This window comes from Bacillus sp. FDAARGOS_1420 (assembly GCF_019344915.1).
GTDB lineage: Bacteria > Bacillota > Bacilli > Bacillales > Bacillaceae_G > Bacillus_A > Bacillus_A mycoides.
Map to the genome: position 1 here is coordinate 113,027 of NZ_JAHWJB010000001.1, position 57,671 is coordinate 170,697.

General features: G+C 37.8%; 51 protein-coding genes, 17 tRNA genes, 3 rRNA genes, 1 pseudogene and 4 riboswitches (2 of these 76 running past the window's edge). Of the genes and pseudogenes, 17 read left to right on the forward strand and 55 right to left on the reverse strand.

Annotated features, from left to right (window positions below):
- Window positions 1–17: the start of a MarR family transcriptional regulator gene (locus I6L50_RS00700; RefSeq protein ID WP_374108363.1), read on the reverse strand. The gene continues 424 nt to the left of window position 1, outside the view; 17 of the gene's 441 nt are visible here — the first part of the coding sequence; the start codon lies at window positions 15–17; its stop codon lies off the left edge, out of view.
- 161 nt (window positions 18–178) lie between these two features.
- On the opposite strand from I6L50_RS00700, the gene I6L50_RS00705 reads away from it, so the two are divergent.
- Complete coding sequence (locus I6L50_RS00705; RefSeq protein ID WP_219299997.1) at window positions 179–1,360, forward strand: MFS transporter; 1,182 nt, start codon at window positions 179–181, stop codon at window positions 1,358–1,360.
- Window positions 1,361–1,378: 18 nt separating this feature from the next.
- Here I6L50_RS00705 and kdpDN read toward each other — a convergent pair whose 3' ends face one another.
- The 18 genes from kdpDN to tenA form a co-directional block, all read right to left on the reverse strand.
- A complete protein-coding gene (gene kdpDN / locus I6L50_RS00710) occupies window positions 1,379–2,533 on the reverse strand; it encodes a KdpD-like non-kinase potassium sensor (protein WP_219299999.1) in 1,155 nt (384 codons plus the stop codon).
- 56 nt (window positions 2,534–2,589) lie between these two features.
- The gene (gene kdpC / locus I6L50_RS00715; RefSeq protein WP_219300001.1) at window positions 2,590–3,171 is read right to left on the reverse strand and encodes a K(+)-transporting ATPase subunit C; all 582 of its coding nucleotides are present in this window, start codon (window positions 3,169–3,171) and stop codon (window positions 2,590–2,592) included.
- A gap of 17 nt (window positions 3,172–3,188) precedes the next feature.
- The gene (gene kdpB, locus I6L50_RS00720; protein WP_219300003.1) at window positions 3,189–5,279 is read right to left on the reverse strand and encodes a potassium-transporting ATPase subunit KdpB; all 2,091 of its coding nucleotides are present in this window, start codon (window positions 5,277–5,279) and stop codon (window positions 3,189–3,191) included.
- Between the two features lie 13 nt (window positions 5,280–5,292).
- Window positions 5,293–6,960, reverse strand: a complete 1,668-nt coding sequence (gene kdpA, locus I6L50_RS00725; protein ID WP_113936764.1) for a potassium-transporting ATPase subunit KdpA — start codon at window positions 6,958–6,960, stop codon at window positions 5,293–5,295.
- A 19-nt stretch (window positions 6,961–6,979) separates the two neighbouring features.
- The gene (kdpF, locus tag I6L50_RS00730; RefSeq protein WP_000972378.1) at window positions 6,980–7,060 is read right to left on the reverse strand and encodes a K(+)-transporting ATPase subunit F; all 81 of its coding nucleotides are present in this window, start codon (window positions 7,058–7,060) and stop codon (window positions 6,980–6,982) included.
- A complete protein-coding gene (locus tag I6L50_RS00735; RefSeq protein ID WP_000887888.1) occupies window positions 7,057–7,161 on the reverse strand; it encodes a SipW-dependent-type signal peptide-containing protein in 105 nt (34 codons plus the stop codon). Before I6L50_RS00735 ends, kdpF begins: the two co-directional genes overlap by 4 nt.
- Before the next feature lie 95 nt (window positions 7,162–7,256).
- Window positions 7,257–7,402, reverse strand: a riboswitch (cyclic di-AMP (ydaO/yuaA leader).
- Between the two features lie 262 nt (window positions 7,403–7,664).
- Window positions 7,665–7,895 carry a hypothetical protein gene (locus I6L50_RS00740; RefSeq protein ID WP_044444605.1) on the reverse strand — a complete coding sequence of 77 codons (231 nt, stop codon included), beginning with the start codon at window positions 7,893–7,895 and terminating at the stop codon, window positions 7,665–7,667.
- A 16-nt stretch (window positions 7,896–7,911) separates the two neighbouring features.
- On the reverse strand, window positions 7,912–8,298 hold the full coding sequence (locus I6L50_RS00745) for a hypothetical protein (RefSeq protein ID WP_219300005.1): 387 nt from the start codon (window positions 8,296–8,298) through the stop codon (window positions 7,912–7,914).
- A 93-nt stretch (window positions 8,299–8,391) separates the two neighbouring features.
- Window positions 8,392–8,539, reverse strand: a riboswitch (cyclic di-AMP (ydaO/yuaA leader).
- A 557-nt stretch (window positions 8,540–9,096) separates the two neighbouring features.
- Window positions 9,097–9,918: a bifunctional hydroxymethylpyrimidine kinase/phosphomethylpyrimidine kinase gene (gene thiD, locus I6L50_RS00750; RefSeq protein ID WP_219300006.1), complete on the reverse strand. Its 822-nt coding sequence runs from the start codon at window positions 9,916–9,918 to the stop codon at window positions 9,097–9,099.
- 6 nt (window positions 9,919–9,924) lie between these two features.
- Window positions 9,925–10,944 (reverse strand): thiazole biosynthesis adenylyltransferase ThiF, encoded by a 1,020-nt coding sequence (gene thiF, locus I6L50_RS00755; RefSeq protein WP_219300008.1) that lies wholly within the window; start codon window positions 10,942–10,944, stop codon window positions 9,925–9,927.
- Window positions 10,937–11,707: a thiazole synthase gene (gene thiG, locus I6L50_RS00760; protein WP_002186754.1), complete on the reverse strand. Its 771-nt coding sequence runs from the start codon at window positions 11,705–11,707 to the stop codon at window positions 10,937–10,939. Before thiG ends, thiF begins: the two co-directional genes overlap by 8 nt.
- A 2-nt stretch (window positions 11,708–11,709) precedes the next feature.
- Window positions 11,710–11,913, reverse strand: a complete 204-nt coding sequence (gene thiS, locus I6L50_RS00765) for a sulfur carrier protein ThiS (protein WP_001049509.1) — start codon at window positions 11,911–11,913, stop codon at window positions 11,710–11,712.
- Window positions 11,914–11,928: 15 nt separating this feature from the next.
- Window positions 11,929–13,038 carry a glycine oxidase ThiO gene (gene thiO, locus I6L50_RS00770; protein WP_219300009.1) on the reverse strand — a complete coding sequence of 370 codons (1,110 nt, stop codon included), beginning with the start codon at window positions 13,036–13,038 and terminating at the stop codon, window positions 11,929–11,931.
- Complete coding sequence (gene tenI / locus I6L50_RS00775) at window positions 13,031–13,651, reverse strand: thiazole tautomerase TenI (protein WP_113936771.1); 621 nt, start codon at window positions 13,649–13,651, stop codon at window positions 13,031–13,033. Before tenI ends, thiO begins: the two co-directional genes overlap by 8 nt.
- A gap of 10 nt (window positions 13,652–13,661) precedes the next feature.
- Window positions 13,662–14,663 carry an ABC transporter substrate-binding protein gene (locus I6L50_RS00780; RefSeq protein ID WP_113936772.1) on the reverse strand — a complete coding sequence of 334 codons (1,002 nt, stop codon included), beginning with the start codon at window positions 14,661–14,663 and terminating at the stop codon, window positions 13,662–13,664.
- Window positions 14,660–15,412, reverse strand: a complete 753-nt coding sequence (locus tag I6L50_RS00785) for an ABC transporter permease (RefSeq protein ID WP_113936784.1) — start codon at window positions 15,410–15,412, stop codon at window positions 14,660–14,662. The genes I6L50_RS00780 and I6L50_RS00785 overlap by 4 nt, the downstream gene beginning before the upstream one ends.
- The gene (locus I6L50_RS00790; RefSeq protein WP_219300010.1) at window positions 15,412–16,161 is read right to left on the reverse strand and encodes an ABC transporter ATP-binding protein; all 750 of its coding nucleotides are present in this window, start codon (window positions 16,159–16,161) and stop codon (window positions 15,412–15,414) included. Before I6L50_RS00790 ends, I6L50_RS00785 begins: the two co-directional genes overlap by 1 nt.
- A complete protein-coding gene (tenA, locus tag I6L50_RS00795) occupies window positions 16,130–16,825 on the reverse strand; it encodes a thiaminase II (protein ID WP_219300011.1) in 696 nt (231 codons plus the stop codon). The genes I6L50_RS00790 and tenA overlap by 32 nt, the downstream gene beginning before the upstream one ends.
- An 89-nt stretch (window positions 16,826–16,914) precedes the next feature.
- A riboswitch (TPP riboswitch) is annotated at window positions 16,915–17,018 on the reverse strand.
- A 60-nt stretch (window positions 17,019–17,078) separates the two neighbouring features.
- Window positions 17,079–17,191, reverse strand: a riboswitch (TPP riboswitch).
- Window positions 17,192–17,450: 259 nt separating this feature from the next.
- Between tenA and I6L50_RS00800 the strand changes: the two genes are divergently transcribed.
- Together I6L50_RS00800 and I6L50_RS00805 are read left to right on the forward strand one after the other, a co-directional pair.
- Window positions 17,451–18,608, forward strand: a complete 1,158-nt coding sequence (locus I6L50_RS00800; RefSeq protein WP_219300013.1) for an SH3 domain-containing protein — start codon at window positions 17,451–17,453, stop codon at window positions 18,606–18,608.
- Between the two features lie 5 nt (window positions 18,609–18,613).
- Window positions 18,614–18,946 carry a hypothetical protein gene (locus tag I6L50_RS00805; protein WP_219300015.1) on the forward strand — a complete coding sequence of 111 codons (333 nt, stop codon included), beginning with the start codon at window positions 18,614–18,616 and terminating at the stop codon, window positions 18,944–18,946.
- Window positions 18,947–19,186: 240 nt separating this feature from the next.
- On the opposite strand, the gene I6L50_RS00810 is transcribed toward I6L50_RS00805, so the two are convergent.
- The 22 genes from I6L50_RS00810 to I6L50_RS00915 form a co-directional block, all read right to left on the reverse strand.
- Entirely contained in the window at window positions 19,187–20,338 is a 1,152-nt protein-coding gene (locus I6L50_RS00810) for a DUF3965 domain-containing protein (RefSeq protein WP_113936776.1), read from the reverse strand.
- A 423-nt stretch (window positions 20,339–20,761) separates the two neighbouring features.
- Entirely contained in the window at window positions 20,762–21,181 is a 420-nt protein-coding gene (locus tag I6L50_RS00815) for a CBS domain-containing protein (protein WP_219300017.1), read from the reverse strand.
- A 131-nt stretch (window positions 21,182–21,312) separates the two neighbouring features.
- Window positions 21,313–21,384: transfer RNA gene (locus tag I6L50_RS00820), tRNA-Glu, on the reverse strand.
- Window positions 21,385–21,472: 88 nt separating this feature from the next.
- Window positions 21,473–21,543 (reverse strand) — tRNA-Trp (locus I6L50_RS00825).
- A 3-nt stretch (window positions 21,544–21,546) separates the two neighbouring features.
- Window positions 21,547–21,622: transfer RNA gene (locus tag I6L50_RS00830), tRNA-Thr, on the reverse strand.
- A 19-nt stretch (window positions 21,623–21,641) separates the two neighbouring features.
- Window positions 21,642–21,717: transfer RNA gene (locus I6L50_RS00835), tRNA-Phe, on the reverse strand.
- A gap of 9 nt (window positions 21,718–21,726) precedes the next feature.
- A tRNA-Asp gene (locus I6L50_RS00840) sits at window positions 21,727–21,802 on the reverse strand.
- 2 nt (window positions 21,803–21,804) lie between these two features.
- Window positions 21,805–21,881 (reverse strand) — tRNA-Met (locus I6L50_RS00845).
- Window positions 21,882–21,905: 24 nt separating this feature from the next.
- Window positions 21,906–21,998: transfer RNA gene (locus I6L50_RS00850), tRNA-Ser, on the reverse strand.
- An 18-nt stretch (window positions 21,999–22,016) separates the two neighbouring features.
- Window positions 22,017–22,089 (reverse strand) — tRNA-Ala (locus tag I6L50_RS00855).
- 15 nt (window positions 22,090–22,104) lie between these two features.
- A tRNA-Pro gene (locus tag I6L50_RS00860) sits at window positions 22,105–22,178 on the reverse strand.
- A gap of 10 nt (window positions 22,179–22,188) precedes the next feature.
- Window positions 22,189–22,262, reverse strand: a tRNA-Arg gene (locus I6L50_RS00865).
- Between the two features lie 3 nt (window positions 22,263–22,265).
- Window positions 22,266–22,354, reverse strand: a tRNA-Leu gene (locus tag I6L50_RS00870).
- 16 nt (window positions 22,355–22,370) lie between these two features.
- Window positions 22,371–22,445, reverse strand: a tRNA-Gly gene (locus tag I6L50_RS00875).
- Between the two features lie 29 nt (window positions 22,446–22,474).
- Window positions 22,475–22,555: transfer RNA gene (locus I6L50_RS00880), tRNA-Leu, on the reverse strand.
- Between the two features lie 16 nt (window positions 22,556–22,571).
- Window positions 22,572–22,647 (reverse strand) — tRNA-Lys (locus I6L50_RS00885).
- 4 nt (window positions 22,648–22,651) lie between these two features.
- Window positions 22,652–22,726: transfer RNA gene (locus I6L50_RS00890), tRNA-Gln, on the reverse strand.
- 12 nt (window positions 22,727–22,738) lie between these two features.
- A tRNA-Tyr gene (locus tag I6L50_RS00895) sits at window positions 22,739–22,822 on the reverse strand.
- A gap of 8 nt (window positions 22,823–22,830) precedes the next feature.
- Window positions 22,831–22,906 (reverse strand) — tRNA-Val (locus I6L50_RS00900).
- Between the two features lie 5 nt (window positions 22,907–22,911).
- A 5S ribosomal RNA gene (rrf, locus tag I6L50_RS00905) occupies window positions 22,912–23,027 on the reverse strand.
- 100 nt (window positions 23,028–23,127) lie between these two features.
- Window positions 23,128–26,049 (reverse strand): 23S ribosomal RNA (locus I6L50_RS00910).
- Between the two features lie 146 nt (window positions 26,050–26,195).
- Window positions 26,196–27,747, reverse strand: a 16S ribosomal RNA gene (locus I6L50_RS00915).
- The 16S, 23S and 5S rRNA genes sit together here with 17 tRNA genes alongside, the layout of an rRNA operon.
- A gap of 672 nt (window positions 27,748–28,419) precedes the next feature.
- On the opposite strand from I6L50_RS00915, the gene I6L50_RS00920 reads away from it, so the two are divergent.
- Window positions 28,420–31,464 carry an efflux RND transporter permease subunit gene (locus tag I6L50_RS00920; protein ID WP_219300020.1) on the forward strand — a complete coding sequence of 1,015 codons (3,045 nt, stop codon included), beginning with the start codon at window positions 28,420–28,422 and terminating at the stop codon, window positions 31,462–31,464.
- 49 nt (window positions 31,465–31,513) lie between these two features.
- Here the strand turns inward: I6L50_RS00920 and I6L50_RS00925 are convergent, their stop codons facing one another.
- The 4 genes from I6L50_RS00925 to I6L50_RS00940 form a co-directional block, all read right to left on the reverse strand.
- The gene (locus I6L50_RS00925; RefSeq protein ID WP_219300022.1) at window positions 31,514–32,041 is read right to left on the reverse strand and encodes a P-loop nucleotide/nucleoside kinase family protein; all 528 of its coding nucleotides are present in this window, start codon (window positions 32,039–32,041) and stop codon (window positions 31,514–31,516) included.
- 139 nt (window positions 32,042–32,180) lie between these two features.
- A complete protein-coding gene (gene pstA, locus I6L50_RS00930) occupies window positions 32,181–33,101 on the reverse strand; it encodes a phosphate ABC transporter permease PstA (RefSeq protein ID WP_219300024.1) in 921 nt (306 codons plus the stop codon).
- Between the two features lie 2 nt (window positions 33,102–33,103).
- On the reverse strand, window positions 33,104–33,994 hold the full coding sequence (gene pstC / locus I6L50_RS00935) for a phosphate ABC transporter permease subunit PstC (protein WP_219301280.1): 891 nt from the start codon (window positions 33,992–33,994) through the stop codon (window positions 33,104–33,106).
- A gap of 71 nt (window positions 33,995–34,065) precedes the next feature.
- On the reverse strand, window positions 34,066–34,965 hold the full coding sequence (locus I6L50_RS00940) for a phosphate ABC transporter substrate-binding protein PstS family protein (RefSeq protein WP_219300026.1): 900 nt from the start codon (window positions 34,963–34,965) through the stop codon (window positions 34,066–34,068).
- Between the two features lie 509 nt (window positions 34,966–35,474).
- On the opposite strand from I6L50_RS00940, the gene I6L50_RS00945 reads away from it, so the two are divergent.
- From I6L50_RS00945 to I6L50_RS00955, 3 genes are read left to right on the forward strand one after another with little or no spacing between them, the layout of a single operon-like run.
- Window positions 35,475–35,732 carry a FeoA family protein gene (locus I6L50_RS00945; protein ID WP_219300028.1) on the forward strand — a complete coding sequence of 86 codons (258 nt, stop codon included), beginning with the start codon at window positions 35,475–35,477 and terminating at the stop codon, window positions 35,730–35,732.
- Complete coding sequence (locus I6L50_RS00950; protein ID WP_219300029.1) at window positions 35,729–36,451, forward strand: FeoB small GTPase domain-containing protein; 723 nt, start codon at window positions 35,729–35,731, stop codon at window positions 36,449–36,451. The genes I6L50_RS00945 and I6L50_RS00950 overlap by 4 nt, the downstream gene beginning before the upstream one ends.
- Window positions 36,429–37,829: a nucleoside recognition domain-containing protein gene (locus I6L50_RS00955; protein ID WP_000443603.1), complete on the forward strand. Its 1,401-nt coding sequence runs from the start codon at window positions 36,429–36,431 to the stop codon at window positions 37,827–37,829. The genes I6L50_RS00950 and I6L50_RS00955 overlap by 23 nt, the downstream gene beginning before the upstream one ends.
- Window positions 37,830–38,032: 203 nt before the next feature.
- On the opposite strand, the gene I6L50_RS00960 is transcribed toward I6L50_RS00955, so the two are convergent.
- The 7 genes from I6L50_RS00960 to I6L50_RS00990 form a co-directional block, all read right to left on the reverse strand.
- Entirely contained in the window at window positions 38,033–39,199 is a 1,167-nt protein-coding gene (locus tag I6L50_RS00960; RefSeq protein ID WP_219300031.1) for a Ger(x)C family spore germination protein, read from the reverse strand.
- On the reverse strand, window positions 39,183–40,307 hold the full coding sequence (gene gerLB, locus I6L50_RS00965; protein ID WP_219300033.1) for a spore germination protein GerLB: 1,125 nt from the start codon (window positions 40,305–40,307) through the stop codon (window positions 39,183–39,185). The genes I6L50_RS00960 and gerLB overlap by 17 nt, the downstream gene beginning before the upstream one ends.
- Window positions 40,308–41,786: a spore germination protein GerLA gene (gerLA, locus tag I6L50_RS00970; RefSeq protein WP_113937938.1), complete on the reverse strand. Its 1,479-nt coding sequence runs from the start codon at window positions 41,784–41,786 to the stop codon at window positions 40,308–40,310.
- A 101-nt stretch (window positions 41,787–41,887) separates the two neighbouring features.
- Window positions 41,888–43,360: a sodium:solute symporter family protein gene (locus I6L50_RS00975; RefSeq protein ID WP_219300035.1), complete on the reverse strand. Its 1,473-nt coding sequence runs from the start codon at window positions 43,358–43,360 to the stop codon at window positions 41,888–41,890.
- Window positions 43,357–43,554 (reverse strand): DUF3311 domain-containing protein, encoded by a 198-nt coding sequence (locus I6L50_RS00980; protein WP_219300037.1) that lies wholly within the window; start codon window positions 43,552–43,554, stop codon window positions 43,357–43,359. The genes I6L50_RS00975 and I6L50_RS00980 overlap by 4 nt, the downstream gene beginning before the upstream one ends.
- Window position 43,555: 1 nt before the next feature.
- Window positions 43,556–44,731 carry an amidohydrolase gene (locus I6L50_RS00985; RefSeq protein ID WP_113937935.1) on the reverse strand — a complete coding sequence of 392 codons (1,176 nt, stop codon included), beginning with the start codon at window positions 44,729–44,731 and terminating at the stop codon, window positions 43,556–43,558.
- A 283-nt stretch (window positions 44,732–45,014) separates the two neighbouring features.
- The gene (locus I6L50_RS00990) at window positions 45,015–45,725 is read right to left on the reverse strand and encodes a C39 family peptidase (RefSeq protein ID WP_033708611.1); all 711 of its coding nucleotides are present in this window, start codon (window positions 45,723–45,725) and stop codon (window positions 45,015–45,017) included.
- Between the two features lie 407 nt (window positions 45,726–46,132).
- Between I6L50_RS00990 and I6L50_RS00995 the strand changes: the two are divergent.
- From I6L50_RS00995 to I6L50_RS01030, 8 genes and pseudogenes are all read left to right on the forward strand, one after another.
- A pseudogene (locus tag I6L50_RS00995) lies at window positions 46,133–46,352 on the forward strand (amino acid permease); the annotation flags it as partial.
- Between the two features lie 282 nt (window positions 46,353–46,634).
- Window positions 46,635–47,510, forward strand: coding sequence for a cytochrome aa3 quinol oxidase subunit II (locus tag I6L50_RS01000; protein ID WP_002010605.1), 876 nt, complete (start codon window positions 46,635–46,637; stop codon window positions 47,508–47,510).
- 33 nt (window positions 47,511–47,543) lie between these two features.
- Window positions 47,544–49,478: a cytochrome aa3 quinol oxidase subunit I gene (qoxB, locus tag I6L50_RS01005; protein ID WP_002063826.1), complete on the forward strand. Its 1,935-nt coding sequence runs from the start codon at window positions 47,544–47,546 to the stop codon at window positions 49,476–49,478.
- 13 nt (window positions 49,479–49,491) lie between these two features.
- Window positions 49,492–50,094 (forward strand): cytochrome aa3 quinol oxidase subunit III, encoded by a 603-nt coding sequence (gene qoxC / locus I6L50_RS01010; protein ID WP_002029841.1) that lies wholly within the window; start codon window positions 49,492–49,494, stop codon window positions 50,092–50,094.
- Window positions 50,095–50,406 (forward strand): cytochrome aa3 quinol oxidase subunit IV, encoded by a 312-nt coding sequence (gene qoxD, locus I6L50_RS01015; RefSeq protein ID WP_219300039.1) that lies wholly within the window; start codon window positions 50,095–50,097, stop codon window positions 50,404–50,406. It begins immediately after the preceding gene.
- A gap of 268 nt (window positions 50,407–50,674) precedes the next feature.
- Complete coding sequence (locus I6L50_RS01020; RefSeq protein ID WP_219300041.1) at window positions 50,675–52,504, forward strand: monovalent cation:proton antiporter family protein; 1,830 nt, start codon at window positions 50,675–50,677, stop codon at window positions 52,502–52,504.
- Window positions 52,505–52,556: 52 nt separating this feature from the next.
- Window positions 52,557–52,814, forward strand: coding sequence for a DUF4022 family protein (locus I6L50_RS01025; RefSeq protein ID WP_002010596.1), 258 nt, complete (start codon window positions 52,557–52,559; stop codon window positions 52,812–52,814).
- Window positions 52,815–52,828: 14 nt separating this feature from the next.
- Window positions 52,829–53,266, forward strand: a complete 438-nt coding sequence (locus tag I6L50_RS01030; RefSeq protein ID WP_219300043.1) for a GNAT family N-acetyltransferase — start codon at window positions 52,829–52,831, stop codon at window positions 53,264–53,266.
- Window positions 53,267–53,299: 33 nt separating this feature from the next.
- On the opposite strand, the gene I6L50_RS01035 is transcribed toward I6L50_RS01030, so the two are convergent.
- The 3 genes from I6L50_RS01035 to I6L50_RS01045 all read right to left on the reverse strand — a co-directional run bounded on the left by I6L50_RS01035 (window position 53,300) and on the right by I6L50_RS01045 (window position 55,371).
- Window positions 53,300–53,734: a hypothetical protein gene (locus I6L50_RS01035; RefSeq protein WP_219300045.1), complete on the reverse strand. Its 435-nt coding sequence runs from the start codon at window positions 53,732–53,734 to the stop codon at window positions 53,300–53,302.
- 4 nt (window positions 53,735–53,738) lie between these two features.
- On the reverse strand, window positions 53,739–53,939 hold the full coding sequence (locus I6L50_RS01040) for a helix-turn-helix transcriptional regulator (RefSeq protein ID WP_002204406.1): 201 nt from the start codon (window positions 53,937–53,939) through the stop codon (window positions 53,739–53,741).
- Between the two features lie 139 nt (window positions 53,940–54,078).
- Window positions 54,079–55,371: an NCS2 family permease gene (locus I6L50_RS01045; RefSeq protein ID WP_002029772.1), complete on the reverse strand. Its 1,293-nt coding sequence runs from the start codon at window positions 55,369–55,371 to the stop codon at window positions 54,079–54,081.
- A gap of 265 nt (window positions 55,372–55,636) precedes the next feature.
- On the opposite strand from I6L50_RS01045, the gene I6L50_RS01050 reads away from it, so the two are divergent.
- Both I6L50_RS01050 and I6L50_RS01055 read left to right on the forward strand, forming a co-directional pair.
- Entirely contained in the window at window positions 55,637–57,028 is a 1,392-nt protein-coding gene (locus tag I6L50_RS01050) for an amino acid permease (RefSeq protein ID WP_219300046.1), read from the forward strand.
- Between the two features lie 173 nt (window positions 57,029–57,201).
- Window positions 57,202–57,671, forward strand: the 5' end (the start) of a protein-coding gene (locus I6L50_RS01055; protein WP_219300048.1) for a DNA-binding protein. It continues 1,078 nt past the right edge of the window; the window shows 470 of its 1,548 coding nt (coding positions 1–470); its start codon is at window positions 57,202–57,204; its stop codon lies beyond the right edge, outside the window.

The window sequence follows — 57,671 nt, forward strand, 5'->3', positions numbered from 1 at the left end:
TCCGAAAGTATTTCCATTTGTTTCGCTGTACGTTCCAATCCGTTCGCCTCCTAAGTTTCCAAAGAAACAATTTAACTATATACCATTTTAAAATCATTTCTCCATCTTTACAAGTTAGAAAATCATGTTAAAATTAATTTAGTTTCCAAGGAAACTAAATGACGAGGAGGTTAACATTATGGAAAAAACCAAACTGAATTTCATTTTATATGTTGTCTGTATGAGTGCCTTACTCGGTTCCTTCGCTCAAAATATTTATACACCTATCTTGCCGATGATTCAAAATTCGTTTCATACTTCTCTTTATCTTGTAAATTTAACCGTTTCACTTTTCACATTCGTTCTTGCGGTTATGCAGCTCATATACGGACCTTTAATTGATACAAAGGGCAGAAAATCTGTCCTTATCCCTAGTTTAATTATTAGTACAATCGGCTCAATTGGTTGTGCTTTCTCACCTAACATTTACTTATTTCTATTCTTTAGAGCTGTTCAAGCTTTAGGAATAGCGGCTATACCTATAGTTGCAGCAACTATTATCGGTGATTTATTTGAAGGAAAAGAACGCGGAGAAGCGATGAGCCTTTATCAAATGTTACTTGCTCTCGCACCTGCGATCGGCCCTCTCATAGGTGGTTATCTCGGCAGTATAAATGGCCACTTATCTGTATTTCTGTTTTTATCTACAATTGGCATCATCTTATTAATTATAAACATTTCACTACTTCCAGAAACAAAACCAAATGTAATTGAGCAACCTAAAGCAAAAAAGAATTACTGGCTTATCTTAAAAAATAAAACTGGATTTTCTATTACACTTATTGGCTTTATTCAATTTTGTATGTATTTCTGTTTCCTCGTTTTTTTGCCTAGCATATTAACAAATATATATCATCTACACGCAAGTGAAATTGGTCTTATGTTTGTACCAATGTCCCTTTCTATTATGTTAGGAAGTTATTGCTACAAATTTTTGCAAGAACGGTTCACAACAAAGCAAGCTTTATTCATCACTAGCTTCTTCAATATTATATGTATCACTTTATTCTCTTTCACATATAGCATCAATATCCCAATCATCATTATCGTTACCTCTTTATACGGTTTTAGCATGGGACTCTCTATGCCAACTCACACTACTTTATTAACGGAAGAATTCGTACAAGAACGCGCAACAGCTATCGGTATGTACAACTTCATTCGCTATTTTGGCATGGGTACAGGACCTATTGTAGGTGGGTTTCTTTTATTTAATCAAAATTACTTTTGGATTTTCTTTATAGGAGCAGTTACATTTCTACTTATAGTTTTATACGCAATGAGAATGTTACATTCCCATGCTGCACAAAAAGCAAAATAGAGACCTATAGATGGTCTCTTAAGCTCTTTGATCAGCAACGATATGAATATCAATACACTTCGTTTGTCTCATAATTTCATTTACAATAGAACCTTTTCGTATTTCTTCCCACCGTGTTCTCGCCGATTGCCCGAGTAAAACTTGTGTCACCTGTAGTCTTTTTGCAACTTCAATAATAACATCAGCGGGCTTTCTTCCCTTTGCTTCTTCTAATACAAAGCTCGCATCAAATTGATTCGTTAGCGATTTCCATTCTTCAATCGTTTGCTTTTTGCCAGCTGAAATAGAATCTATATTTTCTCTTTCAACGTTTAACACATACAATTCAGCATTTAACCGATCAGCCATGCGCCAACCTCTCCGTATTAATTTCTCTGCTGTTGAACTGTATTGTACACAAACGAGAATTTTTTCTTTCACGCCGATCGGTTCTATTACTGTTTGGCTAATTTTCTCATCCATATCATCTGCAACTTCTCGAAGTGATAACTCTCTTAATGCCCCTAAATTATTTATCGTAAAGAAGTTTTGTAAGCTTTGTTGAATTTTTTCTTCCTTATATATCTTTCCATCTATTAATCTCTTCCGGAGTACCTCAGGTGTTGCATCAACAAGCTGAATTTCATTTGCTTTTTGTAAAATAAAGTCTGGAATACGCTCTCGTACTTTGACATTCGTAATTTGAGCTACAATATCATGAACGCTTTCTAAATGTTGAATATTAAACGCTGATAATACAGATATACCGGCATCTAACAATTCCTGCACATCCATGTAACGTTTCTTATTTTTCGACCCGGGAATATTACTATGCGCAAGTTCATCCACAACAACAATTTGTGGTGCCCGCTTTATAATTCCTTCTACATCAAGTTCATAAAATACTTTCCCTTTATAATCTATTTCTTTTAAAGGAACTTTTTCTAAATCAGCAATTGCTTCTTCCGTCTCCTTTCTACCGTGTGTTTCAATTAAACCAACTACAATATCAATACCGTCTTTTTTCATTTCCCTAGCATCATAGAGCATTTTATAACTTTTCCCTACTCCTGGAGCCGCTCCTACATATAGCTTTAACTTCCCTCGATTTTGTTGACGAATGTATTCTAGATACTCTTCTGGTGTTCGCCTTTGAAACGTCGGTTTATAGTCATCCGCATACAAAACACTCACAACCTTTCTTTCGAAACAACACTACCTCAATCCGTTAGATTGAGGTAGCACTGTTACTATTTCATTAATTTCTGTAATTCTAAATTTAACTTTAAGACGTTCACGCGATCTTCTCCAAACAAGCCAAGTGCAGCACCTTCCGTTTGATCCTTAATCAGTTGATTCAGCTTTTCTTTCGGAATATTCGTTAATTTCGAGATGCGATCTACCTGCACAGAAGCCGCTTTTGGACTAATGTCAGGATCAAGCCCTGAACCCGAATTCGTCACTAAATCTATCGGTACTTCTGTAACTGGAACAGCCCGGTTTTGTTTTTTCCAGTCTTCAATACTTTTCTCAACTCGTTTTGCTAAATCTGGATCAGACGGCGCATAGTTATTTGAGCCAGATGCTTCTGCTTTATATTCTATACTAGAAACACGTCCATGAAAATAACGTGGATCTGTGAAATTTTGACCGATTAATTTTGAACCAACTACTTCATCCTTATCATTATATATAAGACTTCCATCCGCATTATCCTTCATTACCGCTTGCGCAATACCAGTTACAATAAGCGGGTATACAAGGCCGCACAAGACTAAGAACGTAAAAGTAATACGAATAATTGGTGAAAGTATACTTTGTTTTTCCGCCATCTTTTTTCCCCTCTTCCTTATATGAACAAGCCGACAATCATATCAATTACTTTAATTCCAATGAATGGAACGATCACTCCGCCAAGCCCGTAAATGAGTAAGTTTCTGCTAAGCAATGCATTAGAACTCATTGGTTTATATGCAATACCTTTCATCGCTAGCGGAATAAGTAACGGAATAATAACCGCATTAAATATTAATGCTGATAAGATTGCTGAAAGCGGTGATGTTAATTTCATAATGTTTAATGCTTCCATTTGCGGAATCGCAAGTGTAAACATTGCTGGAATGATTGCAAAATATTTTGCAATATCATTCGCAATACTAAACGTCGTTAACGCACCTCGTGTCATTAACAATTGCTTACCGATTCCTACAACCTCAATAATTTTAGTTGGATTCGAATCTAAATCGATCATATTTGCTGCTTCTTTCGCAGCTGTCGTACCACTATTCATCGCTAACCCAACGTCAGCTTGCGCTAATGCCGGGGCATCATTTGTACCATCACCTGTCATCGCTACAAGTTTACCTTTATCTTGCTCTGCTTTAATAACTGCAATTTTATCTTCTGGTTTACACTCGGCAACGAATTCATCTACCCCTGCTTCTTTTGCAATTGTTGCTGCTGTTAATGGGTTATCCCCTGTACACATAACCGTTTTAATTCCCATTTGGCGCAATTGTTCAAAACGCTCACGCATACCAGGTTTTACTGTATCCTTTAAATAAATTAAACCGTAAATACGATCATCCACTGCAACTACAAGTGGTGTTCCACCCTCTTTTGAAATTAAATCTGCTTTTTGATTCACATCTTTCGGAATCGTTCCGCCTTTTGATTGAACCCATTCAATAACGGCACCAACAGCACCTTTTCTTACTTTCGTTCCATCCTGTAAATCAACACCACTCATTCTCGTTTCTGCTTTAAACGGAACAAATTCACCTTGTTCTGCAAGTTCTCTATTATATGATATAGATTTCGTTTGTACATATTCTATAACTGATCGACCTTCTGGTGTTTCGTCTAAAACTGAGCTAATCGCAGCCCATTTTCCTACTTGCTCAATCGTTTCATTTCCTACAGGGAGTAGTGTATGTGCCATCCGGTTCCCGAAAGTGATCGTACCTGTTTTATCTAAAATAATTGTATTAATATCACCCGCAGCTTCTACTGCTTTCCCTGACATTGCTAATACATTGAACTTTGTTACGCGGTCCATCCCAGCAATACCAATTGCCGATAATAACCCACCAATTGTCGTTGGAATTAGACAAACTAACAATGCAACAAGTACAGCTGTATCAATTTGAAACCCTAAATAATTTGTAAAAATCGGCAACGTCACAACAACGATTAAGAAAATAAGAGTTAAGCTCGTTAATACTGTATTTAAAGCAATCTCATTCGGCGTTTTTTGACGAGCAGCTCCTTCTACTAAAGAAATCATTTTATCAATAAATGATTCACCAGGATTACTCGTAATCACAATCGTAATCTCATCACTTACGACCATCGTTCCGCCTGTTACTGAACAAAAATCGCCACCTGCTTCTTTTATAACAGGAGCTGATTCCCCTGTAATTGCTGATTCATCTACAGACGCTAATCCTTTAATTACTTCACCATCATTCGGAATCATTTCCCCTTGTTTTACAATAACAACGTCACCTTTTCTCAGCTCAGTTGCTGAAACTTGAACAATGTCTCCATTTTCTTTTACAACATTTGCAAACACATCTTTCTTCGATTGTTTTAAAGAATCAGCTTGCGCTTTACCACGCCCTTCAGCTAAAGCTTCTGCAAAGTTAGCAAATAAAACTGTAAATAATAGAATGAGAGAAACTGTTATATTAAACCACCCTGGTACACTACTAGAACTACTTGGAAGAAAGGATAAAATTAACGTAATGATAAATCCAATTTCCACAACGAACATAATCGGATTCTTTATCATTACTTTCGGATTCAATTTCGCAAAGGATTGTTTCATCGCATGTGTCACGATATCACGATCCATCGTTTTCGCTTGTCTAACCTCATCTTCTACAGCATGTATTTGTGACTGATCTACTTGTTTTTCTTTTACTACTACCGGTCTCATCATTTACCCTCCATTACTTCAATGTAAGAAATTCTGCAATTGGGCCGAGTACTAACATCGGGAAGAATGTTAACGCACCAACAATTACAATTGTTCCGATAAATATCCCTCCAAATAAACCATTATCTGTACGGAACGTTCCGACTGTTTCTGGTACTACCGTCTTCTCTTTCAGTGAAGCTGCAACAGCTAGCATCGTAATTAAACTGAAATAGCGTCCTAAAAACATAACTAAACCAGTCGTAATATTCCAAAACGGTGTATTATCCCTCAATCCTTCAAATCCAGATCCGTTATTCGCAGCTGATGATGTATACTCATAAACAACTTGCGTTAAACCGTGGAAACCGGAATGAGAAATTGCATCCGTTCCTAAACTTGTTGAAAGAGCTAATGCCGAAAATCCTAAAATAAGCAATGGATGAAATAATATCGTTACCGCAATTAATTTCATTTCCTTCCCTTCAATTTTCTTACCTAAAAACTCTGGTGTCCGTCCAACCATTAACCCAGATATAAAGACTGCAATAATTGCATACATGATAATGTTAACAAAGCCTGCTCCAACACCGCCGTATACTGTATTTAACATCATATTTACGAGTGGAACTAGACCACCAATTGGTGTTAACGTATCATGCATCGTATTAACGGCCCCTGTTTCCGCAGCTGTCGTTACTGTCGCATAAAGGGAAGAAAATACTGTTCCAAATCGGACTTCTTTTCCTTCTGTACTTCCTTGTACATGTTCGATACCCATTCCATTTAACACTGGATTTCCATGTAATTCAGATGTTGTAATCGTTATAAATCCTAGTAAAAATACCATGAATAGTGAAACAAAAAGGATACGACCTTGTTTTTTATTTCCTACCATTCGTCCGTACGTAAATGGAAGTGCTGTTGGCAATAACATCATAAGCATCATTTGCAAAATATTACTCATTTGCCCTGGATTTTCAAAAGGATGTGTAGAGTTTGCCCCGAAAAATCCACCGCCGTTATTTCCAAGTTCCTTAATTGAAACGAATGATGCAACTGGACCACGTAAAATACTTTGCTTCGCACCATCAATTGTTTGTGCTGTAACTGCTCCATCTAACGTTTGTGGTACACCAAGTGCGACAAAGACTAACGCCGCAATAAATGCGATAGGAAGAAAAACTCTCGTTAATGCTCTCGTAAAATCAACGAAAAAGTTACCGAGTTCTTTTCCAGCGAGTCCTCTTATAAAAGCCATAACGAGCGCTAACGTCGTTGCTGGTGCCGCAAACATTAAAAATGTAATTCCGACTAATTGTGATAAATAAGATAAACCATTTTCGCCGCTATAATGCTGTAAGTTTGTATCAGCCATAAAACTAATTGCCGTATTAAAAGCGAGCGTAGGCTCCATCCCTTCAATATGCGCTGGATTTAATGGCAATACGCCTTGTAATCTGAAAATGAAATATACGACAACAATCATAAATCCATTGAGTAAAACTAATGATAATGCGTACTGTTTCCACGTTTGATTGTATGCTTTTACACCCGTAATTTTAAAAATAAGTTTTTCAAAAGGCCCAAATACTTTATCTAGCGTTTTGCTACCTTGAAAAGCTTTTTCTAAATAAATCCCCGTTGGCTTTGCTACTAGAATAAACAAGAGCATTGTAATAACGACTGCAACCCAAATCATAATGAATGATTCCCCCTAATTAAAACTTTTCTGGATTTAATAATGCGTACACTAAGTACACCGTAATCGCTGCAACAATAACCGATAAGGCAATCATCATGATTGCTTCCCTTCTTTCACAACTTTATCTGACCAACTTGCAAGACTTGCCATCGATGCGACTAACCCAACAAAAATACCGATCATTACGACATCTAACATAACTACCCCTCACTTTTTGTTAAATTTTACCATCTAGTTATCAAAAAAAGAACACTAAGCTCTACTTAGTGTTCGAAACGAACAACACAAAGTAAACCTCCTCTCTAAACGCTTACGAGGTTAGCTGTCGGATTCGGGCCTAAAGAGTAGCCCTACTTTCAAAATTGAAAGATTCACCCCAAGTGACGATGCACAAAATTGGTTCCCCCGCTCCATTTCTGGAACTCAGCGATTTTAGGTTTTTTTTGGAAATTTCATGAATGATTTATGAGAGTAAATATACTCCTCTAAATTTAACTTGTAAAGGGGTAAATTACTGAAAATAAGAAAATATCCATCTATTTAAGCGTTTACATTAGTTGTTATTAATATTTTTTCATCTGTTTTCTCGTCTTTCCTTTCTTTTTCACAGAAATGATCTTTTAAATACGAAATAAAAAGAGCGAATTACATGAAGTGCATAGCATGTTGCACTCAGCATTCGCTCTTTTTTCATTCAATCTTTATTCTCCTCGTAAAAAAGCACGCAAATTTCTCCCTCGAATATAAACTTGTGATAATTCTGCATGTAACTGCTCATATTCGGTAATATCCGCCTCTAAATACAAAACATCTTTTGATGGTAATATAATATATGGCCCTGGAAAAAGAGGATCGAGCACTACCAATTCGTGAACTCTCTCTACCGATACCGCCCAACGATTCGCTATATCTCCTAGTAACAACACTTTCATCTTTATTTCCCCCGCCCTATTCAAAAAATAAAAAAGAAATATTATCACAGTTCGTAAACACTACAAATTTAGCTCCAATTGTTTCATAGAGCCTGGCCGGATATCGTTTATTCCTTGTAACAACAGTAATAGGCGCTTGAAAAGAAAAACGAATGCGTTCTGTGAAAAAACTAACTATCGGAAGCTCATCTCCTAGTAAAATCACCTTCTTAATACGCTCGCAAATACTAGTAAAATCCTGATCCTTATTACAGCTATAAGTCCAATCAAATCCACAATTTCTAACTTGATCTGCTATCTCTTCATTTGCTGTAAAAATAATTAACTCATGCTGAAATGCTGCTAGCTCTCTTAAACTCTTTACCTTATTTTCTTCTCCAACGCAAATAAGCGTTAATTCCATGTACCTCATCCTCCTTAGCATAAAAGAACTCAAACATAGATTGATATTCTCCTATACTAATCAGACCGACGAAGTGATATATCCATCATGGCACCGCCCTCTCTCAAGACGCTTACGAAGTTAGCTGTCGGATTCGGGCTTTGAGAGTAGCCCTACTTTCAAAATTGAAAGATTCACCCCTAGTGACGACGCACAAATTGGTTCCTCCGCTCCATACATTTGGACTCAGCGTATTACAAAAAATGTATTCTGGCTGATATATTACTCCTGTATTTGGAAAAAGTAAACAATGAAAAATCCTTAAGGTGGATTTTTCATTGTTGCTAGACATTATAAATATTTATATTCAATAGGAATTTTCATGAGTCGTATTGTAATAATACTAAATAAAAAAATGATTAAAAATTAAACGTGAAACGAGGATACTATATGACCGAGGATAAAAAGAATAATTTTATTAAAATAATAAACATTCTAGGTAATTCGTTACTTTTAATTCTAGTGATTTTAGTTACTATTACTAGTTATACTGAATTCCGTACTACACTAGAAATCATTTTTTAAATTTCTTGTTTGTTATTAATTTATAGTAAATACTTAAGTAATAATAAGAAAGCTATGATTCCATACCTTATATTTTTAATATTAATATCATCACACCTTTTATATATTTTATTTATCTAAAAGGACGCATTTAAACAAGATACCCAAATCAAATTCACTACCATATATTAAACTTTTATTAATCATTAACCTTAATAACCAGTGAGGATATAGCCCCACTGGTTGAATTTCCACTTATGCACGCGCTTTATTCAATTTATACGCAAAATGATTCGTCGGCCCATGACCACTTCCAATATTCAACGGCTCTTCAATCGCTATACTAATAAATCGTTTTGCTTCTTGAACCGCCTCTTCCATCAAGTAGCCTTTCGCAAGTCCTGCTGTAACCGCTGAAGCAAATGTACACCCGCTTCCGTGCGTTTGCTTCGAAGGAATTCGCTCGCTTCTAAATTCAATAAACGCTTCTCCATCGAAGAGTAAATCAATTACTTCATTCCCTTGATATTCTGCATGTCCGCCCTTCATAAGAACATATTTAGCTCCTAATTCATGCAATACTTTTGCAGCTTCCTTACTATCTTCTACATTATGAATCTCCATTCCAGTTAACACTTCTGCTTCAGGAACATTCGGTGTTACAACAGTTGCTACTGGCAATAAATATTCCTTTAATGCTTGTACTGCTTCTTGTTGTAATAATGATGCCCCGCCTTTTGCAATCATAACAGGATCTAGCACAATATTATTCCAGCCGAATTTTTTAATATGTTCTGCAACAATTTGAATAATTTCACTGCTAAATAACATTCCTAATTTTACAGCATCTGGCGTTAAATCCGTACCAATTGAATTCAGCTGTTCCGTAATTCCTTCTAAAGAAACAGGATATACCCCTTGAACGCCAAGCGTATTTTGAGCAGTAATTGCTGTAATAGCCGTCATTCCATACACACCAAGCTCTTGGAATGTTTTTAAATCCGCCTGAATCCCAGCGCCGCCTCCGCTATCAGACCCTGCAATTGTTAAAGCTTTATTCACTTTCATTCCACTCATCCTTTTCTACCCAAAATAGCGATGATAAATTGTTTTCGCTTCGCTTATATCTTTCGTTCCATGTACAAGTACACGGCCATCTTTAAAAGCAACTAATCTCTTTTCTTCAACCGAAAATGATAATAAATATGGATTTACATTTAAATCATTCACACGATCATTCAGCAATTTTTTATATTGTTCAAAATCCATTTCCTCTTTATGAGGTGGTCTAATTTGAACTGTATTTCTCCCGCATAACACCGCTGTTTTTGAAGTATTTTCCTTATTTAAATACGGATATAATGCTTGCTCACCACATGATAGACAATTATGTTTACGAAGCTTTTGCACATTCATACATGAATACTCATTTTTCCATACATCAAATGACACAAGTCCATCTCGAAGCGAGTCATAATCTTCTACTAGCAGTTTAAGTGTTTCCGTTACTTGATGAGAAACGACGAGAGATACAGCAGGTGATATAATCCCCGCTGTGTCACATGTCGCTCCGCCAAGTGGAATCGATTGTAATAAACAAGATAAACATGGCGTTTTGCCTGGAAGAATAGTATAAGAAAGACCGTAACTTCCTACACATGCCCCGTAAACCCATGGAATAGAATATTTTTGCGCTACATCATTCACAATGAAACGCGTTTCGAAATTATCAGTCGCATCGATGATTACATCAACATTTGTAACGTGTTCTTCTAATTCTTCAGCCGTTACATCTTGAACGAGAGCTTCTACTCTTACTTCACTATTAATCTCTTCTAGACGTTTTTTTGCCGCCACAGCCTTCGGAAGGTTATTCTCTACATCACGCTCTGCATACAATTGCTGCCTTTGTAAATTACTCCAATCTACATAATCGCGGTCAACAATTGTTACCTTACCAACGCCTGCCCTTACAAACATCTCTGCATTTGCACTACCTAATGCACCCGCACCGATAATAAGTACATGCTTTTCCCCTAGCTTTTGTTGCCCTTCTTCCCCAATTGGAGAAAATAGTTCTTGGCGAGAATATCGATTATTCAACTACGCTCATTCCTTCTAAAGGACTACTTGCTGTCGCGCAGCGCTTGCGTGCAATACGACCTGCTTCAAACCCTAGTCGTCCTGCCTCAATACCTAATTTCATTGCGTATGCCATTTTAATAGGATCGTTCGCTCCAGATACTGCAGTATTTAATAACACACCATCTGCTCCTAATTCCATTGCAAATGCTGCATCAGCTGGACTACCAATACCAGCGTCAACGATAACTGGTACTGTCGCTTGTTCAATAATGAAACTTAAATTTAATGGATTTACAATACCAAGCCCTGAGCCAATCGGTGATGCTCCTGGCATAATCGCGTGTACACCAAGTTCTTGTAGTTTGCGTGCTAATACAACATCATCAGATGTGTAAGGAAGAACGATAAATCCTTCTTCTAGTAACATTTCAGATGCCTTTAACGTTTCTACTGGATCAGGTAATAACGTTCTATCATCACCAATAACTTCTACTTTTATCATGTCACAAAGTCCAGAGGCTTTTGCTAATTTTGCAATACGAACAGCTTCTTCAGCATTTTTTGCTCCTGCTGTATTCGGTAATAACGTATATTTTTTTACATCAAGTTTCTCTAATAAATTAGGCTGCTTCGCATCAAATATATCCATACGACGTACTGCGAATGTTAAAATCTCAGCCTCAGAAACATCAATTGCCTTTTGCTGCACATCAAAATCAGGGAATTTCCCTGTTCCTAATAAAAGTCTAGAATGAAATGAAAATTGTCCAATGTTTAACATAATCAACCGCCTCCTACGAAAGTTACAATCTCAATTTGGTCCCCATCAAAAACAGATGTATCGTTATGATCATCTTTTTGTAAAATATCTTTATTACGTTCTACTACAACAATTCTGTTATCTAACTCTAAATGTGTAAGTAGCCCAGCTACTGTTTTTACACTCTCTGGTACTTCAATTTGGTTACCATTAATTTTTAAATTCAAACTTCCATCCCCTTTCTACACCATTTTAGAAAGCAATAAATCTAGCAAGTGATTCTCCTGCTCTCCTTCTATTAAATCAGCCATATACTGACCAGAAACAGGACTTAATAAAATGCCGTTTCGATAATGGCCCGTACAAGCATATAAACCTTTTATTTCTTCATGCTCTCCCATATAAGGAGCTTGATGATTAGACTGCGGTCTTAACCCAGCCCACGTACTTTCCCATTCTGCTTCTTTTAAAGCAGGCAATATTGTGTAGGCACGCTCTAATATGGAAGTAATACTTTCTGGTTGTACAGATTTATTAAATGTATGAGGCTTCATCGTTGCCCCAATCACATAACGGCCACCGCGCTTCGGCGTAATATAAAACCTCTCCTGGAAAATAGGAGCTTTCAACAGAGGTTTCCTGCTTCTTACTGCAACAACCTCCCCCTTAACAGGATATGTACCCCAATCACTCTGAAAATAATGTAGCAATTTCGTACTCCATGATCCTCCGGCGATAACGACCTTTTCACATGTGATTACACCTTCGCTTGTCACAATTCCAGTCACTTTATTATTTTCAATACGAATATCAAACACTTCTGTTTGTTCATATATATCAGCTCCGGAAATTGCTGCAGAATGTGCGAATGCTTTCGTAAGCTCTGGCGCAATAACGTGACCATCTTTCGGATAATATACCGCTCCTATAATTGACTCGGATAGAAATGGCTCTTTTTCCCGTAAATGGTCCCCCGTTAGAAAATAGGAATCTTCACCTGTTTTCTGTTGCCAATCCATAATATGAAGAATTCTTTCCTTCTCATCTTCATTTTGAGCGATGCGATAAATGCCCTTTTCTTCATACCCAATATCGATGCCTGTTTTTTCACGTAAAACTGCTGCAAGTTGTGGAAATATAGCACGGCTTTCTCTAGCAAGCTCAAACAGCGGATCATATGCATCCCACTCTGCCTGAACACCGAGCAAACCAGCAGCTGCTTTCGAAGCTTCAGATGCGATTCTTTGTTTCTCTATAATCGCTACTTTATGCCCTCTTTCTGCTAGAAAGTGTGCAACTGAGCTACCAATTACACCTCCGCCAATAATCGCTACATCATACTTCTTACACATGTTTTTCCGCCCACTTTCTTATTGATTCCTTATAAGATTTCGCCCTGCTATACGGATTACTACTGCTTATAATCCCAGACATAACAGCAATGCCACTTACACCATTTGCAAGAACATCACCTGTATTTTCAGGGGTAATCCCACCAATTGCAGTTATTGGTATGGATAAGCATCTTGCCATATGAGCAATTTCTTCTAATCCTCTTGCTGGCACATCCTTTTTACAAGCCGTTGGAAATACATGACCGTAAACGAGTGAATCCGCTCCATTTTTAAATGCCACTATCGCTTCATCTAAAGAATGTACTGAATAGCCAACATGCAAATAAGAAAACTTTTCTTTCACCGACCTTACATCTGCGCTTCGATATCCTAGCTGCACACGCGGAATATTTAATAGAATAGCAATATCAATTCGATCATTTATCACTATCTTCGATGCCGGAAAGCCTTTCCCCAAAAGACTTTCCACACCTTCATACAATTCCTTCGTGCTCTTCTCACGCTCACGAATATGCAAATAATCAATCTCACTCTCAATTTGCATCGCTACATTCACTAATTCTTCAAATGGCATATGGCCATTTGAGATTACATGAAGCTCATTTTTCATATTCATTCGCCTACTTTAAAATGTTTTCGAATAATTCATTGGCTGGAACAATTTCTTTCGCCATTCCTTTGTCTTTCAACCATTTATTTTGTTTCTCCCATGACTCTTTTGAATCCGATAAGAATGGCTCATCTTTCGTTTCCATCTTCTCTAATAAAATTTTCATACTTTCTTTTTCAACTTCTGGTACAAGTGGGAAGTTTTCTTTTTCTTGATGATCTAATAAAATATTTAATGCTTCATCCGGATTTTTCTTCATGAAATCATATCCCTTTTTCGCACCACGTAAAAAGGCCTGTAATGCTTCTTTATCCTTTTTCAAAGTTTTATCACCTGTTACAAACACAAGCTCATGATAATTCGGCACACCGTAATCAGCTGGATTAAAGTACGCTGGTTCATGGCCCTCATGACGCATAACAGGTACTTCATGGTTAATGTATGCTCCTGTTACAGCATCCACTTTTTTCGTAATTAACGCTGGTACTAAATCGAATCCAACATCGACTACTTTTACTGTATCTGGATTACCACCATCTTCTTTTACCATCGTTTTTAAATATGCTTCACTTAAAGGGGTCCCAGAATATCCAACTGTTTTTCCTTCTAAGTCTTTAGGTGACTTAATACCTGCTGATTTCAGCGATACAACATGATTTAACGGCGAACGTACGACAGCTCCAATTGATTTCACTGGAATTTGTTCATTTGCTTTTGCCATGACAACATCTGGTTGATAATACAAGCCAACGGTCACTTTCCCTGCTGCCGCTAGCGTTAATGGATCAGTCGGATTAGAAGGGAATTTAATATTCACCTTGACTCCTTCTTCTTTAAAGTATCCTTTTTCAATTGCCGTATAAATAAAGCTATGTACCGCATTCGGGTACCAATCAAGCATTACTGTTATTTCTTTTTCTGATTTATTCTTATCTGATGCCGAGTTACTCGAACATCCCGCAATCATTGCAACTAATAATGTAAACACAAAGATGCGTTTTAATAATTTCATGAATGTTTCCTCCAACTAATGAATTTCTTTTCTAATGTGGAAATAAGTATGACGAAGAAAATAGCTAATAATGATAACAATACAATTGGTGCAAATACACCAGCTCCGTCTAACTGTGTCATCATTCTTTTACTGAAATATCCAAGCCCAGCTTGTGCACCGAGCCATTCTCCAATTGCTGCCCCGATCACACTAAGCGGAACTGCAATTTTTAACGCTGAGAAAAAGTAAGGAAGAGCAGATGGCAACTTTAGCTTTAGAAAAATATCTTTTTTTGTTGCACCATACGTGACTAAGAGCTCCTCCCATTCTTTTTTCGTACTACGCAGTCCATCATACGTATTGACCGCAATTGGGAAAAACGTAATTAAAACGGTAACAACAACCTTGCTCCAGATGGTATATCCAAACCATAAAACGAAGAGCGGCGCAAGCGCAGTAATCGGGATTGTTTGTGAAGCAACTAATAACGGATAAAATGCTCTTTCCATCCACGTACTCGCATTCATTAACATTGCTAGCCCTACGCCCAGTACGATAGAAATAACAATGCCTATTAAAACGACGTACAACGTTGCAGGTAAATGAACCGTAAATAATATATCTTTCAGCACCCATATCTTCATTACAATTGCAGAAGGTGATGGCAAAATGTACATCTCATCTACAATTCTTGCTCCTACTTCCCATAGAGCAAGTAGAATTCCACTTAATATAAGGGCAGGTAATAACTCCTTCAAGCGATTCATCATACAAGTACCTGCCTTTGTAACATACTAAGGAGCTCTTCTTTAAGCGCTAACACTTCAGGTTTATATAAATCTTTTCTTGTTCGGTTACGATCAAGCGGCACAATTCGCTCAGTTAAAGTTGCTATCGGTTGATTTTCTACAACCAAAATTCGATTAGAAAGAAACAATGCTTCTTCAACATCATGAGTGATAAATAAAATTGTTTTTTTCCACTCTTTCCATTGTTCAAACAACCATTCTTGCAAAGATGCCTTCGTTAAAGCGTCCAATGCACTAAAAGGTTCATCTAACAATAATATCTCCCCGCCTGTTAATAAAGTTCGGATAAAAGATACGCGTTGCCTCATACCACCAGATAAATCTTTCGGATATTTTTTCTCGTACCCTTGTAAACCAAATTTATGTAACAGTTCTTTCGCTTTTACTTGCGCTTCTTTCTTCTGCACACCTTGGCACTCTAGCGGCAGAGCCGCATTCTCAATAATCGTCCTCCACGGCAAGAGCATATCTTTTTGGGGCATATACCCTACAGGATGACTCTTTGTTTTTGTCAGCTCTATCTGTCCAGTACTTGCCTCTTCTAAGCCTGTAATAAGGCGAAATAAAGTACTTTTCCCGCATCCACTCGGTCCGATAATACTTACAAACTCTTTATCTTGTATAGAAGCATTTAATTCATCGATGATTGGTTTCTCATCATAATGAAAGGAAACATTATGAAACTGTAGTATGTTCTTGCTCCTCAAAACCCCACATCTCCTTACGATAAGCCATATCCCAGAATAAATATTCAAATCGGCTGGAATATAAGAAAATCTCCTCTAATCGGTCTAGCTCTTTCTCTGACTTTCCAACTGCCATTTCATTTAATAAATCTATTAACCAAATACAAAGGTTACCGTATTCTTCAGAACTATATCCTTGAATCCACTCTCCAAAGAACTCATGATCTCTTGCTCCAGGAATATCATTTAAACGCTTTCCAATCTCCCAATAACTCCACATACATGGAAGTAAAGCTGATATTAATTCTGCAAGTGTGCCATTTTGAGATACAGACATCATGTAATTTGTATATGCTAAATTTTTAGCAGATGGTTTCGCAGATTCTATCTCCTCTACAGTAATGCCAAGTTTGTTTGCATACTGTTTATGGATCGTCATTTCTCCATTTAAAATCCCATCAATTTGCTCTGCAAATTTTGCCATAACTTGTGGATTCGTTGCCTTTACAACCCCAATTGCATATAGCTTTGCATAATCTAACAAATATAAATAATCTTGAATAATATAGTACTGGAATTTGTCTTTTTCCAACGTACCATCCCCCATACCTACTACAAACGGATGATTATGACTTTTCTCCCAAACAGGCTGCACCGTATTAAATAATCTTTCACAAAATTTCATTAATAATTCCCCTTCCTATATATCTATTTATTTCAATAAAAAAACCACTTCTGTATATAAGAAGTGGTTACAGCAAATAAAATTATAATTTATTCGTTGTTCCACTTCCCTTCGCTAGTATTATCTAGATCAGGTGTTGTAAGGGTTAAGGATTATTCCTCTCTCAGCACGAAAAGCACCCCTAGTGGTGTTAATATGAAATTTTTAAATAAAAAAGCCCCGTTTCTATACGCAAAGAAACGGGGACTCATTGTTAATGTCCGAATTGCTTCCCTACGCTAGCATAATCTAGATCAGGTAATAAAAAGGATCAAAGGCTTAGGGCCCTACTCTCAGCTGGCAACACCAGCCCTCCTAGCAAACTATAAAATTATCACTGTCAGTATAACATCGCCATAAGACATCATCAACTGTTTTAATTTTCTTAATTGAGAATTAATTCTTAACGTGTTAAACAAATATAAATACGACCTCACAAATGATATATACAATATTTATATACGAATCTCTCTTCTGACATTATTTTTATTGATTTCATATTACATTTATGTGAATACGACCAATATATTATATCTTTATACTATAATAAAATTACAACTATACAACTAGAGGAGGTCTTTATTACATGAATAAAGCTACAGCTTTAACAGCAACTACTATCGCAATTGCTTCTTTACTTCCTTCTATGGGAGAATCCGATATACAAACAGCGGCTGCTAAGCAACCATCTACAGTAAAAACTGGATATGTAAAAATTGACAACGTTGCACTACATCAAAATAGCCATACAGACAGTGCAATAATTGATAACATTCGATTTAATAGCCCGGTTACTATTCTTGATACAACTCAAGATTGGTATAAAGTATCTGTTAACAACAAAACAGGCTATATGAAAAAAGATGCAATTCTATTCAAAAAAAATGTTCAACCAAAGTCTCAATATATCGTAAATGCAAACGCATTAAACGTTCGTTCTGAACCTAATACAGAGTCTTCTATTCTAGATATATTACCAAATGGTCAATTCATTACCATTCAAGGTGAACAAGGGGATTGGTACAAAATATTACATAACGGTCAAATTGGTTACGTACAAAAAACATTTGTATCTAATGGATCCACACCTCTAGTAAAAGGTGTAACAGTACAAGGTTCTCCTTCGTATACTGTTGCAACACCAAAATTAAATGTACGTAGCAATGCTAGCACAAGTGGCACTCTACTTGGCTCATTACAAAATGGTACACAAGTACAAGTAGTAGAAACGGTAGGTACTTGGTATAAAATTCGTTTTGGCACAGGATACGGATATGTAGCAAAACACTATGTAGTGCAAAATCAAAATCAAGCACACGCTGAAACAGCTCCACCTGCATCAATTCCAGCAGTTTTCAAATTCCCTACTCAAGGGAAAATCAGCTCCACTTTTGATATGCGCTGGGAGCAAATGCATTATGGTATAGATATAGCAGCACAAGGAAATGTCTCTATTCAAGCTGCTGCTGCAGGTAAGGTTGTGAAATCTTATTATTCGGCTAGCTACGGCAATGTCGTGTTCATCGCCCATCAAATAAATGGGAAATTATATACAACAGTTTATGCTCATATGAAGGATCGCACTGTACAAGCTGGTGATCAAGTACAAACTGGACAATTAGTAGGTCATATGGGAAACACAGGTCATTCATACGGGCAACATCTCCATTTTGAATTACATAATGGGGAATGGAATTTTGAAAAAACAAATGCAGTAAACCCACTGCCATATTTAGTTAGGTAAATTATATGCCACGCAATATACCTCTCTTTATTGAATACCTGGCCTTTTTAGGTTTAATCTGTTGTTTAATCATTTATAATACGAACACTGTATTTTTATCTATTATTATTGCTTTTGTTGCTTTAGAAATCATTATGGAAGCATTACAAATGCGGCTAAAACAAAAAATTGCCCATATTTATAATGTTATTTTTCTTTTAAGTGCTCTTATAACAAATATAATTAGTAATGGTTTTTATTTATCTACCGTACTTCCTGTATTCTTTATAGGTGTTTTATTATTCATAGCTAGATACGTTCATGTTCCTAATGACCAAAAACATGAACAAGAAGCTTAGAAAGAGGAGACACTGTGTACCAATCTTTCAAAGATAATCCAATGAAATATATATTGAATTTATATGAAAAAATGAATACTTTTTTTGGTATACAAAGAAGTTATACTGCACAATTTCTCCTTTATGGAATGTTATTTCTTATCTTAGTTACTTTCTCCTTGCTTTACTAACAAAAAAGGATCTCACATAAACTTGAGATCCTTTTTAATTTATATTAATTTTTAATATGTAAAATAAGGTTTATCCGCAAGCATATTTTTCATAAATAAAACTAAGATTATATTTTTTCTCTAAGCTCATTCTTTGTTCATCGTCGCACCAATAGAAAAGAATATCATGAATCGTTGCATAACGCTTATTTTTAAGAAATAGTTTAAAGAATGATGGTAAACAATCATGTAATTGTATAAATATATAATTGCGTAGTATTTCTTCTTTGTATTCAATTCCCTTACAAATATACAGTAATTCTTCACAATAATATGCATGCTGTGGAACTTGGATCATTTCGAAAAATGGTACATATGATAGTAGCTTTCCAATAAAATGACCATACCGATCCATTACCCCTATCGTCATATGCTCCATCATTTCTTTCATCACATATAAATAATCATCTACATGAGTTGTCTTTAAAGGGTCTAATCGATCGGAAATTTGTGAAAGTACAGCTCTTTGACAAGCTAAAACTGCTTGACTAGGTCCATAATATGATAGGAAGTCTGTACACTTACGATACTTTCGTAATAAGTCATGTGTATATAAATCATACACAAAAGTATTACAATACATTGCCAGACTCATCATATCACTATTTAATTGCTCTTTTGACAATAGCTTAGCTCGCTTACACATATAAAAGAATGTAAATTCCAATACTTCTTTATGAGATAATAGATGTTTGCAATCTGTTATACATTTCTCATTAAATTTAACTCGCTCCCAAATTTCTACATCCTCAGCTGTTAATTCACCAATACGATATTTAATAATTAAATAGTTTAAAGCAACTGCTTTCGTCAAAAGATCCCATGTTTCATACTCCAATGAAGTTCGGACAAATTCATCTAGCCCTTGGGTTATCATAAAAGCATTTGCCTCTTCATACCAACCAATCTCTTGACATAAACGAAGAATACGTACTAGAGTTGGAATTTCATCTTTATGAAACTGCGGTAAATTCTTTACTTTATTCATGCCATATACGATAAATGGCGCTAAATTCTCTTCTTTATAAAATTCTTTTTCTTTCCATACTAATATAGTTCGCTCTTTCCCTTCACCTTTTGGATGACAAGGTACAAGCAAAGAAAATAACTCAGCGAAATTATTTGGTTCTATATATGTATCTGTAACCAAATTCCAATTTGGATCGCCCTGTACAGCCCTCATATAATTCCCCTTCCCTTTTTATCCCGCTATTTGTGGGCAGTAAGACTCCCACCTCAAAATTCTGCGAATACAAGGAAGTTAGGTGGGAGATAAAACTGCCTATAAAAGCCCGATTGGTTCAACTAATAATTATTGTGGGATGGACACCCCCCAATAATTAAAGTTTCACTTTATCTACGTAGGAAATATTAATTCATTATTACATCATTAACAATAAATATTGTTATATTCAAAATCTATCATAATACTTATATCTCTCAGTATATCATTTTTTCTCTTATTAAAAATTAGGAATGACAAATTTAAAAAAACTGTCAAAAATATTGACTCTATACTTATTATATAATGTCTCAGATACATCACGCTAACATATTAGTTTAATCCGCATATACTAGAATAATGTATCTGATCTTTATACATAATTTATTCCATATGCTCTGAGATTTCACTTAAAGCAAAACCTGCTTGATCATCTGCTGATTTTCTTATAGCTAAATCACCTAGTGCTAGCATCCCAACAAGTTGACCGCTCTCAACTACCGGTAACCGTCTAATTTGATATTGTGCCATTAATTCTGCAGCTTTTTCAATAGAATCATCTGGGGAAACTGAAACAATGTTTGTTGTCATTACATTTGTAATTTGATTAGATCCAGGATGTTTTTCAGCAATCCCACGAACAACTAAGTCTCGATCAGTAACAAGCCCAACAACTTGTTTATTTTCAATAACAGGAATCAATCCAACCGATTCTTCCTTCATTTTTACAGCTGCCTCATATACATTGTCTAATGGTGTACAATGTACGATATGAGTACTCATAAGTTCTCTAACTTGCGTCATTTTTCATCTCCTCCTTTTAATACATACCATAGCTTTTCCTAAATCCCTTTATTTATTTCGGGAAAATAAGGTGATAAAAAGAGGCTTATACATAATAAAAAAGAGTCAGCAATATGCTGACTCTTTTTTTATGACCCGTACGGGATTCGAACCCGTGTTACCGCCGTGAAAGGGCGGTGTCTTAACCACTTGACCAACGGGCCATGGCTCCGCAGGTAGGACTCGAACCATCGACCTCACGCTTATCAGGCGTGCGCTCTAACCAGCTGAGCTATAGGCCCATATACTTTACAGGGGCAGTAGGAATTGAACCCACACTGGAGGTTTTGGAGACCTCAGTTCTACCTTTAAACTATGCCCCTAAATGGTGCCGGCTAGAGGACTTGAACCCCCAACCTACTGATTACAAGTCAGTTGCTCTACCAATTGAGCTAAGCCGGCATAAAAAAAAACAAAAAAATGGTGGCTCGGGACGGAATCGAACCGCCGACACGAGGATTTTCAGTCCTCTGCTCTACCGACTGAGCTACCGAGCCAACATAAAATGGCGGTCCCGACCGGGGTCGAACCGGCGATCTCCTGCGTGACAGGCAGGCATGTTAACCACTACACCACGGGACCATTGGTTGCGGGGACAGGATTTGAACCTGCGACCTTCGGATTATGAGCCCGACGAGCTACCGTACTGCTCCACCCCGCGACGATATTATGTTTTAAAAATAAATGGAGGAGGTAGAGGGATTCGAACCCCCGCGCGACTCTCGCCGCCTGTCGGTTTTCAAGACCGATCCCTTCAGCCGAACTTGGGTATACCTCCGACATATAAAAAATAAAGTGGAGCCTAGCGGGATCGAACCGCTGACCTCCTGCGTGCAAGGCAGGCGCTCTCCCAGCTGAGCTAAGGCCCCATGTTTTTGGGAAAATCGGGAAGACAGGATTTGAACCTGCGACCCCCTGGTCCCAAACCAGGTGCTCTACCAAGCTGAGCCACTTCCCGTTAATAAAAGCGCGCCCGAGAGGAGTCGAACCCCTAACCTCTTGATCCGTAGTCAAACGCTCTATCCAATTGAGCTACGGGCGCATATGGTGCCGAGGGCGGGGGTCGAACCCGCACGGTGGTCACCCACCGCAGGATTTTAAGTCCTGTGCGTCTGCCTGTTCCGCCACCCCGGCATGTCATACTGAAAATTGGAGCGGAAGACGGGATTCGAACCCGCGACCCCAACCTTGGCAAGGTTGTATTCTACCACTGAACTACTTCCGCAAGACATGTTTGAGTTATTTTATTAAAAGTGCGGGTGAAGGGAGTCGAACCCCCACGCCAAAGGCGCTAGATCCTAAGTCTAGTGCGTCTGCCAATTCCGCCACACCCGCATATTTTTAAAGAAAATGGTGAGCCATGAAGGATTCGAACCTTCGACCCTCTGATTAAAAGTCAGATGCTCTACCAACTGAGCTAATGGCTCTTAATGGCTGGGCTAGCTGGATTCGAACCAGCGCATGACGGAGTCAAAGTCCGTTGCCTTACCGCTTGGCTATAGCCCAATAATTAAGAAATGGTGGAGGGGGGCAGATTCGAACTGCCGAACCCGAAGGAGCGGATTTACAGTCCGCCGCGTTTAGCCACTTCGCTACCCCTCCGACATATATGGTGGAGGATGACGGGATCGAACCGCCGACCCCCTGCTTGTAAGGCAGGTGCTCTCCCAGCTGAGCTAATCCTCCATTTTGCCTGGCAACGTCCTACTCTCGCAGGGACAAGGTCCCAACTACCATTGGCGCTAGAGAGCTTAACTTCCGTGTTCGGTATGGGAACGGGTGTGACCTCTCTGCCATCATTACCAGACTATATTCAATTGAGACAAACATTATTATACTTGATTCACTTAGAAAGTCAATAAGTTTTTTATATTCTCTCAAAACTAGATAACGTTGCTTCATATTATATGGTTAAGTCCTCGATCTATTAGTATTCGTCAGCTCCACATGTCACCATGCTTCCACCTCGAACCTATCAACCTGATCATCTTTCAGGGATCTTACTAGCTTACGCTATGGGAAATCTCATCTTGAGGGGGGCTTCATGCTTAGATGCTTTCAGCACTTATCCCTTCCGCACATAGCTACCCAGCTATGCCCTTGGCAGAACAACTGGTACACCAGCGGTGCGTCCATCCCGGTCCTCTCGTACTAAGGACAGCTCCTCTCAAATTTCCTGCGCCCACGACGGATAGGGACCGAACTGTCTCACGACGTTCTGAACCCAGCTCGCGTACCGCTTTAATGGGCGAACAGCCCAACCCTTGGGACCGACTACAGCCCCAGGATGCGATGAGCCGACATCGAGGTGCCAAACCTCCCCGTCGATGTGGACTCTTGGGGGAGATAAGCCTGTTATCCCCGGGGTAGCTTTTATCCGTTGAGCGATGGCCCTTCCATGCGGAACCACCGGATCACTAAGCCCGACTTTCGTCCCTGCTCGACTTGTAGGTCTCGCAGTCAAGCTCCCTTATGCCTTTGCACTCTACGAATGATTTCCAACCATTCTGAGGGAACCTTTGGGCGCCTCCGTTACACTTTAGGAGGCGACCGCCCCAGTCAAACTGCCCACCTGACACTGTCTCCCGGGTCGATGAGACCCGTAGGTTAGAATTTCAATACAGTCAGGGCGGTATCCCACCAGCGCCTCCACCGAAGCTAGCGCTCCGGTTTCAATGGCTCCCGCCTATCCTGTACAAACTGTACCAAAATTCAATATCAGGCTACAGTAAAGCTCCACGGGGTCTTTCCGTCCTGTCGCGGGTAACCTGCATCTTCACAGGTACTATAATTTCACCGAGTCTCTGGTTGAGACAGTGCCCAAATCGTTACACCTTTCGTGCGGGTCGGAACTTACCCGACAAGGAATTTCGCTACCTTAGGACCGTTATAGTTACGGCCGCCGTTTACTGGGGCTTCAGTTCAGAGCTTCGCTTACGCTAACCCCTCTCCTTAACCTTCCAGCACCGGGCAGGTGTCAGCCCCTATACTTCGCCTTACGGCTTCGCAGAGACCTGTGTTTTTGCTAAACAGTCGCTTGGGCCTATTCACTGCGGCTTTCCGTTAAGAAAGCACCCCTTCTCCCGAAGTTACGGGGTCATTTTGCCGAGTTCCTTAACCAGAGTTCTCTCGCACACCTTAGGATTCTCTCCTCGCCTACCTGTGTCGGTTTGCGGTACAGGCACCTTTTATCTCGCTAGAAGCTTTTCTTGGCAGCGGGGAATCAAAGACTTCGCTCCATAAGGAGCTTCCCCATCACAGCTCAGCCTTTACGATAAGCGGATTTGCCTACTTATCAGCCTAACTGCTTGGACGTGCACAACCAATCGCACGCTTCTTCTATCCTTCTGCGTCCCTCCATTGCTCAAACGATAAAGAGGTGGTACAGGAATATCAACCTGTTGTCCATCGCCTACGCCTGTCGGCCTCGGCTTAGGTCCTGACTAACCCTGAGCGGACGAGCCTTCCTCAGGAAACCTTAGGCATTCGGTGGACGGGATTCTCACCCGTCTTTCGCTACTCATACCGGCATTCTCACTTCTAAGCGCTCCACCAGTCCTTCCGGTCTGACTTCACTGCACTTAGAACGCTCCCCTACCACTGATACCATTGGTATCAATTCGCAGCTTCGGTGGTGTATTTAGCCCCGGTACATTTTCGGCGCAGAGTCACTCGACTAGTGAGCTATTACGCACTCTTTAAATGGTGGCTGCTTCTGAGCCAACATCCTAGTTGTCTAAGCAACTCCACATCCTTTTCCACTTAATACACACTTTGGGACCTTAGCTGGCGATCTGGGCTGTTTCCCTCTTGACTACGGATCTTATCACTCGCAGTCTGACTCCTAAGGATAAGTCATTGGCATTCGGAGTTTGACTGAATTCGGTAATCCGATGAGGACCCCTAGTTCAATCAGTGCTCTACCTCCAAGACTCTTACACTTAAGGCTAGCCCTAAAGCTATTTCGGGGAGAACCAGCTATCTCCAGGTTCGATTGGAATTTCTCCGCTACCCACACCTCATCCCCGCACTTTTCAACGTGCGTGGGTTCGGGCCTCCATTCAGTGTTACCTGAACTTCACCCTGGACATGGGTAGATCACCTGGTTTCGGGTCTACGACCACGTACTAAACGCCCTATTCAGACTCGCTTTCGCTGCGGCTCCGCCTCTTCAGCTTAACCTTGCACGGGATCGTAACTCGCCGGTTCATTCTACAAAAGGCACGCCATCACCCATTAACGGGCTCTGACTATTTGTAGGCACACGGTTTCAGGATCTCTTTCACTCCCCTTCCGGGGTGCTTTTCACCTTTCCCTCACGGTACTGGTTCACTATCGATCACTAGGTAGTATTTAGCCTTGGGAGATGGTCCTCCCAGATTCCGACGGAATTTCACGTGTTCCGCCGTACTCAGGATACATTCAAGAGAGAACGAAGTTTCGACTACGGGGTTATTACCCTCTGTGACGGACCTTTCCAGGTCGCTTCGTCTACCTCGTTCCTTTGTAACTCCGTATAGAATGTCCTACAACCCCAAGAGGCAAGCCTCTTGGTTTGGGCTAGATTCCGTTTCGCTCGCCGCTACTCAGGAAATCGCATTTGCTTTCTCTTCCTCCAGGTACTTAGATGTTTCAGTTCCCTGGGTCTGTCTTCCATACCCTATGTATTCAGGTAAGGATACCATACCATTACGTATAGTGGGTTTCCCCATTCGGAAATCTTCGGATCAAAGCTTACTTACAGCTCCCCGAAGCATATCGGCGTTAGTCCCGTCCTTCATCGACTCCTAGTGTCAAGGCATCCACCGTGCGCCCTTTCTAACTTAACCAAACTAAAATTAAAAAAATATGAGCTACACTGTTATCTAGTTTTCAAAGAACATACATTTAAACTTGAGAGATAGTTCTCTCAAAACTGAACGAAACAAAACAAGTCAACGTTTATTGATGAACTGCGTTCATCAATTCTCCATAGAAAGGAGGTGATCCAGCCGCACCTTCCGATACGGCTACCTTGTTACGACTTCACCCCAATCATCTGTCCCACCTTAGGCGGCTGGCTCCATAAAGGTTACCCCACCGACTTCGGGTGTTACAAACTCTCGTGGTGTGACGGGCGGTGTGTACAAGGCCCGGGAACGTATTCACCGCGGCATGCTGATCCGCGATTACTAGCGATTCCAGCTTCATGTAGGCGAGTTGCAGCCTACAATCCGAACTGAGAACGGTTTTATGAGATTAGCTCCACCTCGCGGTCTTGCAGCTCTTTGTACCGTCCATTGTAGCACGTGTGTAGCCCAGGTCATAAGGGGCATGATGATTTGACGTCATCCCCACCTTCCTCCGGTTTGTCACCGGCAGTCACCTTAGAGTGCCCAACTTAATGATGGCAACTAAGATCAAGGGTTGCGCTCGTTGCGGGACTTAACCCAACATCTCACGACACGAGCTGACGACAACCATGCACCACCTGTCACTCTGCTCCCGAAGGAGAAGCTCTATCTCTAGAGTTTTCAGAGGATGTCAAGACCTGGTAAGGTTCTTCGCGTTGCTTCGAATTAAACCACATGCTCCACCGCTTGTGCGGGCCCCCGTCAATTCCTTTGAGTTTCAGCCTTGCGGCCGTACTCCCCAGGCGGAGTGCTTAATGCGTTAACTTCAGCACTAAAGGGCGGAAACCCTCTAACACTTAGCACTCATCGTTTACGGCGTGGACTACCAGGGTATCTAATCCTGTTTGCTCCCCACGCTTTCGCGCCTCAGTGTCAGTTACAGACCAGAAAGTCGCCTTCGCCACTGGTGTTCCTCCATATCTCTACGCATTTCACCGCTACACATGGAATTCCACTTTCCTCTTCTGCACTCAAGTCTCCCAGTTTCCAATGACCCTCCACGGTTGAGCCGTGGGCTTTCACATCAGACTTAAGAAACCACCTGCGCGCGCTTTACGCCCAATAATTCCGGATAACGCTTGCCACCTACGTATTACCGCGGCTGCTGGCACGTAGTTAGCCGTGGCTTTCTGGTTAGGTACCGTCAAGGTGCCAGCTTATTCAACTAGCACTTGTTCTTCCCTAACAACAGAGTTTTACGACCCGAAAGCCTTCATCACTCACGCGGCGTTGCTCCGTCAGACTTTCGTCCATTGCGGAAGATTCCCTACTGCTGCCTCCCGTAGGAGTCTGGGCCGTGTCTCAGTCCCAGTGTGGCCGATCACCCTCTCAGGTCGGCTACGCATCGTCGCCTTGGTGAGCCGTTACCTCACCAACTAGCTAATGCGACGCGGGTCCATCCATAAGTGACAGCCGAAGCCGCCTTTCAATTTCGAACTATGCAGTTCAAAATATTATCCGGTATTAGCCCCGGTTTCCCGGAGTTATCCCAGTCTTATGGGTAGGTTACCCACGTGTTACTCACCCGTCCGCCGCTAACTTCATAAGAGCAAGCTCTTAATCCATTCGCTCGACTTGCATGTATTAGGCACGCCGCCAGCGTTCATCCTGAGCCAGGATCAAACTCTCCAATAAAGTTAGTTTGTCTAGCATCTAAAAATAAAAATTGACGTTCACGTTGTTTGTTTCGTTCAGTTTTCAAAGAACTTGTCTGCCACTTCAAAAGCGACTTCATCATATTAACATCTTCATTTTTCGATGTCAACTATGTTTTTAATTTTCTTTTTTGTCGTTTTCTGCGTTTCCGCATCAGCGACGTTTATTAATATACCATCATGGTTTTTAAATAACAAGTATTTTTTATAAAAAAATACAAAAAGTTATCTATCCTACTTTCTTCTATAGAAAGAACCCTTATCCTTTCTACTAAAAACATTCATTTTGATTGTATACAAGTTACTATACACTATCATCAACCAGGCAGTATTTCACAATAACTTCCTAACCTTTAGTCTTCTCTTTTTTTAATTTTATAATTACCATAGTTCTACTTAAGAAGGACAAATAATTATTTAAATGTAGAGTAACAAAAAACGAGGCCACTATACTAGAGCAAAACTTTAATTCCTGATTTTTCTCTCCAATCAGGAATTTTGCTTCCACAAATAACAAACTTCCCCTCGAAATATTAACTTAAGATTATTGTTAGAATTTTTTTACATTTAATTAATGAAAGATATCCAATTTTTGTTATATAGTAAGAAAGTGCCCACAAAACTATAAATAAACTAATGGAGGAATTATTTTATGGATAGGTTAACAAAATTTTCATTAAAAAACCGAGCCGCTATTATTATCATGGTTTTTCTCATTTCCATACTCGGTGTTTATTCCGGCTCTAAATTACCTATGGAATTTTTACCAAGCATCGATAACCCTGCAATAACTGTTACGACATTATCTCAAGGGCTCGATGCTGAAACGATGACCAAGGACGTAACTGATCCCCTTGAAAAACAATTTCGTAATTTAGAACATATCGATGGCATCACTTCTTCCACACATGAGGGATTATCACGCATCGACATTGCATATACATCCAAGGCAAATATGAAAGACGCGGCACGCGAAGTCGAAAAAACAATTAATACGATTAAATTACCTAAAGATGTAACTAAACCTGTTGTTAGCCAATTAAACACTTCTATGATTCCACTCGCTCAAATTACCATCCAGAAGCAAAACGGATTTTCAAAAGCTGACGAAAAACAAATTGAGAAAGAAATCGTACCACAACTCGAAAGCATTGATGGTGTTGCCAATGTTATGTTTTTCGGAAAATCAACTTCCGAATTATCCATCGTACTTGATCCTAACCAACTAAAAGATAAAAACGTAACATCACAGCAAGTATTAACAGTTTTACAAGGAAAAGAAACTTCCACTCCAGCCGGAGCAATTACCGTTAATAAGGCAGAATACAATCTTCGTGTCATCGGGGATATAAAAAATGTAAATGACATAAAAAACATCACAGTTACACCTCAAGTAAAATTACAAGATGTTGCTCAAATTGAATTAAAACAACATTACGATACAATCTCGCACATAAACGGGGAAGAAGGAACAGGATTAATCATCATGAAAGAGCCGAGTAAAAATGCGGTTGCAATCGGAAAAGAGATTGATAAAAAGATTAAAGATATAAGCAAGCAATATAAAGATCAATTCTCTATTAAACTTTTAGCTTCAACTCATGAGCAAGTTGAAAATGCTGTTACTAGTATGGGAAAAGAAGTAATCCTTGGGGCAATTGCTGCAACTCTCATTATCTTAATCTTTTTACGCAGCTTCCGAACAACACTCATCGCTGTCGTTAGTATTCCATTATCTATTTTATTAACACTATTTTTACTCCATCAATCTAACATCACACTTAACATTCTAACTCTTGGTGGCTTAGCCGTTGCAGTTGGACGTCTCGTCGATGATAGTATCGTTGTCATCGAGAATATTTTCCGTCGTTTACAAAAAGAATCTTTCTCTAAAGATATTATTCTCGATGCAACAAAAGAGGTCGCCGTCGCAATTACCTCTTCTACTTTAACGACAGTCGCCGTTTTTTTACCTATCGGTCTCGTATCGGGAGTAATCGGAAAACTAATGTTACCTATGGTATTAGCAGTTGTGTATTCTATACTTTCTTCCTTAATTGTGGCATTAACAGTCGTTCCACTTATGGCTTTTTTACTGCTCAAAAAAACAAAACGTCGCAATTCACATTCTTCACCGCGATATGTCGCTACATTAAAGTGGGCTCTTTCTCATAAGTTTATCATTCTACTCACTTCTTTTTTATTATTTGCAGGATCAATTGCAGCCTACATACTACTTCCGAAAGCGAACATAAAGTCTGAGGACGATACAATGCTTTCCGTTAACATGACATTTCCAGGTGATTATGATTCTGAAGCTAAAAAACAAAAAGCCTTTGATTTCGAAAAGAAACTCCTCTCTAATTCTGATGTAACAGATGTTATTTTGCGAATGGGATCTAGCGCAGAAGATGCACAATGGGGACAGACAACTCAAAACAATCTTGCAACTATATTTATAGTCTTTAAAAAAGGATCTAATATCGACCAATATATTAAAGAATTAAAAAAGGATCATAATACTTTTGAACCAGCTGAACTTGATTATATAAAAACGAGTTACTCTGACTCTGGAGGCGGAAACAACTTACAATTTAACGTAACCGCTACTAACGAAACAAATTTAAAAAAGGCCGCTAACATCGTCGAAACAAAACTAAAAGGTATGGACGATCTCTCTAAAGTAAAAACAAATATGGAAGACTCTAAAAAAGAATGGCAAATTCATATCGATCAAACAAAAGCGGAACAACACGGTTTAACACCAGAATTAGCAGCACAACAAGTATCGTTCCTTATGAAGAAATCTCCTATCGGGGAAATTTCAATCAATAATGAAAAAACAACTATTATGATAGAGCATAAAAAGGCATCCATTAACAAACAAGAAGATATTTTAAACACAAACATACTCTCACCTATTAACGGACCTATTCCTTTAAAAGACATTGCAACTATTTCAGAAAAACAACTTCAAACGGAAATCTTCCATAAAGATGGGAAAGAAACGATTCAAATTACCGCAGAAGCTTCAAGTGAAGATTTAAGCAAAGTAAGCGCAGAAGTAAACAAGGCGATAGCCGACTTAGATTTACCTAACGGGGCAAAAGTAAATATCGCAGGTGCTACTGAATCTATGCAAGAGAACTTCACAGATTTATTCAAAATTATGGGGATTGCAATTGGGATTGTATATTTAATTATGGTTATCACCTTCGGGCAAGCACGTGCTCCTTTCGCGATTTTATTCTCTTTACCATTAGCTGCTGTCGGCGGTATTTTAGGATTAATCATTTCAAGAACACCTGTTGACGTAAATTCATTAATCGGTGCATTAATGTTAATCGGGATTGTCGTTACAAATGCTATTGTATTAATAGAAAGAGTGCAACAAAATCGGGAAAACGGTATGGAAACAAGAGAAGCCTTACTAGAAGCAGGATCTACTAGATTACGCCCAATTATTATGACAGCTATAACAACAATCGTCGCTATGCTACCACTCCTCTTCGGGCAATCTCAAGCAGGAAGTATGGTATCGAAAAGTCTGGCCGTCGTTGTAATCGGTGGTTTGGCAGTCTCAACCGTTCTTACATTAGTAGTCGTTCCCGTTATGTATGAACTATTAGATAAAATCGGGAGAAAAAGACGTTCCCGTAGAAAAATAAGTACTTCTACAGAAACACCTGATATTTAAACTAAAAGGCGTTATCTTCAATTATGAAGATAACGCCTTTTTTATCCCTCTACCTACCCATAATATAATCCATCACTTTTTTACCATACTTCTCTAGCGGCTCTCCAGAATCCACAATAAGATATTCACCATGTAAAGGCCTTTTACTGCCAGCCAGACATTTTTGAAATGCTACTTCTGATTCTACTTTTGTAATTTGACTTATCTTACGTTCACGGGTTTGTAACCTACGATTAATTTCTTCTATATTATTAAGATAACATTCAATATATTTATATGTAGCACCATACTTCCGACATAAATCTATTCCTTTTTTAACCATCCCTCCGTAGAGACACGGACTATCTAATATCACACTGTGCTCTTGCTCCAACAAAAAATCGATCAGTTCCCACTCAATATCATAGGAGATTCCCCCAACCACTTTTGGTTCAACACCTTTTTCCTTTAATGATTTTAATAAAGCTGATTTCACGACGTCATGATCTACAATAACAGCACCTGTTAATTTAGCGATATACTTAGAAAGTGTCGATTTCCCAGATCCAGGAAACCCCGACATTTGCAGAAAAAACACTTCCAACCCCCTCCCTATTTTCAGCCGAATTTCTATATATTAAGTTACCTATTCGGTCACTCTTCTTCTTTTCCTGCCAACAACAAAATGACCGTAAAAAAACTCCCTGTTTTATAAACAGAGAGTTTTCATCTTCAAATTATGCCACTTTTACCTTCTTCGTCGTTTTACTTTTTCTTTTCGCTCCTGTAAAACGCTTGTGTAATACAGATGCTACGAAACGAGAAATGATATTAAAGAGTAATACCATAATAATTAATACAGCTGCAGATTTTGTTGCAATTAACTTCGCATCTGGGATAATCCCTTCAGAGTTTAATTTCCAAATGTGAACAGCTAACGTTTCAGCTGGTCTAAATGGATTTAAAGGATGCGAGGGGCTCGAGAAGTCCGCTGCTGAATTTAAAATAGGTGATGTTAAACCCGCTGTATAAATTAACGCCGCAGCTTCACCGAATATACGGCCTGCCGCTAAAATAATACCTGTAATGATTTGTGGTAACGAAGACGGGATAATGATGCGGGCAATTGTTTGCCATTTCGTTGCACCTAGTCCAAGACTCGCCTCTTTTACATTATGAGGAACTTCAGAAATCGCATTTTCACAAACACGTGTTAAACCAGGCAAATTCAAAATAGTTAAAGCAAGAGCTCCACCCATTACTGTATATCCCCAGCCTGTCATGGTAACAAATACTAATAAGCCAAATAGTCCAACAACAATAGAAGGTAAAGACGCCATTGTTTCAATACATAAACGAACAAAACTTAAAAAACGACCTTGTTTTGCATACTCCGCTAAATATATTCCAGCCCCTAATCCAAGAGGAATAGATATAATAAGTGTTATAACAAGCATGTAGAAAGAATTGAATAACTGTGGACCAATTCCCCCACCAGCTCTTGTATTGCTTGGTTCTCCGAATAAGAAACTAGGATCCCAAAATCCCCATCCCTTTTGTAGAATTTCGTACATTAAAAAAGCCAGCAAAGCTACAACTAAAGCTGCAACCCCATAAAAGATACCTGTCCAAACTTTATTTACCGTTCTTGCATTCATTATTATCGCTCACCTCTTTGACCAATCGCTCGAATTACTAAAATAAACAGGAATGAAATAACAAGTAAAATCATTGCTAACGTCCATAGCGCATTGTTCCAAGCTGTTCCGTTCAATGTATTCGTCATATCCATTGTTAGAATACCAGTTAACGTTGCTGTTGGACTATATATTCCTTCCGGTAATTTAATCGTGTTCCCGATTACCATTTGAACCGCTAACGCTTCACCAAAAGCACGCGCTAACCCTAAAACTATACCTGTTAAAATTCCTTGTTTTGCAGCAGGAACAATAATTCGGCTAATCGCTTGCCATTTCGTCGACCCTAGACCGTAAGAAGCTTCCAAGTAATCAAACGGAACAGAGCGTATCGCATCAGAGGCAATACTAGCAATAGTAGGTAAAATCATAATACTCAGGACAATAATACCCGCAATTAAACTAAAGCCCACTCCACCGAATGAATCACGTAATAGAGGAACCAAAATCGTAACCCCTAATAATCCGTATACAACTGATGGAATACCAACTAATAATTCTAAAACAGGCTTTAATACTTTATTCCCAAACTTCGGCGAAATTAAATTCATGAATATAGCAAGAGCTATAGCAATTGGTGCACTAATGATAACAGCACCTAACGACACAAGTGTCGAACCGACAATAAAGATTACAGCACCATACGTACCTTGATCAGCATTTGGATTCCATTTTGTCGAAGTTAACACCTCAGAAAACGAGATACCACTTTGCGTGAAAGATTGAATTCCTTTGCCGCAAATAAACGCAATAATAGCTAATGTAATAAAAACAATAAAGATACCGCAAAACGTAACAAGTGATCTACCTATATATTCACTCTTTACGTAATTAATTTGTTTTTTCCCCTTCATCACAGGACAGACCCCACTTCATAGATTGCATTGAACAGGACTGGCCTTGCAGCCAGCCCCATAAAATTTTATTACTTATTTAATTTAGACATTGGAATGTAACCCATATCTTCTACTTGTTTTTCAAAGTCTTTACCTTTTACATAGTCGATGTAAGCCTTAGTTGCTTCCTTCGCCTCACCTTTCGTTACCATGTACTCGTAAGACCAGAATGGATATTTACCAGCAGAGATGTTTTCAATCTTCGGTTCAGCACCATCAATTTTCACAGTTTGCAATGCACCTTTCTTATCGCCAACCATGTAAGACATTGCTAAATAGCTGATTGAACCTGGAGTAGAGTTAATCGCTTGCTCTACTGCACCGTTAGAATCTTGTGTTGTACCAGTTCCATCATTAATTTTAGCTTCTTTCATAACTGTTTTTTCAAATGTAGCACGTGTACCAGATGAAGCTGGACGATTAATTACATTGATTTTTTCATCTTTTCCGCCTAACTCTTTCCAGTTCGTCACTTTTCCAGTGAAGATATCTTGTACTTGTTTTGCTGTTAAGTTATCAACTTTTACATCTTTATTTACGACAAGCGCGAATGCAATACCCGCTACCTTGTTATCTACTAATTCTTTTGCTTTTTCAGCATCTTTTATTTTATCTCCAGCTGGAACATCTGAGTTACCAATTTGTACCGCACCAGATGCTACTTGGTTAATCCCAGTTCCACTACCGCCACCTTGAACTTGAATAGAAACTTTTGAATTTTTCTCCATGAATTTCTTTCCAGCTTCCTCCGCAAGAGGTTGAAGAGCTGTAGAGCCAGCCGCTGCAATCGTACCTGATAATTCTTGTTTTGCATCGCTACCTTTAGCAGCTTCCTTATTATCCGTACTTTCTGCTTTTCCACATCCAACTAATGCACCTGCAACAACTAAAGCCGCTAAAGAAAATTTAATACCCTTTTTCATAACCATGTCTTGTACCCCCATTTGGATTATCACTTTTCGAATTCATCTTCTTTCGAACACAAATTCATTGTAGGACAACAATATTATGTGAGTGTTAAGCAATTTTTAAGTTTAAGTAAATAGAGATAACATCCCCTAAAAGCTAGACATTCCAACATTTACAGTTGAAAAAGCCAACAAAACCCACACTAAACACGTAGTATTGTAAATTTAATCTTAACAATGTAAATTCAATGTAAATGATTTTCTTTATTTTTCCCTTTAGGTTAAAACTATATTTACAATTCCCCTATATTTTTAAGCTTTTACACTCTTACTTTATTTACATTAAGAAGAATTCCAATAATATTTTTCGGTACAACTAAATAAATTGGAACAATTCTAAAAATATTTGAATATTTTTAAAGTACTAATTGACAGCATCATTAAATGTAGTCTACTATATTAGTATCAAAAAGTTTACCTAAGGAAACTTTTTAAACTAAAACTAAAAATATAGAGATGAGGTAACTTTTATGGTATCGGCTAATACTAAACCCCTTTCCGAATTCAGAACAGGGGAATTTGTACAAATTGAGAAGATACACTTAGAAGGAACTATGAAACGACGTTTATTAGATTTAGGCTTTTTTCCTGGAGCGACAATTAAAGTATTACAACGCAGCCCACTTGGAGACCCAGTCGCTTATCAAGTAAGCAACACAACTATTGCACTGCGTAGTGAAGAAAGCTCCCTTATTTTCGGGGTATTAATAGGAGATGATTTCAGATGAGTAACCATCGCATTGCGTTAGCTGGTAACCCGAATACCGGGAAAAGCACATTATTTAATACTTTAACAGGCTTAAAACAACATACTGGAAACTGGACGGGAAAAACTGTTTTAAAGGCTGAAGGGGAATATAAGCATGGCGGAAATATATATACAATAATAGATTTACCTGGAACTTACTCACTGTATTCAAATTCGGCAGATGAAGAAGTAGCACGAGATTATATTATATTTGAAAAACCAGAAGTAACTGTAGTTGTTATAGACGCAACTGCAATGGAGAGAAATTTAAATTTAGCACTCCAAGTGATGGAAATGACAAACGATGTGGTCATTTGTATTAACTTAATTGATGAAGCGGAGAAAAAAGGAATCATTATTGACGAAAAGAAATTAGCAAAATCACTCGGTGTACCTGTAGTGAAGATTTCCGCTCGCAACCGAGTAGGCATTGGTCATTTGCTAAATGTCATCGCTAAAGTAGCAAATAAAAAACTCATTCCAACACCAATTAAAATTACTTATAATGAAAAAATCGAAAATATGATTCAAGAATTAGAACCACAAATTTATAAAGTGTTCGGTGATACGTATCCAGCACGTTGGATTGCGTTACGTATATTAGATGGAGATAAAAATTTCTTAACTACACTCCAAAAACACCATAATGAACCACTTGTAAGGGAGGTCGTAATGAATGGAATCTCACTCAGCCAGTAAAGCACTTCCATTAGACTATATTATTCAACATGCACAGACACTCTCAAAAGAAGATATACGAGATGATATTGTCGGAGATATTTATCGAACATCTGCAAGCATATGTAAAGAGTCTGTTCAATATACAAATACTGATAAACTGTATCGTTCTGAAAAACTAGATAAAATTTTCACATCTCCCATCTGGGGATTCCCAATTATGCTCGGTATTTTATCTATTATTTTTTATCTTACAATTGCAGGCGCTAACGTACCCTCTGATATGATTGCTGAATTCTTCGGATGGGCAGAAGGATATTTAACATCTTGGTTCCAAGCAGCGCATGCACCTGAATGGTTACATGGCATTTTAATACTTGGTTTATTCCGTGGTATCGGTGCTGTTATAAGCGTTATGTTACCACCTATGGCAATCTTTTTCCCTATGTTCGCACTATTAGAAAACTACGGATATTTACCACGTGTCGCATTTAACATGGACCGCTTATTCAAACGATCTGGTGCACATGGCAAGCAATCTTTAACAATGGCAATGGGATTCGGTTGTAATGCAGCTGCCATTATGTCAACACGTATTATTGAATCACCACGTGAACGTATGCTTGCAATCTTAACAAACAACTTCGTTCCATGTAATGGGCGCTGGCCTATGTTAATTTTAATGGCTTCACTATTTATGGCTGCTGGTTATACCGGTAGTATGCAAACACTTGTTACTGCTGGCGTTGTAGTTGGAATGGTTGTAATTGGTGTCATTATGACATTAACCGTTTCTTGGGTACTATCAAAAACAGCTTTAAAAGGCGTTCCGACTCACTACACACTTGAGTTACCACCGTACCGTAAGCCAAAAGTTTGGAATACAATTGTACGCGCAACACTCGATAAATCAATATATGTTTTAAAACGAGCTGTAGTTGTAGCTGCCCCTGCAGCTGCATTAACTTGGTTACTTGCTAATATTTTCATCGGTGACACAAGCTTACTTATGTATTTTGTAAACTTCCTAGATCCATTTGCTAAAATGTTAGGACTTGACGGGTTTATTTTAGCTGCATTCATTCTTGGACTACCAGCTAATGAAATTGTCATCCCGATTTTATTAATGTCTTACTTATCAACTGGCGCTTTAACTGAAATAGATGATTTTAATCAAATTAAAAATCTATTCTTAGAAAATGGTTGGACTTGGTTAACAGCTTTAAACACAATGTTGTTCTCACTCCTTCATTTCCCGTGTGGAACAACACTAGTTAACATATATAAAGAAACAAAAAGTGCAAAATGGACATTCTTATCATTCGCAATCCCTACTGTTATTGCCATTGTTGTGACATTCCTCTCTACACAATTGGTACATTGGTTAGGGCTTGTATAAAAAACAAAGCATACATAGAAGGTATCCCCCTTCACATATGCTTTGCACGAAAGAAACCTGAAATTATTCAGGTTTCTTTTTTTCTTTCCACGGCTGAGCTCCATACGTTGTGATTTTTTTATGAATGGAGTATATGGCTCCCGGAAGAATCGCCATTAATATCGTGCAACTAATTCCTAGTCCAGTAAACAACTTAAATCACCTTATTTCACTCTCTTCGGTAAAGCTGAACCTGAATGCTCAATTGTCGGATGAACATGAACAGTAACCTCAGCATTACTAAAATAATTTTCACCTTGATCCCAATTCTTATCTATCTTCTTCCATTCTTTATAATTATGCCGCTTATATACTTCCCCTAACGCTAATACATCTACCTTATATTTTTTTTGAACAAGCTTAATAGATTTTTGGATACGCTTCTCCATTTCCTCCGCAATGGTTTTCTTTAATCGCTTTTCATTCATAATTTGTTTATGATCACTAAAATGCAACTCTGCTAAGGTCCCTTCCAAAGATAAATGGATATCAAACTTCGGTTTTGTAGCATTTTCCGTAGATACTTTAATCTTTCGGTGCATCTTATGAATTTCGTATGTAACAAGCTGACCTTGTTTACGGATAGTATAGAACCCTCCAATTTTTTTACCTATTACATAATTCATTCCTAATGTTTCTTCTCCATTCAAACTACCTACACACTTATTATCTTTTCCACGAAACAACGCTGCCCCGTTCATTTGTACCCCCTGCTTTGTTAGTTCGAGAATAGGTAATACGAAACTTTGGTTAGTAATCATTTTTTGCTGTACCTCACCAATTCTTGCAGCTTCAATCATTTGAGCATTTTTCGGAGGATGCTCAGCTAACATATCAATATACTGTGCCGGTAAGTTCTCAGGCTTGGCACTCTGCTTTAAAATAGCTTCTGCATTTTTCTTAGAAACGAACAAACGAATATTTCTTCTCATCTCGTGATCACGAATATATACATCTAACGTATTTTGTAAAACATATGGATTCGCTAGTAAATCTTTAGAAAAAATTATCACTTGTATATGCGGAAAGAATAATGAGCGACTAATTTTTTTAGCAATAATTCGTATTTGCTCAAAGACACTATCTGCTTTCGCACTAACATTAATATAATTTTCACCATCTCCACCGCCTTGGCCACCTTGTTGCGCTAACTTACTCGGAAGTACCATCTGATACGTCCCTTTCATAATTGGATTTGATTTCTTTGCCTTCACAATATCGTAAGCTGCGCCTACTACAAATCCTCTTTCTTCTATTTCTTCTAGCTCAGAGCACCCACTTATAGATCCAGCTAAAACCATAACCATTATAATTTTAAGAAGGTGTTTCATTTCTACCATTCCTTCTTTTTATTTTATATACAATAAAAACTAACAAAGGCGCTAACACGACAAACCCCATATCTATCCAAGCTAAATAAGTCCCATAACTTGACAAAGCATTCAAATTACTAGGTATCATATTCGCCATAAAAATAATCGGAGCACTTACAAAAATGAAAATATGTTTCTTCACTTTCGGAAACATAGCACAAAATAATAAAGATGCGACGTCATAATACATTGCTGTAGTGTTATAAATAGTGATAATCCAAGTAGTAAAAAAAATGGCATCAAATCTTTCTAAAAAACCTCCACCAATTTCAATTTCTTTACCCAATTCAATTGTTGGATACGTCAATCCACGGGTTGTCATATACGTAAAAACGCTAATACAAGTTACATAAATTAAAATGTACGACAGCACATTTACCATCACTGCTTTTGCAACTGCCATTGGCGCTTTTTTCGCTGTCTTATCGTTCAACATCACAGCATAAAACAGAGCTACCTCAAATCCGATAAATGTGAAAATAGAATTTTTAACTCCTATCGCATATTGACTTATGTTCGTTTGAAAAGCCGGTAGTAAATTGTTTATTTCCATTAAATTCACATTCAATAAAGAAAGCAACACTATCGCAATGAACACGATAGGTAAAAATAGAACATTTAACCTTACTAAAGCCGCTCTCGATCCTGCTACTCCATAAATAACAACTAATAAGAAGAAGAAAGAGAGTAGCTGTATTGGTGTATCACTAAATAAATATGTTTGTGAAATAATTGCAATCATTCGCGATTCATATGCGGTCAAAGCAGCAAATGTTAATACTAAAATGCTACTAATTGTGTATGCAACAGGCTTCGTCAAATGTGCACTTGTATATTGAACAAAGTTTTGTTTTGGGAATAAAATAGCTATCCTCGTTACAAACCAACCTAAAACCGCACATATCAATCCACCCAAAAGCAAAATAATCCAACCATCCGAAAATAAAGTTTGGTCAGCAATATCTCGAGGCATAGATAATGCACCTATACCGATAATTGTTGACGATACCGCAAAACCAAGTTCCCGAGATCCAATTTCTTCATCCCCATATTCAAATGGTTTCAATTACTCTCGCTCCTTTGGACGTAGTGTAGAGTCTTTCGTTTGTAAATATTCTGGTCTCTCTTTTAACATTGATTTTGGTAGGCGAACCAATTCTTCTTCCCAATCTTTATAAAAAGCAGGAGCAATAGGTGTTGTATACGGTACCCCAACACTCTTTAAATTTGTAATATGGATTGCAAGTGCAATAAGAGCTAAAATGATTCCGTATAACCCAAAAGCAGTTGCAGCTAACACGAAGACGAAAAGTAAAATTCGAAATGTAATCGTAATGCTATATACAGGAAGTGAAAATGTAGCAATTGCGGTAACCGCAATAATAATTACTAAAAACGGATTTACAATCCCCGCATTTACTGCCGCTTCTCCAATTACAAGACCGCCTACGATGCCAATTGTTTGTCCCATCGGTTTCGGAAGCCTAATCCCGGCTTCTCGTATTAATTCCATCGTTAATGCCATCATTAACGTTTCTATATAAGCAGGAAACGGTACCCCTTCTCTCGCTCCCGCAATGGAATAAGCTAGTTTAGATGGAATAAGCCCTTGATGATACGATACAAGCGCTACGTACATGGCAGGTAATAAAACAGCAGCAATACCTGATCCCATACGTAACATTCTTAATAACGTTCCAATTATCCAACGCTCATAATGATCTTCTACAGATTGAAAAATATCAACAAATACTAGTGGAGCTATAAGAGCAAATGGTGACCCATCTACTAAAATGGCCGCTTTCCCTTTCGCCAATGCAGCCACTATATTATCTGGTCTTTCTGTATTTAAAAACTGCGGAAACGGCGATAAATTATTATCTTGAATTAATTGCTCAATCGTTCCTGTCTCAAAAATGACATCTGTCACTATTGATTGAAGACGCCGATCTAGCTCGTTTACGATGTAAGGGTTAATAATATCCTCTATATATACTAGGGTTACTTCTTTCTGCGATCGCTTCCCCATAATATAAGATTGAAACCGTAACTTCGGATCACGTAAACCACGGCGAATTAACATTTTATTCACATTAATATCTTCATTTAACCCAACCCTCGGTCCACGAATTAAATCTTCTGTCACTGGCGGTTCTAGACTTCTTTTCTCCCAAGCCCTACTGTTAACAACAATAGCCGTTTGAATATTATCAATTAATATGACTGTATCTCCTGCTAAAACCGCATTTATAATATCTGGAAAAGTCGTCTTCATACCGACTTCTGCAATAGAAATAAAACGATCCAATAATGTCTGAACCACAGCTGCTTCATTTGGTATTTCTTCATATTGAAGTGTACGCACTACATATTTATAAACATTATCCTTATCTGTCAATCCACATAAGAAAACAACCGCACAACGTGTAAAACTACCAGCAAGAGCAACTTCTCTAATTGTTAAATCATTAGGTGAACCTAACTCATCTCTAATTTCCTTCATAACTTCAAACAAGTTACCTTTTAGCTCTAACAATTTCCCCACCTAACTTCCTTTTCAACAAGTTTTTAGTTAGATTCCGCTAATAGAAGAAAATATATACAAAAAAGAGCTATCTCTTTTCGAAGATAGCTCTAACATACGAATTACTTTTCTACTATTATATTGTCGGTCTTTACAGATACATTTCTTGTGAATCCACTAACTACAAACATCACAATAATGTTAACTAACAACGCGACTATACCTACATTCAAATCTTTCATATACTGCGGGACACCCGGGAACATCGTAGCTATAGTAGAACCAGATAAGGTGATATATGCGACAATTAACAACCCAATTCCCATCCCCGCAATCGCACCTTGTTTCGTAATAATTTGACGAGGAAACAAACTACATACAAGCGCAGGGAAAAGTTGCGTAACTATACTGTATCCCATTAAAAGAAGAGCCCCTATCGTTTCTCCCCCTTTAAATGTAAACAATACTGCAACAAGCGTTACAACAGGTACAAATAACTTAGCTACTTTTGCAACTTGTCTATCTGAAGCAGATGGCACCATTGTTCGATAAATATTTTTTGCTAACAACGTAGATGCCGCCATAACAAGCATGGAACCTGGAACTAATGCCGTTAACACTCCTGCACTACCAATAATCCCAATAAACCAAGGATCAAACGTTTGAAGAGCCAGACGGAATAATGAAAGATCTACATCCGCTCCCTTTAACCCTGGAACTTGCAAGATAGCAGCAAAACCTGCAAAGAACACAAAAAGCAAAACTAAAGAATAGAGAGGCATAATTGCTGCATTTTTCCTAAATACTTTTTCACTTTTCGCTGAGAAAGCTGAGGCAAATGTATGAGGCCACATATAAAAACCGAGAGCCGTTAATATAATAGTAGAAACAAACCAAGAAATACTCATTCCCTTTTCAGGTAAAGATAAAAAACCCGGTTTTGCAGCTTCTACAGCTTCAAACATCGGTTGAAATCCTCCGTAATAGTGATACGGTAAATATATACCTAAAAACATAACGATGAATAGTATCATAATGTCCTTCAAAGCAGCTGTCCAAGCCGATCCATGTATACCTGAAACCATTACATAAATAGTTATAACAATAGCACCAATCCATACCGCAATAACAGGTGTCACTCTTCCATAGGAAGCTTCCGAAACGATAATTCCTAATCCCTTTAATTGCAAAACAAGATACGGGATAATCGAAATAACACCAATAATTGAAACAATTACCCCAAGCGTCTTACTCCTGTATTTCTTCGCAAAGAAATCTGATTGTGAAATGAGGTTATGTTCTTTTGCATACTTCCAAATTGGAGGCAATAAGAAATACGATAAAATATAAGCTAATGCACCATACCCTAAAATATAAAATGTAGGAGCTCCTTTACTATAAGCCCAGCCACTTCCTCCTAAAAATGTGAACGTCGTATAAATTTCCCCTGCCATAAGGAGAAAAACGAAAATAGTTCCAAATCCTCTTCCTCCAACTGACCATTGTTCTAAATTCATATCTTTTCCATGTTGTGCCCGAATTCCTAAAAATAGTGCGAGAAACAAAAATATAATAATGATAAATAATGCAGTCATTTTACGTCCCCCTTATTAGCAGGATCGAATACGTACACAAGACCCATACAAAGAGACGTAATGAGCACTGATAATAGTACCCAAAATAATAAAAATGGCATCCCCCATACGTAAGGAGTGACCAAATTTGCAAATACTGGTCCAACTACTAAACAAAGAACTGGAATAAGTGCTAGCACGTGTATTTTCTTCATCTCATTCTCCTTTACTTATAAAATTCATAATGGATGATACAAAGACTTCCACTCCAATTGGTAATGCGTCTTCGTCAATTGTAAAACGAGGGTGATGATGCGGATATACAATTCCCTTCTCTTCATTTCCTGCCCCTATAAAAAAGAACGTCCCTGGTGCCTTTTGTAAAAATGCTGAAAAATCTTCTCCTGCCATCGTTGGTTGTAAACGAACAACCCTTTCTCTTCCATAAAGCTGTAATGCTGTATGTTCAATAAGCTCTGTAACTTCATAATCGTTCACAACTGGGCGATATCCATATTCATAAGAAAATGTATACTTAGCACCGTAGGATTCTGTAATATGTTTTACAATCCTTTCAAGCTTCTTCTTTGTTTCTTCTCTTAATTCATGCCTTAAACTTCTCACTGTCCCTTCAATCTCCGCTTGTTCCGGGATAACATTATGAGTTGTCCCAGAATGAAATTGTGTAACAGATACTACGAGAGAATCTAACGGATTCGTGAGGCGAGATACAATTTGCTGAATTTGCGAAACTACTTGCGCACCAATGGCGATACTATCAACTGTTTCATGCGGAATTCCAGCATGCCCACCTTTTCCCTCTATCGTAATTTTAAAAACGTCCGGCGCCGCCATCGCAGGACCATAAATTACACCTACTTTTCCAACCTCTAATGACGCCCAAAGATGAGCACCAATAATATAATCCACACCTGTCATCACTCCCGCTGCGACCATTTCCTCTGCACCGCCCGGAAAGTTTTCTTCTGCATGTTGAAATAAAAAGCGAATCTCTCCTTTAACTTTCTCTCTTTCCTCTACCAACTTATGTACTACACCAAGCAATATTGCCATGTGACCATCGTGACCACACGCATGCATCACACCTGGATATATAGAAATAAAATCAAACTTATTTTCTTCATGAATAGGAAGAGCATCCATATCAGCACGAACCGCGATAGTTTTACCAGGCTGCCTACCAATTAACCTTGCCATTACACTATATTTAGTAGGCCTTGAGACTTCTAAATACGGGATTTCCCGAAGTATGTCGAATACAAATTGAGATGTTTTTTCTTCTTGAAAAGATAACTCTGGATACTTATGAAAATGCCTTCTCCACTCAATCAACTGATTCTTTGATAAAACAAGTTCCTTTGCGACATCCATTTCTCTTCTCCCCTTCTTTACCAAGTTAAATGTTATTATAGCGTGAATCGTTAACTTCTGAAAGAATTTTCAGAATTTTCTATAACGAATATTCAAAAAGAAAAAGCCATCTCAAGATGACTTTTCATTTTATCCCGCTATTTGTGGGCAGTAAAACTCCCACCTCAAAATTCGGCTGGAGCAAAGAAGTTAGGTGGGAGATTAACTGCCCGTAAACGCCCGATTGGTGAGGGCTGATAATCAGTGGGGGATGAACAAAACCCCCACTGATTATAGTTTCATTTTATAAAATAGTAATTGCTTGTTTCCCCATTTGCTCCCATGCCTTTTCAAATTCAGCACGAGGAACAGCTTTTCGTGGATTGTTTGCAAGAGGATCATTTACGTATACAAAGTTTTGATCATATCCAATTACTACAACACTATGCTCATAATATGTAATTTTCACTTCACCTGAACTCGTATTCCATGTTTCAAAACTACTTTCGGCTAATGGTTTAAACGTTGTATTAATAATTACCCATACTGGAGAACCAGAACTAATTACTTTATATAGATCTTGCACGTCTCTACCCGTTAAATTAATTACTTTTTCAGGAACATACTTTTCTGCTAAATTAAAAATCGGTTGATTATATACACCGTATCCCGGCTCAGCTTTCGTGTAAATATTTCCAACGAATCCCTCATACGGATTTCCATGCAAACCATCTTGTTTAAATGGAACGCGATGAATTTCACTAGCAAGTTGCATCTTATCTACTTGTACACCTTTATGTTGTAGTAGCATAGTTAAACTTGTCACTTCACAACCTCTAGGTAATTCAGGTAACTGTCTAATAAACGGAACCTCTGTAATCATTGCACTTTCTTTCATCTCAGAGAAAAGGTCTAACCGAAATTCTTGTGCCTTTTTCATAATTTTATCTTTCTCGAAAAAGAACACGACAGCAAATATAATACCGAAAATAAAAATATATTTTAACTTTTTCATCATAAACCAAACTCCATTATATCAATTATTTTAAAGGCACAACTCCTATCATTGTACCTTTCTTCTTACTAGTTTGCTAGAAAGATTCTGTGAATTATTATTCACAAATACCTTTTTAAAATTCCGATTGTTTGAAATAGAAAGAAAAAATATAATTTTTCAGAATTTTTTACTAGAAAACAAAATTATTAACCTAGTGAAAGAATCACGTTTCCTTCACTAGGTTAATAAACATTCTAAGGTATTTAGTCATAGTTAGTTTTTCCTTTACATACTCAGTTCACAACAAAATAAACCAAGTATGTTTTTCACCCCCACTAATGATTAAAAGCACCGAATAAAATCTAGTTAAAACATACAAAAAAATATGGGGGGAGGGACATATGAATCAACAAGTAGAACAAGCAGAATTAAAATACCGCACACCACTTTATCCAATAGTTCCAATCGTAGCTTTCTCACTCAATTTCCTTACATTTGTTAGTTTAGCTTTCATTCCAGATCAGAGAATTGCTCTTTATTGCGGGGTTCCATTTATGATCATTTGTTACATTTTATACCGAGTTAAAGTTTCGGAAAGTTGTCACATTTGAGCAAAAAGGAAATATAACTCAGGTAACAAACTGAATATATTAAAAATTCAGTAATTTTCCTTATGATAAGATAATTTTTTTCTATTTATTGGGTATGTTGGTATAACTTTATTTATCTTAAAATTCTCACAATTACGTTTTTATTTGGAAAATAGTTTACAATGTTATCAAGTTACAAATGATATTCACCTTAAAAAGCGTGCATTTGTGTCTATTTTTTAACAATATAACAAAAACTATTGCCATCTATAAATTAATAGGTTTATATTGTTTTATTGGCATAGTTTCAATCCAAGGAGAAAGGAGATTTTCAATCGTGCAACTAAAGAAAGCATTTTGGAAGTTGGCTTCGCTTCTTCCGTTATCATTACTTCTGTTCCTCGGTGGCTGTGATAAAAAACTCGCAGTATTAAATCCGCAAGGACCTGTTGCAAAAGCACAGTATGATTTAATTGTTTGGTCATTCTTGCTTATGTCATTAATTATCGCAATTGTATTCATCTTGTTTACAGTCATCTTGATTCGTTATCGTGAAAAACCAGAGAATATGGACTATGAGCCACCTGATCAACATGGTAACACATTATTAGAAATCATTTGGACAATTATTCCTGTTATTATCGTTATCGCATTATCGATTCCAACAGTTAAAGCAACTTATGCTTCGGAAGAGGTTCCGCAAGAGTCCAAACATATTAAACCAGTTGAAATTTATGTTACATCTGCAAACTGGAAATGGTTATTTAGTTACCCGGAGGAAAAAATTGAAACCGTTAACTATTTAAACATCCCAGCTGGTGTACCAATTCAATTTAAACTGACTTCTGTAGGTCCAATGAATGCTTTCTGGGTACCAGAACTTGGTGGTATGAAGTATACAATGGATGGCATGATCATGGACTTATATTTACAAGCTGACAAACCAGGTTCTTACCTAGGTCGTAGCTCGAACTTCTCTGGTGAAGGATTTACTCACATGGAATTCGAAGTTGAAGCAAAAACTAAAGAGAAATATGATAAGTGGGTAAAAGAAGTACAAGAAACTGCCCCTAAATTATCAGAAAAGAAATACAACGAAATTATTAAACCTGGTGTAGTGGGGCGTATGACGTTCTCTAGTCACCACTTAAGTTATGTAGATCCAAAATCACTTGAATATTGTGATTACAACTACTACAAAAACAAAAAATAATAGCTATTATTCCAACAGATTGGAGTGAACACAGTGAAGCTTGATGAATTTTTTGTCACAGGTGACCCGATTATTTACGGAGCTGACGCTTCTATCGTTCTTGTGACATTAGCGATTCTTTTCGTACTAACAAAGTACAAAAAATGGAGATGGCTTTGGGATGAGTGGTTGACAACTGTTGACCATAAAAAAATAGGGACCATGTATATTATCTCTGCCGTTATAATGTTATTCCGTGGTGGTATGGATGGTTTAATGATTCGTGCCCAGTTAACATTCCCGGAAACAACTTATTTAAACGCTGAACACTATAACGGAATCTTTACAACACATGGTACGGTAATGATTCTTTTCATGGCAATGCCATTCGTTATGGGATTAATGAACCTTGTAGTACCATTACAAATTGGTGCTCGTGACGTTGCATATCCGTTCTTAAATGCTTTAAGTTTCTGGTTATTCTTTGTCGGAGCAATGTTATTCAACATCGCTTTCGTAATCGGTGGTTCTCCAGACGCTGGGTGGACTTCTTACTTCCCAATGGCAGGTACAGAGTTTACTTCTGGTGTAGGAAATAACTACTACGCAATTGCATTACAGATTTCAGGTCTCGGTACGCTAATGACCGGTATTAACTTCCTTGTTACTATCTTAAAAATGCGTACACCTGGTATGAAATTAATGAGAATGCCAATGTTTACTTGGTCAATCTTAATTACAACAATTATCATTATTTTCGCTTTCCCAGTATTAACAGTTGCTCTTGCATTAATGACATTTGACCGTCTATTCGATGCTCACTTCTTTACGATGGCGAGCGGCGGTATGCCAATGTTATGGGCCAACCTATTCTGGGTATGGGGTCACCCTGAAGTATATATTGTTATTTTACCGGCATTCGGTATTTTCTCTGAAATCATTAGTACATTCTCACGTAAACGTCTATTCGGTTACAGTGCGATGGTGTACTCGATGGTTGCAATTTCTTTACTAAGTTTCGTCGTATGGCTTCACCATTTCTTCACTATGGGTGCAGGTCCAGCGGTTAACTCATTCTTCTCGATTTCGACAATGGCGATTTCGATTCCAACCGGTGTTAAGATCTTTAACTGGTTGTTTACACTGTATAAAGGACGTATTCGTTTTACAGTTCCAATGCTTTGGTCATTGGCATTTATTCCAAACTTCGTAGTTGGTGGAGTTACAGGGGTTATGCTTGGAATGGCAGCAGCTGATTATCAATACCATAACAGCTACTTCCTAATTGCTCACTTCCACTACGTATTAATCGCAGGTACAGTATTCGCTATGCTTGCTGGATTCACATACTGGTATCCAAAAATGACAGGTCATATGTTAAATGAACGCCTAGGTAAATGGACATTCTGGATCTTTATGAGCGGATTTAACATCTGTTTCTTCCCAATGTACTTCTTAGGTTTAGACGGTATGACTCGTCGTATGTACACTTACTCTGAAAGTCTTGGATGGGGCTGGCTAAACCAAATCGCATCTGTTGGTGCTGTAATGATGGCTATTGGCTTCCTAATCCTTTGCTATAACGTAATTTGGAGTGCACGTCACGGTGAGCGTGACACAACTGGAGATCCATGGGACGGCCGTACACTTGAATGGGCAACTCAATCTCCTGTACAACATTACAACTTCGCGAAACTTCCTGAAATTAAAGAAGCTGATGCTTTCTGGTTCATGAAAAAACGTGGAGAAACAATTACACCAACAGCAGATGAATTAAAACCAATTCACATGCCAAGTAATTCTGGTGTGCCTATTATTGCGTCTTTATTCTTCGGTCTTGCAGGTTTTGCATTAGTATTTAGCTGGTTCTGGATTGCAGCAATCGGTGGTATTGGTATTTTAGGTTGCTTAATCTATCGTTCATTCGATTATGATGATGGCTACTACGTAAGCGTTGATGAAATTAAAGAAACAGAACATATAGCATGAGAGGTGAAATGACATGGCGGCTTTAGATAAAAGCTTACCTTTGGAATATCAATCCGAGCAAAGTAGATTGAATATCCTAGGATTCTGGATTTTTCTTGGGGCTGAAATTATGCTGTTCGCAACACTTTTCGCCTCTTATCTAGTCCTTGCTGGTCGTACGGCTGATGGCCCAACACCAGCGCAATTGTTTGAAGTTAAAACACTTTTAATTCAAACACTGTTACTTTTAACAAGTAGCTTTACATGTGGGATCGCAATTCACGAAATGCGTAAACACAATCAAAAAGGAATGTTAGCTTGGTTTATCCTGACTTTACTTTTAGGTGCAGGCTTCCTATTCTTTGAAATTGAAGAATTCATTTTGTACGTTGGTGAAGGTGCAACGATTCAAACAAGTGCTTTCTTATCGGCATTCTTCGTTCTTCTTGGAACGCATGGTGCCCACGTAACAGGTGGTATCATCTGGGCAACTTGTGTTATTATCCAAATTTTAAAACGAGGTTTAACACCAGTTACAGCTCGTAAAGTATTTATTATCAGCTTATACTGGCATTTCCTTGATCTTGTTTGGGTCTTTATTTACACACTAGTTTACTTGAACGGGATGGTGGCGTAAATGGGTCAAAATAACAACCAAGCAAACGAGCATGGGCATAGCGGATTCCCATGGTCACACGTTTTCGGATTTATTTTATCGCTTGCACTAACGTTTCTAGCGTTATACGTGGCACTTTACACAAACCTGCCACTTTCAACGATATTAACAACTATCATCATAATGGCAGTTGCGCAAGCGTTATTACAATTAATTATGTTCATGCACTTAAAAGAAGGAGAAGGAAGAATTCAAGTTCTTACAATGATATACAGTTTCTTCGTTGCAACTGCAACAGTTAGTCTTACTGTATGGATCTTCTTCTCAATGTAATTTGCATGAAAAGACTGCTGGGATTCCTCAGCAGTCTTTTTTTATCCCCTATTAACGAGCAGTAAGACCCCCACTGATTAAAGTTTCACTTTATCCCCTCCCCTATTACATCCACATTACGGAATTAACAACAAAATCATGAAAAATATACTTATTATGACAAATGTTAAGAAAACTCTTTCTTTATGAAATCGAAACCATATCCGTTGCTTTTCTTCCTATTATATGGCTAAATAGTTACTATATTTATTTGAAGGGAGAGAACGCAATGGAACATCATTCTTCTGTTCTATCACTTATGGTTGTCGTCGCAATCGCGTTTTTCGTTCCCCTTTTGTTACAGCGCTTTAAATTAAACGCACTTCCTATCGTTGTTGCAGAAATCATCGCAGGAATCTTTGTAGGTAAAAGTGGATTTAACATCATTGAGCCAGACATGTGGCTTCAAGTCTTATCAACACTAGGATTTATCTTCCTAATGTTTTTAAGTGGTTTAGAAATTGACTTTTCGATCTTTAAACAAAAAGGGAAAAAGAATACGACAAACGAACCGAACACATTCCAAGCAGCAAGCATTATCTTCTTGTTTATTTTCATTTTATCTTATGCCCTATCATTAATATTCGTATGGCTAGGATTCGTAGACAATGCAATGTTCATGACTTTAATTATTTCAACTATTTCTTTAGGTGTTGTCGTACCAACATTGAAAGAAAATAACTTAGGAAAAACCGCAATCGGGCAAATCATTTTATTAGTCGCTGTTATTGCAGACTTAGTTACAATGATTTTACTCGCTGTATTCGTCGGATTAAATTCCGAAAGTGGCCAAAGCATGTGGCTTCTACTTCTTCTATTCGGTGCTGGTATTGTAATTTACTTTGTCGCAAGACGTTTTAAAAATATTCCATACCTAGAAAGCTTAAAAGCCGGTAGTGTACAAATTGATACACGAGCTGTTTTTGCACTCATCTTAATATTAGTTGGATTATCTGAATCTGTTGGGGCAGAAAATATTTTGGGAGCCTTTTTAGCAGGTGTACTCGTATCTTTATTATCACCAAATGAAGATATGGTTGAAAAACTTGATTCCATCGGATATGGCTTCTTCATTCCTATTTTCTTCGTAATGGTTGGTGTAAATCTAGAAGTATGGTCTATTTTTAACGAGCCTTCTAGTATGCTAATGATCCCAATTCTAATTGTGGGACTCTTTATTTCAAAACTGTTGCCATCACTCGTCTTACGAAAATGGTACCCACGCAATATCGTACTCGGAAGTGCTATTTTGTTAACATCAACACTTTCTTTAGTTATCGCGGCTGCACAAATCGGTGAAAAGCTAGGCATCATTAGCCCAAGTTTATCAGCATCTCTTATTTTAAGTGCAGTTATTACTTGTATTTTTGCACCTATATTATTTAAAAAGATGTTTCCAAAAGTCGAAACACCAAAACCGAAAGTATCTATTATTGGTGCAAGCAGAATTACCCTTCCGTTATCACTTGATTTAAAACGTGAAGATTATGACGTGACACTATATATGATACGTCAAAATAAAATAAATGATGAGGAAGCGAAATCTCATGACTTCCCTATTGTAAAATTAGATGAGATTACTATTCAATCTTTAATGGAGCAACAAGCTTTCGAAGCAGACCGTGTTGTTGTTGCGACAAGTGATGATGAACAAAACTTATTATTAGCAGAACATGCAAAAGAATTAGGTGTTGAACACGTCATCGCAAGTGTAGAAGATCCCCTTCTACAAGAAAAAGCGACTCAAGAACATATCGCTGTATTCTCGACTATTAACTCTACACGTATTTTATTACGTGCACTTATTGATAAACCGAGTCTCGTTCGCTTGATTACAACAGCAAATGAAACGGTGCGTGAGGTTGAACTACGAAGTAATAAATATAATGGCTTAGCACTTCGTCGCCTTCCGTTTCTAGGTGATGTACTTGTCATTCAAATTTACCGTGGTAATAAAGCATTAATACCACATGGTGATACGAAGTTACAGCATGGCGATACTTTACTTGTAACGGGTTCAAAAGAACATATTGATACAATGAAAAACATATTAGAATAGAAAATGTCCCTCACATAAATGAGGGGCATTTTTTTCAATTTCATATGGTAAAATGTTACTATCACATATTATGGGGATGAATCACATTATGTCTATTTCAACTTTAGCTCTCTTATTATTAGCAGAAGTACTCGTCGCCATTATTCTCATCGGTATTAGCATTGAAATTTGTAGTTATGGATGGAAAAAATCGAATGGAATTAAGTACTTTTGTCTCTTAATTTCACTCCTTCTCGGAACAGCTAGCATACTAGGACTTCTCGTTGCACCCGCATATTTCTTCTTACAACTTATAGAAAAAGGCTTATAAGAAAGGATGATATTATGATTACAGTGAAACATATTGATGCATCTGAAACATACTTATTACGTCAAAAGGTTTTGCGTCCCAATCAATCATTAGAAGATTGTAAATACGATTCAGATTACGAAACAGACGCCTTTCATTTAGGTGCATTTTTATATGATGAACTTGTTAGTATCGCCTCTTTCTCTAAAGAAATACATCCTGATTTACAAGCTGGTACCCACTATCGTCTACGAGGAATGGCAACATTACCTAATTTCCGAAACCAGCATGCTGGCAGCTCCTTAACCCGTAAAGCTGAACAAGTCCTCCAAGAACGCGAAGCAAATATTCTATGGTGTAATGCCCGAATTACCGTAGCGGATTATTACAAACGATTAGGCTTCCATGAGCATGGTGAAATCTTCGAGATTGATCCAATAGGACTACATAAAGTAATGTATAAAGAAATATAAGAAAAGCTTTCTGCATATTGCAGAAAGCTTTTCTTATATTTCATTTTCACTTTTTATTTTTTTCATATATATGTATATAAACAAACTAGGAACTAAAAAACAAGCAAACATAATAAGTCCTGTTATACTAATTTCCTTCATTGAAATATCCGGTGTTACAATGATACAAATAGCTAACAGTCCAATAACAATCCCTACTGGAATTAATAATAGTTTCATGAAATAACTACGGGATACTCCCCCTGTATGTTCATACACTTCCACCGAATTTTTTAAGTTTAAAAAGTTAATAACTATTATCCCGCCCATAAATACCATTAATAAATCCGAAACACTTTCATATCCTGCCCCTTGCAAGACATAGCGGTAAAAAACAATACTTAGTATTACGATATTTTGTAAGATGAAAGCCAATCTAACATGTTTTAACCCCTCGATCATTAAACGTTCATCTTTCATGATTTTCACCCTATCACTCCTTTTCCTCCCAAAACAAATCATTCAATGTTTTATCTACCACATAACAAATTTTCAAACATAAATCTAAAGACGGGTTGTATTTCCCCTTCTCAATTAAACTAATCGTTTGCCTTGTAACGCCTACTTTTTCTGCTAATTGTTGCTGTGTTAAATCTAACTGAACACGCGCGACTTTTATTTTACTTACAGCCATTCATGTTCCTCCTCTACCTTTATAGTAACATATATATTCCATTAAGTAATTTATATTTTACGTAATTGATTTGTTTTTTTCACTTTATTATACACAAAAAAGGAGCCCCTCATAAGAAGCCCCCTTTCCTATCTCTATACTATAAGAATAAATGACATCCAAATAAAATTGTAAATAAATATAGTAACGGATGTACTTCCATCCCTTTCCCCTTCACAATTTTTAATACTGGATACACTAAAAATCCAATTGCAATTCCATTTGCAATACTAGACGTTAACGGAATACCAACGAAAATTAAAAATGCTGGTAATGCATCTTCAAATTCATTCCAATTAATATCACGAATGCTTTGTGCCATTAAACTACCTACAATAATTAATGAAGGAGCTGTAATAGCAGCTACACTTGATAAAGACGCGATAACAGGGCTGAAAAATGCCGTTATAATCGTTAGACCAACAACTACAATACCTGTTAATCCAGTTTTACCACCTGCAGCAATACCAGCTGACGATTCAATCGTTGCTGCTGTTGGGCTTGTTCCGAAGATAGAACCTGTCGTTCCGCCAATCGCATCTGCAATAAACGCTTTGCCAAAACGTTTCTCTGTATTATCTGTAATTAAACCAGCTTGTTTAATTAAACCGAGTAATGCACCTGTCGTATCAAATAAAAGTACAAGTAAAAATGAAAATACAACACCATATAATCCATACTGAATTACATCTGAAAAAGCATTGATTGGATTTGAAACGATAATACCCTCTGGTAAATGAGGCATCGCTACAATTTTATCCTCAAACTTCAGTTGCCCCGTAAAGAAGGCGATAATTCCTGTTACAATCATACTAATAAATAATGCACCACTCACACGTAATACCATTAATACTGCCGCTAAAATTAAACCAATTAAAGTTAAAATAACGGCTGGAGAATGAAAATCACCAATCGTAACTAAGTTAGATGGATGATCCACGATAATTCCAGATAGACGTAATCCAATAAAAGCAATAAATAGTCCAATTCCGCCTGCAATTGCATGTTTTAAACTGTCAGGAATTGCGATAATTAGCTTTTGCCTAAATGAAGTGAAAGATAATAAAAGAAAAATGATACCTGTTACAAATACTGCCGAAAACGCAATGACATACGTAATCCCCTCTGCCTGTTGAACGACAGAATAAGCAAAATATGCATTCATCCCCATAGCTGGAGCAATAACAATTGGATAGTTAGCTAAAAACGCCATACATAGCGTCCCAATAACTGTCGCAATAATAGTTGCCGTAAACGCTTGATCAAATGGTACACCTGCATCAGATAATATTTTCGGATTGATGACAAGAATATACGCAAATGTAAAAAAAGTTGTGATGCCCGCTAAAAGCTCTTGCTTCACAGAAGTGTTATATTTTTGTAATTGAAACATGGCTATGTACCCTTCCTACACCTGAATTATTATCACACATTCTTTTCTTACTAGTATGTGAGAAAATATAATACTTAATCTTAACAATCAATAAAAAGGAGAGTCAATATATTCTCTAATAGTGAGAATTTTAAGTTTAAGTCTGACAAGTTCAGATGTAGTACAGTTCATTTTGATTATTTTTGTAGCATAACAGATAGAAATGTTTTATAATTTGAAATAGTTAAATATTTAGGTAGCTCATTCTACAAGGGGGATTCTTCTTATGCAGCACACAAACAAATCTGGAACTTTAAATCGAGGTTTAAAAGAACGACATATTACTTTAATGTCACTCGGTTCGGCTATTGGCGTTGGGCTATTTTTAGGATCTGCTTCTGCTATTAAACTAGCTGGTCCTTCCATCTTACTAGGTTATATGATCGCTGGACTCGTTATTTTTTTCATTATGCGAGCGCTCGGAGAAATGGCAATTGAACAACCGGTTGCCGGCTCTTTTAGTAAATATGCTAATGATTATATCGGCCCACTTGCTGGCTATATTACTGGTTGGAACTACTGGTTCTTATGGGTTGTTACTTGTATGGCTGAAATTACGGCGGCTGGAATTTACATGCAGTACTGGTTCCCAGATATCCCGCGCTGGACTTGGGCACTACTCGCTCTATTATTAATGAGCGCTTTCAACTTCTTATCAGTAAAAGTATTTGGAGAACTTGAGTTTTGGTTTGCTCTCATTAAAATTGTCACAATTATCTGTATGATAGTGATTGGCTTTGGTATTATTCTATTCGGATTTGGAAATGGCGGCGTTGCAACTGGAATTTCAAATCTTTGGGAGCATGGAGGTTGGTTCCCAAATGGCTTCTCTGGATTATTGCTTTCCTTACAAATGGTATTATTCGCTTATTTAGGGGTCGAACTTATCGGGGTTACAGCTGGTGAAGCTCAAAATCCAAAAAAGACACTTGCAAAAGCAATTGATAACGTATTTTGGAGAATTTTATTATTCTACGTTGGAGCTCTATTCGTTATGATGGCAATTTATCCTTGGAACGAATTTGGTGAGAAAGGAAGCCCCTTCGTACTAACGTTCCAGCAAATCGGTATTGCAAAGGCAGCAGGTATTATTAACTTTGTCGTTTTAACAGCGGCTCTTTCATCTTGTAACGGTGGTTTGTTTAGTACAGGGCGTATGCTATTTACTTTGGCACAACAAAAGAAAGCTCCTGAAAGATTCGGTCGTTTAAATAAAAATGGCATTCCAAGTCAAGGTATTGTAGCAACTGCGATCGTTTTACTTATTGGCGTTATATTAAACTATCTCGTTCCTGCAAAAGTGTTTACATGGCTAACTAGTATTTCAACTTTCGGAGCAATTTGGACTTGGGGTATAATATTAGTCGCTCAAATTAAATTCCGTAAAGGATTGCCAACTGAGAAAAAAGACAAGCTAACGTATAAAATGCCTTTACATCCATTAAGCTCTTACTTCTCACTTGGCTTCCTTGCACTTGTACTAGGTATTATGGCGTATTCAGAAGATACACGAATTGCATTAATCATTGGCCCAATTTGGCTTATCGGCTTAGCTATCGTGTATTACATGAAAGGGTTTCATAAGATCGATGAAACACCTAATTCAAAAATTAGTTAAACCTATGGTCTCTTCCTAATTTACTAGGGAGAGATTTTTTCATTATTCACACAAATATTTCTCAATCGAATTAACGTTATCTTTACACTATTTAATATTTTCTATCTTTATTTTTACAGAAAAATAAATTACATTATTAAAGCACATATATTTATTATTAGGGGGATTCTTCTATGAAGAATAAAAAATGGATTCAATTTTCTTTAGCAACAGCAATTACAATCAGTTTAGGAAGCGCTTATGTTCCATCTACTTATGCCGAAAGCTCTGTAGATCCAGCTCCTGAAATTGCTGCAAAAATTGTAAATCAAAACAATGGGAAAAAAGTATTATTCGATAATACGCACGGTCAAACTGCCGGGACGGCTGATTGGGTTATTGATGGCGGTTTTTCTGATTTCGGAAATGGCATTGCCCAAAACGGATATCATGTAAAAGAACTTCGTAAATCAGAACCTATTACATACGAAGATTTAAAAAACTACAATGTGTTTATCGTTCCAGAAGCTAATATTCCTTACAAAAAATCTGAACAAGATGCAATGTTACAATACGTGAAAAATGGCGGCAGTATCTTCTTCATTGCCGATCATTATAATGCAGATCGTAATAAAAACCGTTGGGACTCTTCCGAAGTATTCAA

Bases quoted from the DNA above. Each gene is read 5' to 3' on its own strand.
- I6L50_RS00705 (WP_219299997.1), top strand. From the start codon at position 179: ATGGAAAAAACCAAACTGAATTTCATTTTATATGTTGTCTGTATGAGT.
- kdpC (WP_219300001.1), bottom strand. From the start codon at position 3,171: ATGGCGGAAAAACAAAGTATACTTTCACCAATTATTCGTATTACTTTT.
- kdpB (WP_219300003.1), bottom strand. From the start codon at position 5,279: ATGAGACCGGTAGTAGTAAAAGAAAAACAAGTAGATCAGTCACAAATA.
- kdpA (WP_113936764.1), bottom strand. From the start codon at position 6,960: ATGATTTGGGTTGCAGTCGTTATTACAATGCTCTTGTTTATTCTAGTA.
- kdpF (WP_000972378.1), bottom strand. From the start codon at position 7,060: ATGATGATTGCCTTATCGGTTATTGTTGCAGCGATTACGGTGTACTTA.
- I6L50_RS00735 (WP_000887888.1), bottom strand. From the start codon at position 7,161: ATGTTAGATGTCGTAATGATCGGTATTTTTGTTGGGTTAGTCGCATCG.
- I6L50_RS00740 (WP_044444605.1), bottom strand. From the start codon at position 7,895: ATGAAAGTGTTGTTACTAGGAGATATAGCGAATCGTTGGGCGGTATCG.
- I6L50_RS00745 (WP_219300005.1), bottom strand. From the start codon at position 8,298: ATGGAATTAACGCTTATTTGCGTTGGAGAAGAAAATAAGGTAAAGAGT.
- thiD (WP_219300006.1), bottom strand. From the start codon at position 9,918: ATGAGTGGAATGAAAGTGAATAAAGCTTTAACAATTGCAGGGTCTGAT.
- thiG (WP_002186754.1), bottom strand. From the start codon at position 11,707: ATGTTAAACATTGGACAATTTTCATTTCATTCTAGACTTTTATTAGGA.
- thiO (WP_219300009.1), bottom strand. From the start codon at position 13,038: ATGTGTAAGAAGTATGATGTAGCGATTATTGGCGGAGGTGTAATTGGT.
- tenI (WP_113936771.1), bottom strand. From the start codon at position 13,651: ATGAAAAATGAGCTTCATGTAATCTCAAATGGCCATATGCCATTTGAA.
- I6L50_RS00780 (WP_113936772.1), bottom strand. From the start codon at position 14,663: ATGAAATTATTAAAACGCATCTTTGTGTTTACATTATTAGTTGCAATG.
- I6L50_RS00785 (WP_113936784.1), bottom strand. From the start codon at position 15,412: ATGAATCGCTTGAAGGAGTTATTACCTGCCCTTATATTAAGTGGAATT.
- tenA (WP_219300011.1), bottom strand. From the start codon at position 16,825: ATGAAATTTTGTGAAAGATTATTTAATACGGTGCAGCCTGTTTGGGAG.
- I6L50_RS00800 (WP_219300013.1), top strand. From the start codon at position 17,451: ATGAATAAAGCTACAGCTTTAACAGCAACTACTATCGCAATTGCTTCT.
- I6L50_RS00805 (WP_219300015.1), top strand. From the start codon at position 18,614: ATGCCACGCAATATACCTCTCTTTATTGAATACCTGGCCTTTTTAGGT.
- I6L50_RS00810 (WP_113936776.1), bottom strand. From the start codon at position 20,338: ATGAGGGCTGTACAGGGCGATCCAAATTGGAATTTGGTTACAGATACA.
- I6L50_RS00815 (WP_219300017.1), bottom strand. From the start codon at position 21,181: ATGACGCAAGTTAGAGAACTTATGAGTACTCATATCGTACATTGTACA.
- I6L50_RS00920 (WP_219300020.1), top strand. From the start codon at position 28,420: ATGGATAGGTTAACAAAATTTTCATTAAAAAACCGAGCCGCTATTATT.
- pstA (WP_219300024.1), bottom strand. From the start codon at position 33,101: ATGAATGCAAGAACGGTAAATAAAGTTTGGACAGGTATCTTTTATGGG.
- pstC (WP_219301280.1), bottom strand. From the start codon at position 33,994: ATGAAGGGGAAAAAACAAATTAATTACGTAAAGAGTGAATATATAGGT.
- I6L50_RS00940 (WP_219300026.1), bottom strand. From the start codon at position 34,965: ATGGTTATGAAAAAGGGTATTAAATTTTCTTTAGCGGCTTTAGTTGTT.
- I6L50_RS00945 (WP_219300028.1), top strand. From the start codon at position 35,475: ATGGTATCGGCTAATACTAAACCCCTTTCCGAATTCAGAACAGGGGAA.
- I6L50_RS00950 (WP_219300029.1), top strand. From the start codon at position 35,729: ATGAGTAACCATCGCATTGCGTTAGCTGGTAACCCGAATACCGGGAAA.
- I6L50_RS00955 (WP_000443603.1), top strand. From the start codon at position 36,429: ATGGAATCTCACTCAGCCAGTAAAGCACTTCCATTAGACTATATTATT.
- I6L50_RS00960 (WP_219300031.1), bottom strand. From the start codon at position 39,199: ATGAAACACCTTCTTAAAATTATAATGGTTATGGTTTTAGCTGGATCT.
- I6L50_RS00975 (WP_219300035.1), bottom strand. From the start codon at position 43,360: ATGACTGCATTATTTATCATTATTATATTTTTGTTTCTCGCACTATTT.
- I6L50_RS00980 (WP_219300037.1), bottom strand. From the start codon at position 43,554: ATGAAGAAAATACACGTGCTAGCACTTATTCCAGTTCTTTGTTTAGTA.
- I6L50_RS00985 (WP_113937935.1), bottom strand. From the start codon at position 44,731: ATGGATGTCGCAAAGGAACTTGTTTTATCAAAGAATCAGTTGATTGAG.
- I6L50_RS00990 (WP_033708611.1), bottom strand. From the start codon at position 45,725: ATGAAAAAGTTAAAATATATTTTTATTTTCGGTATTATATTTGCTGTC.
- qoxC (WP_002029841.1), top strand. From the start codon at position 49,492: ATGGCGGCTTTAGATAAAAGCTTACCTTTGGAATATCAATCCGAGCAA.
- qoxD (WP_219300039.1), top strand. From the start codon at position 50,095: ATGGGTCAAAATAACAACCAAGCAAACGAGCATGGGCATAGCGGATTC.
- I6L50_RS01020 (WP_219300041.1), top strand. From the start codon at position 50,675: ATGGAACATCATTCTTCTGTTCTATCACTTATGGTTGTCGTCGCAATC.
- I6L50_RS01025 (WP_002010596.1), top strand. From the start codon at position 52,557: ATGTTACTATCACATATTATGGGGATGAATCACATTATGTCTATTTCA.
- I6L50_RS01030 (WP_219300043.1), top strand. From the start codon at position 52,829: ATGATTACAGTGAAACATATTGATGCATCTGAAACATACTTATTACGT.
- I6L50_RS01040 (WP_002204406.1), bottom strand. From the start codon at position 53,939: ATGGCTGTAAGTAAAATAAAAGTCGCGCGTGTTCAGTTAGATTTAACA.
- I6L50_RS01045 (WP_002029772.1), bottom strand. From the start codon at position 55,371: ATGTTTCAATTACAAAAATATAACACTTCTGTGAAGCAAGAGCTTTTA.
- I6L50_RS01050 (WP_219300046.1), top strand. From the start codon at position 55,637: ATGCAGCACACAAACAAATCTGGAACTTTAAATCGAGGTTTAAAAGAA.